This window comes from Streptomyces sp. NPDC054932, assembly GCF_053610205.1.
Genome location: NZ_JBSGXU010000050.1, coordinates 1 through 45529, shown reverse-complemented (window position 1 = coordinate 45529; position 45529 = coordinate 1). Strand labels below are relative to the sequence as shown.

The window sequence follows — 45529 nt, the reverse complement described above, 5'->3', positions numbered from 1 at the left end:
TCGACCTGCTGCGCCCGATCTACGCCCAGACCGCCGCCTACGGCCACTTCGGCCGTGAGCTGCCGGACTTCACCTGGGAGCGCACCGACCGCGTGGACGCGCTGCGCGCGGCCGCCGGTCTCTAAGCACCCGCAGCGATACGGCCCCGGACCTCATGGTCCGGGGCCGTATTGCGTTGGTGCGGCCCTTCCCGTGCGGATAGGCTGGCGCCGCCCTCCCGGTGCGAGGGGCGACGGCTTCATCCGGAGCGGGTGCGAACCCCGTGTCGAAGGGTCAGCAGTACCCGCCGCCGCCCGGCCCGATCTCGGGAAGGCGTACGCACCGCGCCCGCCGCTGTCAGCGGCATTTGGTAAGAATGCTGATGTGAGCAGCGCGAACGAGTCCCCGCCGGAGCAGCTCGCACTGATCCGGGACATGGTCGCCGAGGCGAAGGCCAAGGCGCCCAAGGCGAAGCCGCGCACCTGGCGGGGGGCCGCCCTCGCCGAGGAGCTGCCCGTCGCCCGGGTCCTCGTGAACAAGGGCGTGCTCCACCTCGACCGGACCTTCGACTACGCCGTGCCCGCCGAGCTCTCCGAGGCCGCGCAGCCCGGCGTCCGCGTCCGCGTCCGCTTCGGGGCCGGATCCCACCAGGTGCACGGCGGCCGCCGCGAGGGCGGCGGCCTCATCGACGGCTTCATCGTGGAGCGCCTGGCCGAGTCCGACTACAACGGGGCGCTGGCCGCCCTCGCCCAGGTGGTCTCGCCCGAGGTGGTCCTCAGCCCGCGCACGCTCGCCCTCGCCCGGGCCGTCGCCGACCGGTACGCCGGCAGCCTCGCCGACGTGCTCCAGCTCGCCCTGCCGGCGCGGAGCGCCCGCGCCGAGGCCAAGCCCTCCCCGGAGCCGCTGCCCCCGCCGGCCGCCCCCGAGCCCGGCGGCTGGCAGCGGTACGGCGCCGGGCCCGCCTTCCTGCGCGCGCTGGCCACCGGCGGTACCCCGCGCGCCGTGTGGACCGCCCTGCCCGGCCCCGGCTGGGCCGACGAACTCGCCCGGGCCATGGCCGCCACCCTGGCCTCCGGCCGGGGCGCCCTCGCCGTGGTCCCCGACGGGCGCACCGCGGCCCGCGTCGACGCCGCCCTGACCGCACTGCTCGGCGAGGGACGGCACGCACTGCTCACCGCCGAGTCGGGACCCGAGAAGCGCTACCGCCAGTGGCTCGCCGTGCACCGGGGCTCGGTGCGCGCCGTCATCGGCACCCGGGCCGCGATGTTCGCCCCCGTACGGGACCTCGGGCTGGTCGCGATCTGGGACGACGGGGACTCCAGCCACAGCGACGACCGCGCCCCCTTCCCGCACGTGCGGGAAGTCCTGGAGCTGCGCGCCGTCAGCGACGGCTGCGGCTTCCTCGTGGGGAGCACGAGCTGCACCGTGGAGGCCGCCCAGCTGGTCGAGTCCGGCTGGGCCCGGCCCCTGGTCGCCGACCGCGAGACGGTACGGGCCTGCGCACCGCGGATCAGGACCGTCGGGGACGAACTGCTGGCCCGCGACGAGGCGGCCCGGGCCGCGCGCCTGCCGAGCCTGGCGTGGGAGACCGTACGGGAAGGGCTGAGGACCGGGCCCGTACTGGTACAGGTGCCGCGGCGGGGCTACGTGCCCCGCCTGGCGTGCGAGCGGTGCCGTACGCCCGCCCGCTGCACGGTCTGCGCGGGACCGCTGGAGGCCCCCGACGAACGGGACCTGCGGTGCGGGTGGTGCGGGCGGGACGAACCGTCCTGGCACTGCGAGGAGTGCGGGTCGTTCCGGCTGCGGGCCCAGGTGGTCGGCGCGCGGCGCACCGCCGAGGAGCTGGGGCGGGCCTTCCCGGCCGTGCCCGTGCGGACCTCCGGGCGCGACCACGTCCTGGACGAGGTCCCGGACCGGCCCGCGCTGGTCGTGTGCACCCCGGGCGCCGAGCCGGTGGCCGCGGGCGCCGGGTACGCGGCCGCGCTGCTGCTCGACGGCTGGGCCATGCTGACCCGGCCCGACCTGCGGGCGGGCGAGGACGCCCTGCGGCGCTGGATGGCGGCCGCCTCCCTGGTCCGGGGCGACGGACAGGTGGTGGTGGTCGCCGAGCCGACGCTGCGGCCGGTCCAGGCGCTCGTGCGGTGGGACCCGGTGGGCCATGCCGTCCGGGAGCTCGCCGAGCGGGCCCAGCTCGGCTTCCCGCCGGTGTCCCGGATGGCGGAGGTGGCCGGGAGGGGCGAGGCGGTGGAGACCTTCCTGGCCGGAGCCGGGCTGCCGCCCGACGCGGAGATCCTCGGGCCGGTACCGCTCCCGGGGCGGCGCGGGGAGCGGTCCCCCGGGGAGCGGGCGCTGGTCCGGGTCCCGCCCGGCAGCGGCGCGGCGCTCGCCGCCGCCCTGAAGTCGGCGCAGGCCGCCCGGATGGCGCGCGGGGTCGCGGCGGCGGAGGCGGTCCGGGTGCGGATCGACCCACTGGACATCGGCTGACGCCCACGCGGCGCGGGCGGCGCGGTCACCGAACGGCGAAACCCCCGGTGGGGCGACCCGTACGGTCGCCCCACCGGGGGCGGAATCAGGGGCGGGCCGGGGACCGGCCGCCGGGTGTCGGCGTCCCGGCGGCGGGACGCCCCTCAACCGTTGCGCGGACCGGGGAAGGCGGGGGAGCGGGGAGCCTCGGCCAGACCGCGTACGGGTGCACCCCCGGCAGCGGCCTGGGCCTCCTCGCGCACCGGCTGCGGCGGCACCGAGCGGGCGGCCGGGACGGTCGGCAGCGGCCCCAGGGTCCGGGTGGTCGTCCCCTCGGCCAGCGGCTCCGCGGATTCCGCGGACTGCGCCCGCCGGGCCCCGTAGCGGCGGTGCACGGCCTGCTTGGTGACACCGAGCGCCGAACCGACCGCGTCCCACGAGAAGCCGAGCGAGCGGTCGAAGTCCACGGCGGCGGTGACCAGCGTCTCGACGCTGTCCCGCAGCTCCTGCGCGAGGCGGACGGTCGGCGCGGGTGCCCGGCCGTAGACGACGAAGCCCGTGGAGGGACCCGATCGGCGCGGGCGGTACACGTTGCCGAGCTGGGCGGTGAGCGTACGCAGGGCATCCACCTGCCGGCGAACCCGCTCGATGTCCCGTACCAGGAGGTGCAGGCTGGCCCGGGCTTGAGCGTCGTGGGTGGCGTGGTCGGCCATGAAGAAGCCTCTCGAACCGTTGCTGAAGGGCGGATCGGGCCGCAGACACCGTTCACACGCGGCCCGTTTCGGTCAATCTCTCTTGACCCCAACGCGCCAGCCGTCGCCCAGGTCACGCTGTGGGGGCGTGTCGGCATATGCGAGAGGCGCGCGCGTGTGCGTACGCCCCCCTCAACACCACAGGTGGGCGGCTCGACGGACGCCCCATAGACTGGTGCGCTGCTGACAGCCGAGATAGCGAGGTAGTCCCCCAGTGAAGCTCGTCTTCGCAGGCACCCCCGAGGTCGCCGTACCCGCCCTGGACGCCCTGATCGCCTCCGGGCGGCACGAGGTCGCCGCCGTCATCACCCGGCCCGACGCACCTGCGGGCCGCGGCCGCCGGCTCGTCGCCAGCCCGGTCGCCGAGCGCGCCGAGGAGGCGGGCATCGAGGTGCTCAAGCCCGCCCGGCCCCGCGACCCCGACTTCCAGGCCCGGCTGCGTGAGATCGACCCGGACTGCTGCCCCGTCGTCGCCTACGGGGCCCTGATCCCCCGGAGCGCTCTCGACATCCCCCGGCACGGCTGGGTCAACCTGCACTTCTCGCTGCTGCCCGCCTGGCGCGGAGCCGCCCCCGTCCAGCAGTCGATCATCGCGGGCGACCAGGTCACCGGCGCCTCCACCTTCCGGATCGAGGAGGGCCTGGACACCGGGCCGGTCTACGGCATCCTGACCGAGGAGATCCGGCCGACCGACACCAGCGGCGACCTGCTGACCCGGCTCGCCTTCGCCGGGTCCGGACTGCTCGCCGCCACCATGGACGGCATCGAGGACGGCACCCTGCGCGCCGTCGAGCAGCCCCACGACGGCGTCTCCCACGCGCCCAAGATCACCGTGGAGGACGCCCGGATCGACTGGACCGCCCCCGCGATGCGCGCCGACCGCGTGGTGCGCGGCTGCACGCCGGCGCCGGGCGCGTGGACCGTCTTCCGCGGGGAGCGGCTCAAGCTGATCTCGCTGGGCCTGGTGCCCGACCGTACGGACCTGGAGCCGGGCGCACTGGCCCCCGCCAAGAACAACGTCCACGTCGGCACCGGCTCGCACGCCGTGGAGCTGCTGTGGGTGCAGCCGCAGGGCAAGAAGCCGATGCGGGCCGCCGACTGGGCGCGCGGGGTGCGGATCGCTCCCGGCGAGCGCCTCGGCGGAGCCGACGTAGGCTGATCGGTGCGGACGTCCGCGCGCGGACGTCCCCGCACGGCACTCGCAGGACCTGAAGCACCCGAAGCACCCCGCAGGACCCGAAGCACTCGTAGCACTCGTAAACCCGGAGCACCTTTCACGTGAGCGAACAGCCCCGTCAGCCCCGTCGCAGGCCCGCCCCCGCAGGCGCCGGTGGCAAGCAGGCCAAGCCCTACCGCCGGCCCCAGAAGGACCCCGTCCGGATGCTGGCCTTCGAGGTGCTGCGGGCGGTGGACGAGCGCGACGCCTACGCCAACCTCGTCCTGCCCCCGCTGCTCAAGAAGGCCCGCCAGGACGAGAACTTCCAGGCCCGCGACGCGGCACTGGCCACCGAGCTGGTCTACGGGACGCTGCGCCGCCAGGGCACCTACGACGCCGTCATCAAGGCGTGCATCGACCGCCCGCTGCGGGAGGTGGACCCGCCGGTGCTGGACGTGCTCTCGCTCGGCGCGCACCAGCTGCTGGGCACCCGCATCCCCTCGCACGCGGCCGTGTCGGCGAGCGTGGAACTGGCCCGGGTGGTGCTCGGGGACGGACGCGCCAAGTTCGTGAACGCCGTCCTGCGGAAGATCGCCGCCCACGACCTGGACGGCTGGCTCGAACGGGTCGCCCCGCCCTACGAGGACGACGCCGAGGAACACCTCGCGGTGTACCACTCGCACCCCAGGTGGGTCGTCAGCGCCCTGTGGGACTCGCTGGGCGGCGGTCGTGCGGGGATCGAGGACCTGCTGGAGGCCGACAACGAGCGGCCCGAGGTGACGCTGGTGGCCCGCCCGGGACGCGCCACGACGGAGGAACTGCTGGAGGCGGTCGGCGAGGACTCGGCGCTGCCGGGCCGCTGGTCTCCGTACGCCGTCCGGATGGCCGAGGGCGGCGAACCGGGCGCGCTGCAGGCCGTCCGCGAGGGCCGCGCCGGCGTGCAGGACGAGGGAAGCCAGCTGGTGGCCATGGCCCTGGCCGCCGCGCCGGTCGAGGGCCGCGACGAGCGGTGGCTCGACGGCTGCGCGGGCCCGGGCGGCAAGGCGGCGCTGCTCGCCGCGCTCGCGGCACAGCGCGGGGCGTTCCTGCTGGCTTCTGAGAAGCAGCCGCACCGGGCACGGCTCGTGGAGCGCTCCCTGGCGGGCAACCCGGGTCCCTACCAGGTCATCGCGGCCGACGGCACCCGCCCGGCATGGCTGCCGGGCTCCTTCGACCGCGTGCTGATGGACGTCCCGTGCTCGGGCCTGGGCGCGCTGCGCCGCCGCCCGGAATCCCGCTGGCGCCGTCGCCCGGAGGACTTGGAGGGCTTCGCCCCGCTCCAGCGCGGGCTGCTGCGCGAGGCGCTGTCGGCGGTGCGGGTGGGAGGCATCGTGGGCTACGCGACGTGCTCGCCGCACCTGGCGGAGACCCGGGTCGTCGTGGACGACGTCCTGAAGGGCCGCGGCGCGGGCCACTCCCCGGTGTCCGCGGAACTGATCGACGCGAGGCCCTTCATGTCCGGCGTCCCGGCCCTGGGTGACGGCCCGGACGTCCAGCTGTGGCCCCACTTGCACGGAACGGACGCGATGTACCTGGCACTGCTGAGGCGCACGGCGTAGGGCCCCGATCCCCTGCCGGTCTAGGTACGCGTACTCATGAGCTGCGCTGCTGTGCGATGTAGCGTTCCCGGCTGGTGATCAACAAGAACGGTCGGGGGCTGCGCGCGCATGGCGTGGGACGAGTGGGAACAGACCAAAGCCGGGGCGGGCGACGGGCAACACGTGGCCATGAGGCTCAACCAGGTGCCCGCCGATCCCGGCTCCGGCGCCCCGAGCGCCGTGACGGGCGGCCTCCAGTCCAGCAAGAAGGCGTGGACCACGGCCGGTGAGGGCGTGGGATCCCTGCGCCGGACCCTCGGCACGGCGCTGACCAAGCTCGAGGACGGGCAGAACGGAATCGGCTCGACCGCCGGGTGCCTGAGCGCGGCCGCGCAGAAGGACGTGTACGACACCTGGAAGAAGTACGCCGAGAGCGTCGGTGAGCGGTGCGGCGCGCTCCAGGGAATCCTGAACCAGGTGGGCCGCGACGTGTTGACGACCGACGAGGGCGTCAGGGCGGAGATGGACAGGCTGAACGCCACGTACGCGGACACGGACGCCGTCGGCGGCCAGGCCAAGGGTCGGTGACGGCGCGATGGACTACGCCACTCTCAAGGCCTTCAAGCCGTCCGAGTTCGAGGAAGCCGCCGACGGCTACCGCACCATGGGCAACTCGGCCCAGGCGGCCAAGGAGCACATCGAGAACGCGGTCGCCACAGGCATGCGCAAGTCGTTGAGCGGCAAGGCGGCGGATGCCGCACAGCAACAGCTCCAGGCCCTGGCGAAGAACTTCCACTACACGCAGACCGAATGCGGTGTGATCAGTACTGCGCTCAACGGGTTCGCCCACGACATGGCGGCCGCCAAGCGAAAGCTGGAAGCGGCGATCGCGGACGCCCAGGCGGACGGCTGCAAGGTGAACGACGACGGCTCGGTCGCGTTCCCCGCCGGGCAGAAGCCGGGCGCCGAGAAGGCATCGGAGGGCGGCACGGTGACCGGGAGCGCGGGAGGGAGCGAGACCTCCGACGCCGTGGAACGCCAGGCGGCGAACATCCACCCCAACCCCAACTACGGCAAGGCGATGGGGTACGCGAACCGCATCGCCGACGCGCTGAAGGAAGCCACGGACGCGGACGCCAAGTGGGAGCCGAAGATACGGGCCCTCAAAGCCGACGACGACCTGACCGTGTCCGCCGGCGACTGGACCGATGCCACCTCCGACGCGGGAGGCGTCCGCGGGGCGGCCGAAGGGTACCTCGGCACGATCAAGCCGCCGCCGCAGAACAACTGGCCCCAGGACAACGCCAACTGGTGGAACGGCCTCACCGAGGAACAGCGCGAGGACTACGTCTCCATGCACCCCGCGAGCGTCGGGGGCCTCGACGGCCTCCCCTCCGCCGTCCGCGACGACGCGAACCGCCTCGTCCTCGCGGAGCAGCGCGCCGCCAAGCAGGTGGAGTACGACGCCTGGCTCAAGAAGGAGCCGGAGCACTACAGGCCCTACATCAGCCCCATCACGGGCCGCGAGGTGAAGGGCGCGATGGTCCCGACGGAGGAGTGGAAGGAGTGGGAGGAGAAGAGGAAGGAGATCGAGAACGGCTCCAAGGGCATGGACGACATACAGAAACGATTCGACAGCTACACGGGCGAGAGCAACCGCCCCTATCTCCTCGGCTTCGACGGCAAGGACATGGGGCGCGCCATCGTCTCGATCGGCAACCCGGACACCGCCGACAACGTGGTGACGTACGTGCCCGGGACGTTCGCCGAGTTGAAGTCCATCGACGGCGACATCAACAGGGCCGTACTGCTCCAGGCCGAGGCGGAGCGCCAGGATGCCGCGCACTCGACGGCCTCGATCGTATGGCTCGGTTACGACGCCCCGCAGGGCATCACGACCGATGCTACGGAGACCAAGTGGGCGGACAACGCCAGGGAGCCGCTCGGCAATTTCATCCAGGGGATCGAGGAAGCCAACCACCGCGAGAGCGGCGTGAACCAGACGCTCCTGGGGCACAGCTACGGGTCCCTGGTGGTGGGCGAGGCGATGAGCATGCACGTGGACCTGCCGGTCGACAACGCGATCATGGTGGGCAGTCCGGGCGTGGGAGTGGACCACGCGAAGGAGCTGAACATCCCGCCGGACCGGGTCTTCGCGGCCACGGCGTACTGGGACCTCATCAACATGGCCCCGCCGCCGGCCGGGCCCTTGGCGCCCCTCAACCCGAAGGCCTACATGGAGTTCTTCGACGATCATTCGATCGTCCACGGAAACGACCCGACCAGCGACGACTTCGGGGGCCAGGTCTTTGAGGTCCCCGACGGGAAGTTGCCGCTCGAGGACTGGGAAATGATGCCCGCGCACTCCCAGTACTGGGACGAGAAGCCCCTCGGTAGCCTGGGGAAGATCGTTACGGGAGGACGACCGTGAATCCACGCAAAGCAGTCCCGGTTGCCGCACTGCTGGCCATGATGCTCATGGCGACCGCGTGCGGGGCGCAGGGAGACGGACAGAAAACCGGCGGAACGGCACCGAAGCAGGGCACGATGAACGAGCAGCAGGCGATCGACCGGGCAGAGGAGATCATCCACCAGGCGGTGGACGGCATGTCCCCCCAGCCGACGCTGGAGCGCATGGGCCACGCGCCCGTCGGCCCCTGCATCGCCAGGGACGACCACGGCCCCGACGATCGTGTGCAGGTCACGGTCATCTACAAACTGACGGGTGTTCCGGGGGCCGAAGCCCAGAACCTCGTGCGGCAGGCGCGGGACGCCTGGCTGAAGCAGGGCTACAAGCACAACACGTCGGGCGAGGTCGACTGGTCCAGCCCCTTTCCGACGGTCTACATGCGCACCGGTCCCGACGACTTCTGGATGGACGCCGTGACCGGCGTCATGGACCGTGCCAAGGGGGAGGGTGTCGCTTCCCTCAAGGTGTCTTCGCCCTGCTTCCTCCCGCCGGGCAAGAGCAAGGCCTCGGGGGCGGCCCCGGCCGGTCCCGCCGCGTTCGAGGCCCCCTCGGCCGACGATCCCGCCACGCGCCGGGCCCTCGCCCACTCCAGCCGGATCTACGACGCGCTGCAGGTCGCATCGGCGCCCACGCAGCCCGGAGAGGGCCTCAGCACGGTCCGGGACGAGTCGGGTGCCTCGGTCCACCACGTCTGGTCGACCGAGCCGCTGCCGGAGGGCGAGAGGGCGGCCGCCGTGGCGCGCGCGCAGACGTTCTTCCAGAGCGCGGGATGGACCGTGCGCCGTGTACCGACGCCTGAGGGCACCCCGGCCGTCGTCGCCGGCCACCCCGGAGAGCGCACGGTCGCGCAGGTCGCGGCCTCGACCACGGGGGCGGTGCGCGTCGCGGTGACGGTGCCCGCCACCGGTCCGGCGTCCGCGGACGCACGAAGGCCGGCCCCCGCGTGACACCACGGAAGGCATTGCCGGTCGCCGCGCTGCTCGTGCTGACGGTCACGGCGACCGCCTGCGGGGGAGGGGCGGCGAAGCCGGTCGCGATGAGCGAGCAGCAGGCCGTCGACCGGGCGGAAGGGATCGTCCGGCAGGCGGTGGACGCCATGTCCCCCCGGCCGGCACCGGAGCGTACGGGCCCCGCGACCGTCGGCCCCTGCATCGCCAAGGACGACAGCAGGAGTGACGACCGGCTGCAGGTGACCCTCTTCTACAAGCTCACCGGGGTCCCCGGGACCGAGGCCGGGAACCTCGTGCTGCAGGCGAGGGACGCCTGGCTGAAGCAGGGCTACGAGTACCACTCCTCGGACGAGGCGGACATGTCCGGGCCCTTCCCCTGGGTCAGCATGCGCACGGAGCCCGATGACTTCTGGATGGAAGGCATCACAGGGGTCCTGGACCGGACCAAGGGTGAGGGCCTCGCCACTCTCAAGGTGACATCGCCCTGCTTCCCCCCGTCGGGCCTTGAGGGAGGGTGAAGCGTTCTCCGCGATCGGTTGAGCGCGGCTGCGCCCGCCCCGACTTGCGGGGTCGTGGCCGGAACCCGGTGGGGGCATGGCAGGCTTGGGGCATGGCCGCTCAGATTTATCCCAGTATCCTGTCCGCCGACTTCGCCCGACTCGCCGAGGAGGCGAAGGCCGTCGAGGGAGCCGACTGGCTGCATGTCGACGTCATGGACAACCACTTCGTCCCGAACCTCACCCTCGGTATGCCGATCGTGGAATCCCTGAGCAGGGCCACGGACATCCCGCTCGACCTCCACCTGATGATCGAGGACCCGGACCGCTGGGCCCCCCAGTACGTGGAGGCCGGTGCGGGTTCGGTCACCTTCCACGCCGAGGCCGCCGCCGCGCCCGTGCGGCTCGCGCGGGAGATCCGGGCCAAGGGGGCGCGGGCCTCGATGGCGCTGAAGCCCGCGACGCCCATCGAGCAGTACGAGGACATCCTCCCCGAGCTCGACATGCTGCTGATCATGACGGTCGAGCCGGGCTTCGGCGGCCAGCCCTTTCTCGACATCATGCTGCCCAAGATCCGCCGCACCCGGGAGCTGATCTCCAAGCACGGTCTGGAGCTGTGGCTCCAGGTCGACGGCGGCGTCTCGGCCTCGACCATCGAACGCTGTGCCGAGGCCGGCGCGGACGTCTTCGTGGCGGGCAGTGCGGTCTACGGGGCGGTCGATCCGGCCACCGCCGTGCGTACGCTGCGTGAGCAGGCGGGTGCGGCGATCGCAGCCGCGCCGTGGGCTTGCGACCACTGAACCAAGGGTTGATGAACAGCTCGGTGAACGGGAGCTGTCCAGGCTGATCAACGGCCGCCGGATCTGACAGGATGAACGGCGAGTCGAGAGTGTGAACAGCAGTGAGGAGAGCGCGGTGTCTGCAATGTCGGCGGGACGGTCAGCCCTGCGGATGGGACCCGCGGAGCTGGTGCAGGCGGCGGCCATGGCGCGCCGCTTCTACCTGGAGGGCAAGTCCAAGATCCAGATCGCCGAGGAGTTCGGCGTGAGCCGCTTCAAGGTGGCCCGGGTCCTGGAGACCGCCCTCGAACGTGACCTCGTACGCATCGAGATCCGGGTACCGGCCGAGCTCGATGCCGAGCGGTCGGACGCGCTCCGGGCCCGGTACGGGCTGCGGCACGCCGTCGTCGTGGAGTCGCCCGCCGACGCCACCGAGGACGCGCCCGACCCGGAGAACCTGGGCGCGGTCGCCGCCGACCTGCTGGGCGAACTGGTCAGCGAGGGCGACGTACTGGGCCTGGCGTGGGGGCGGTCGACCATTCACATGGCCGCCTCCCTGCACCGGCTGCCGCAGTGCACCGTGGTGCAGCTGACCGGCGTCTACGACGCGGGCACCGCCGAGCGCGGATCGGTCGAGGCCGTGCGCCGGGCCGCCCAGGTCTCCGGCGGCGACGCGCACCCGATCTACGCGCCGATGCTGCTGCCGGATCCGGCGACGGCGGCCGCGCTGCGCAGCCAGACGGGAATCGCACGCGCCTTCGAATACTTCGACAAGGTGACGGTCGCGGCCGTCTCCATCGGTTCCTGGGAGCCGGGCATCTCCACGGTCCACGACATGCTGACCGACGACGAGCGGGCCCACTACGCCTCGCTGGGCGTGGCGGCCGAGATGTCGGCCCATCTCTTCGACGCCGAGGGCCGGCGGGTCGGCCGGGACCTCGGCGAGCGGTGCATCACCGTGGAGGCGGACCGGCTGCGCCGGATCCCCGAGGTCGTGGCGATCGCGGGCGGGCTGCGGAAGGCCTCCGCGATCGGGGCCGTGCTCAGGTCGGGGCTGGTGACCAGCCTCGTGACGGACACGGCGGTCGCCGACTACCTGCTCACCGAGTCGGCCCCGGGACTGCGGCCGGCGCTGGACCGGGCCGACCCCGACGACTGATGCGGGCGCATGCGGCCTGACGTGGCACGACGGGCCTCCGGTGGCCTTCGGCGGCGCCGCCGGTGCGGATGGTGCTGGAATTGAGATCCGAACGGCGGACCGCGCGGAGGCCCGCGGGGCGCATACTGGTTCCAATGACAAAGTCAGCAGTACCTCGCCGCCATTTGCCGTCCAGCCCGTTCAAGGCCCCCGTGGAACAGCCCATCCGGCAGTTCAACGTCGGCGACCGGGTTACCCACGATGAGCACGGCCTCGGCCGTGTCGTCGGAATCGAGGAGGGGATCGCTGTTCTCGTCGACTTCGGTTCGGTCCAGAAGCGAATCCTGAGTCCCTACACCAAGATGGCCGCTCTCTGAAGCCATTGGGCGATTCGCGAGCGAATCGGATATTTGGCACGATCGGTGCATGATCTTTCGGAACGTGCCCCGATCGTTGCTGCGTTTGCTGGGGGCCCTGTTCCTCTGTGCCGCGCTGGTGGGTGCGGCGGGTTGCGGCGGGCAGATACCCGCGCCTGCCGCCGCCGGTGTGAGTGCCAGTGCCGTCCCCGTCCCCGGGTGGGCCGGGGGGATGGCCGCCGTACGGGCCGACGCGCTGCCGCAGCAGGCCCGTGACGTGCTCGCGCTCATCGACCGGGGCGGGCCCTATCCGTACCGGCAGGACGGCGCGGTCTTCGGGAACTTCGAGAAGGCCCTGCCCCGGCAGAAACGTGGCTACTACCACGAGTACACCGTGCGGACGCCGGGAGAGCGGGACCGCGGGGCCCGGCGGATCGTGACGGGCGAGGGTGGGGAGTTCTTCTACACGGACGACCACTACGACACCTTCAAGGCGGTTCTCCGATGACTCTGGACCCGCAGCCGCTCGCCCCTGCACTGGAAGCAGCGCAAGCCGCGGGCTGGACGACCGTCCGGCTGGACCTGGACGGCGTACGCGGCAAGGCCGGGCTGATGCGGCGGTGCGGGGAGGCCCTGCGGCTGCCGGAGTGGGTCGGCGGGAACTGGGACGCACTGGCCGATGCCCTGCGGGACCTGTCCTGGCTGCCGGACGGCGCGGGGCGGCTGGTGGCCGTGACGTCGTGGCGTGCGTATGCCGGGGCGCGGCCGGAGGAGTGGGAGACCCTGGCGGAGATCCTCGAGGAGGCCGTGGACTTCTGGCGGGAGCAGGAGGACGGGCCGGACCTCGTGGTGCTGCTGGCCGAGGCCGGGCCCGGGCCGCCTGCCGCTCGGTCCCGGACCCCGCGCCTCGAACGCCGACGGGACTGAAGGGCGGGCTGAAGGGCGGGGGCGGAGGTGATTCCGCCCCCGCCATGCTCAGTCCTTCGCGTCCTTCGCGTCCTTCGGGATCCACGGAGGGGTCTGGCCCCAGGACCAGACCGGGATCTCGGCCGCGTCGACCGGGGGCGGGTTGGGGCCCGAGTAGATCAGGGCCATGCGGGTGCCCCACTCGATGTAGTAGGCGAAGACCCCGCGGAATTCGGGGTCCGTCGGGAGGCCGACCTCGTCGGCCGTGTCCATCAGCAGGTCCACCCAGCGGCGGCGCTGCTCCTCGGTGATCGCCCGGCCCAGGTGCTTGGTGGCCATGTGCCGGTGGCCGCCGTGGTGGGCGGTGTAGTCCGAGGGGCCGCCGAAGACCTCCGACAGCCAGACCGCGACGTGCTGCGGGTGTTCCGAGTCCATGCCGGCGAAGACCGGGGCCAGGATCTCGTCCTGCAGGGCGTGGGTGTAGAAGGCGTCCGTGAGGCGGTTCATCGCCTCCGCGCCGCCCATCCACTCGTAGATGGTGGGTGTGGTGCTCATCGTCAGCCAGCGGCCTTTCCCGTGCCCACGACGCCCGTCACGAGGTAGTGCTGCATCTCCTCGATGGCCGTCACGTACGGACGGATCGCGCTGAAGAAGGCCGGGAAGTGCTCGCCCTTGCGGAAGCCGCCCAGGTGGGCCTCGATCGAGGTCCAGCGGATCCGGAGGATGTAGCGCTCCTTCTCCTCGTCGCAGCGGGCCAGTTCGTAGTCGATGCACTCGGGCGAAGCGGCCAGGGACTCGGCGGCCCGGGCGTACGCGTCCTCGAAGGCCGACTGGTCGTCCAATGCGATCCGGTAGCGGATGTATTCGACGGTGGTGGTCATAGGTGCGTGCCTCTCCCTGGGTGTAGGTCGTCGCCAGCCTTACGCGATCACACCCCGCCGTGGGGCGGATCGGTCATTCGGGCCCGGACTTCATGGAGTCGGCGGCTTCGGAGACGTCGGGGCCCTGCGAGCGGACCCGCTGGACCTTGTCCAGGGAGTCGCGCAGCTCCGTCAGCCACTCGTCCGTGTTGCGCCCGACGAGCCGGACGCACCAGGCGAGGGCGTCCGCCCGGCTGCGGGCCACGCCGCCGGCGACCAGGGTGTCGAGGACCTGGCGTTCGGACTGGCGCAGGCGGGTCATGACCGGGACGGCGAGGTGGGTGAAGAGGGTCGTCTCCTCACTCACCCGCACGCCCCAGGCCACCTTGCGGCGGTAGAGCTCCTCGGCTTCCCTGGCGACCTCGATGCGCTGCTCGCGGGTGCGCTCGCGGAACTCCTTGACCGACTCGGTCGCCGGTATGGCGCCGACGACCGTGATCTCCTCGCGGTCGGCGGTGACCGTGAGGAGGGACTCGTACACGTCCACCGGCAGGCGCTCGGTGAACCAGACGCGGAGCTGTTCGCTCTGTTCGGCTGTAATCATGTAATCAACGTTGCGTCCGGTGCCTTCTTGATCGCAAGGCCCCGACCGTTCGCTCTCAGCCCATCGAGCGGTAGCGGTGGATCAGCGAGACCGCCATCGCACCCTCCCCGACGCCCGAGGCGACCCGCTTCACCGAGTGCGCGCGGACGTCGCCGGCCGCGAAGACCCCGGGGACGCTCGTCTCCAGGGGGTAGGGGGCGCGCTCCAGGCTCCACTCGGCCGGGAGCTCGCCGCCGTTCGAGATCAGGTCCGAGCCGGTGAGGACGAAGCCGTACTCGTCCCGTTCGACGACGCCCGCGAGCCAGTCGGTGTGCGGGCGGGCGCCGATGAACGTGAACATGAACCGGGCCGGCACCTCGGTGTCCCGGCCGGCCTCCGCGTCGTGCAGGGTCAGCCGTTCGAGGTGCTCCCCGCCGTCCAGCCGGACCACCGTCGTGCGCACCCTCACCTCGATGTTCGGGGTGCGCCCGATCTCGTCGATCAGGTAGCGGGACATGCTCGCGTCCAGGGAGGCCGCCCGGACCAGGATCGTCACGCGGGCGGCGTACTTGGCGAAGTGCACCGCCGCCTGGCCCGCGGAATTGGCCCCGCCGACGATGAACACGTGCTGCGAGATGCAGGCCGAGCTCTCCGTGGTCGCCGCGCCGTAGTAGAGGCCCGCCCCCTCGAAGCGGTCCGCGCCGGGGGCGTCGAGGCGGTTGTACGAGACCCCGGTGGCGAGCAGGACCGTCTCGGCGGAGATTTCCGTGCCGTCCGCCAGGGTCAGGATCTTCGCCGGGTCGTCCCGGGTCAGCGAGACCACCTCCACCGGGTGCAGGATCTCGGCGCCGAACCGGGAGGCCTGGATGGTCGCCCGGCGGGTCAGGTCGCCGCCCGAGAGACCCGAGGGGAAGCCGAGGTAGTTCTCGATCAGGCTGGAGGTACCGGCCTGGCCGCCCGGGGCGCGGGAGTCCAGCATCAGGGTGGACAGGCCCTCCGAGGCCGAGTAGACGCCCGCCGCCAGGCCCGCCGGACCGGCGCCGACGATGACGCACTCGTAGTGCGGGCGGGAGGCGGTGGTGGCCAGGCCCAGACGCTGGGCGAGCTGGGCGTCGGTCGGGGCCGAGAGGACCGATCCGTCCGGGAAGCGGACCAGGGGGAGCGCCCCGTCGGGCTGGGCGGCGATCAGGGTCAGCGCCTCGGGGTCCCGTTCGACGTTGAGGAATCGGAACGGCTGGCCGTTGCGGGTGAAGAAGTCCCGGACGGCGTGGGTGCCGGGGGAGACCAGGTGGCCGGCGACGATGATCCCGTCGTACGCCGGCCGGTAGGTCGCCAGCCAGTCCGACAGCAGGTCGTCCAGGACCGGGAAGAGGCGCTCGTGCGGCGGGTCCCACGGCTTGAGCAGGTAGTAGTCCAGCCGGACCCGGTTGATGGCGGTGATCGCCGCGTCGGTCTCCGCGTAGGCCGTCAGCAGGACGCGGCGGGCGTCCGGGAAACGGCTGACCGCCTCCAGCAGGAACTCGACGCCGGTCACGTCCGGCATGCGCTGGTCCACGAGGAACAGCGCCGGATCGTGACCGCGTTCGTCGAGGGAGTCCAGGATCTTCAGGGCGTCGGCCGCCGAGGAGGCGCCGAGCACCCGGTAGCGGTCGCCGTAGGCGCTGCGCAGATCGCGGCGGACGGCGCGCAGCACCTGCGGGTCGTCGTCCACGGCGAGGATGACCGGCTTCCTGTGCTCCGCGCGTTCGGCGGCCGCGGCCGACGGGGTGGTGGCGGGGGAACTCTCCGGGGCCGCGCTCATGCCGGGTCCAGCATCAGCCGGTCGGCGTAGCACCAGGCCCAGTCCTCGCCGGGCTCGTGGGAGGCCGCGATGGCGTGCTCGGTGGTCCGGTAGTGCCGGGTGGCGTGACGGTTCCTCGACGAGTCGCAGCATCCGACGTGCCCGCAGCTGAGGCACATCCGCAGGTGCACCCAGGTGTCGCCGGCGACGAGGCACTCCTCGCAGCCGACGGCCGTGGGTTTCACCGGACGTATCTGATCGATGTGTGTGCACAACAGGTCCATCGTCATCGTCCCCGTCCCTCTCCTCGTGCTCATGCTCGTCCCACCGACACGGCCCGCACGCCCATGATTCACGGCGCGTCCAGACCATAGGACGGGGCTGCCGGAATGGTTCATCGATTCGGCCGAAGTCAGGTAGTCCTGAAGCTACTTCCTGACGTCCGCGGCCGACTTCCTGAAGTGCCGGTACGACCTGGCCCGCTACCTCACGAAGTCGCATGCCGGCGCTTTGACGAAGCCCCCGGCCGCGGCCAGTGTGGGGGACGCCAACGACAACAGGCGGCGCCTGGAGGAATACGTGAGCAGAAAGATTCTGGTCATTGTCTCCGAACACGGTTACTGGGCCGAGGAACTGATAGGGCCCGTGTCGAAGTTCGACGAGCGGGGCTACGAGGTCATATTCGCCACGCCGACCGGAAAGCGTGCACACGCTCTTCCGCCGAGCCTCGACGCGAACTACATCGATCCGCCGCTGGGACGCTCGGTCACCACCGAGGAGAACGCCCGGCTGGGGCGGGAGTTCGAGCAGTCGAGCCGGCTGGACTCGCCGCTCGACATCGAGGCGTGGGTCCCCGAGCGTCCGTACACGAGCGACGAGGGCTACCTGCCCAAGCTGGAGCAGTACCACCGCGATCTCGACAGACTCGACGCCGACATCGCCGGGTACGACGCGATCCTCATCGTCGGCGGCAGCGGCCCGATCGCCGACCTCGCCAACAACGAGCGCGTGCACGCCCTGATCCTGGCCTTCCAGAAGGCCGGCAAGGTCGTCGCCGCCGAGTGCTACGGCGTCGCCTGCCTGGCCTTCGCCCGGGACTGGAGCGACCGCCGGAGCATCATCCGGGGCAAGCACGTGACCGGCCACTGCAAGGAGTACGACTACAAGGACGGCACCGGTTTCCTCGGTACCGACTTCAACATGGGACCGCCGCCCTATCCGCTGGAATACATCCTGCGCGACGCGACCGGCCCGCACGGTGCGTACCACGGGAACTTCGGCAAACCGGTCTCGGTCATCGTCGACTTCCCCTTCGTCACCGGACGTTCCACCCCCGACTCGTATCTCACGGGGCAGAAGATCGTGGAAGTCCTGGAGGACGGCCTCACCCGATACGGCTGGTAGTCCGAAAAGCCGCCGGGAAATCGGAGAGTTGAGGGGGAATTCATGAAAGCTACTCCCGGACGGGAAAGGCTGATCGAGCAGTTCAAGGCCGACGGTCTGACAGTGATGTTCGGAAATCCCGGGACGGTGGAACAGGGATTCCTCGACGCGGTGGACGCGGCGGAGGACTTCCACTACGTCCTCGCCCTCCAGGAGACCGTGGCCGCCGGCATCGCCGACGGGTACGCCCGGGCGACCGGCGGCGCGGCCCTGCTCCAGCTGCACTCCGGGGTCGGCCTCGGCAACGGCATCGGCATGCTCTACCAGTCGCTGCGCGGCCACACCCCGCTCGTCGTGGTCGCCGGTGACGCCGGAGTGCGCTACGACGCCATGGACGCGCAGATGGCGTCCGATCTGGTGGCGATGGCGAAGCCGGTGACCAAGTACGCGACCCGGGTCACCGACCCGCGGTCCGTGCTCCGCACCGTCCGCCGGGCCGTGAAGATCGCGCTCACCCCGCCCCGCGGGCCCGTGTTCGTGGCGCTGCCCATGGACGTGCTGGACGAGCTCAACTCCGAGCCGGTCCTGCCCTCCACCGAGGTGCTCACCGACGTGGCGCCCTCGCCGGCCTCGGTGGGGCGGGCGGCCGAGCTGCTCGCCTGCGCCGAGCACCCGGTCGTCCTCATCGGGGACGGGGTCGCGCTCTCCGGGGCGCAGAACGAACTCGCCGCCGTCGCCGAGCTACTGGGCGCCGACGTGTACGAGGTCGACTCCTCCGAGGTGAACATCGCGGCCTCGCACCCGCTGCGGCGAGGTCAGACCGGGCACATGTTCGGCCCGCACAGCAAGGAGCTGGTCGGTGACGCCGACGGGGTGCTGATCGTCGGCACCTATGTCTTCCCTGAGGTCTTCCCGGAGCTGGAGAGCCCCTTCAGGGCGGGCGCGAAGGTCGTCCACATCGACCTCAACGCCTACGAGATCGCCAAGAACCACCCGGTGGACCTGGGCCTGGCCGCCGACCCCAAGCAGGCGCTGCGCGCACTGGCCGGCGTACTGGACGGGCTGCTGGGCCCGCAGCGGCGGGCCGCGGCGGCCGCCCGGCTCGACGTACGGACCCGGGAGCGGGCCCGGGAGGCGCGGGCGACACCGGACGACGGCACGCCGATGGCCGTCTTCCTCAAGGCCCTGGCCGAGCGCACCGGCGGGGACCTGATCGTCTTCGACGAGGCGCTGACCACCTCCCCGCTGGTCACCCGGTACCTGCCGGCGGAGCGGCCCGGCGACTACCACCTCACCCGGGGCGGCTCGCTCGGGGTGGGCTTCCCGGGCGCGGTCGGCGCCAAGCTGGCCCGGCCGGAGCGGCTCGTGGTCGGCTTCGCGGGCGACGGCGGGTCCATGTACACCTACCAGGCGCTGTGGACCGCGGCCCGGCACGGCATCGACGCCAAGTTCGTGGTGTGCAACAACCGCAAGTACCGGCTGCTGGACGACAACATCGCCCAGTACTGGAGGGAGCGGGACATCCCGGAGCACGGCTTCCCGGGCTCCTTCGACCTCTCCCACCCCGAGATCGACTTCGCCGGGCTGGCCCGGTCGCTCGGCGCCGGCGGGATGCGCGTGGAGAAGCCGGACGAGGCGGTCGCGGCCGTGGGCCGGATGCTGTCCCACCCCGGACCGTTCCTCGTCGACATCCAGATCTGACCGACCGACTGAACGAACGAACGAACGGATCAGGACCAGCCGTCCAGCAGGGAACAGGAGGAGACCGCATGCCCGCCGAACGGCAGCTGACCGAGGACGCCATCCGCAGTTTCGCCGAGAACTGGTACGTGGCGCTGGACCAGCACGTGGATCCGGACGACGTGCTCGCGCTGATCACCGAGGACCTGGAGTTCAAGGTCCCCGAGGACACCTTCCTCGGACACGAGGGCTTCGGCCGCTGGTACGAGGCCGTCACCCACCGCTTCTTCGACGAGGTGCACACCGTCACGAAGGTGGAGCCCGTCATCGAGGGCGACCGGGCGGTCGTCCGGGTCCTCGTCAACTGGCAGGCCAGGATCTGGGACCCGCCGGCCGCCCGCAGCCAGTGGCTCGGCTTCGACGCCGACCAGACCTGGACGGTGGTGGCCGGTCCCGACGGACCGCTGATCAAGCAGTACACCGTCAACGACCTGGCCCCGATGCCCGGTTCCGCCCCGCTCCGAGCGCCGTCGAAGGAGAAGCGACGATGACCGAAGTGACACGGGAACGGGTCGAGGCGGCCTACGCCGCCCTCGGCTCCGGCGACCGGGCGCGCATCCTCGAGTACTACTCCGAGGACCTGCGCTGGCTGGTGCCGGGAAACCACCCGCTGGCCGGCTGGTACGAGAGCCTGGACGCCTTCCTGGAGCTGATGGCGCAGACCCACAAGCTCACGGGAGGCACCTTCCGGATGGACATCCAGGCGGTCCTCGTCGGCGAGGACTGCAGCGCCGACGTGTGCCGCAACGTGGCCCTGCGGGACGGCGCGGACGCCACGAGCGGGTCCCCGTACGAGCGGATGGACTACCCGGTCTTCCACTTCATGCGGTGGCGGGGCGGCCGGATCGTCGAGGGCCGCGACGGGCTCTTCGGGGACTCGGCGACCGCCTTCAGCCAGTTCTGGGCGCCGTTCGCGCCGGACGGAACCCGCAGGGACCGATAGGGGGACGATCACGATGGACCGACACGAGAGCCACACCGAAATCCTTCGCAAGTACTACGAGTACGCCAACGCCGGGGACTGGGACCGCTGGTGCGACCTGTTCGCCGACGACCAGGTGATGGACGAGCAGCTCGCCGGCCACATCGAGGGCCTGGAGGTCCTGCGCTCGATGATGAAGGGCATGGGCACGATGTACCGGGTCTTCCGGAACGAGCCCGTGCACTTCATCGTCGACGGGGAGAAGGCCGCGGCCGTCTCGCGCCTGACCGCGGTCAGTGCCTCCGGCGAGCCCATCGAGGCCGACGTCATGAACTTCTTCCGGATCGTGGACGGAAAGATCGCCTACATGGCGAACCACCACGACACCGTCCCCTTCCAGGTACTGAGCCAGGGCTGAGGGGGCGAGGTCGTGGCCGCAGAAGAAGCAGAGGAATACGACTACGTCGTCGTGGGCTCCGGAACCGCGGGCAGCGTGCTGGCGGACCGGCTCTCCGAGGACCCGGACGTCTCCGTCCTCGTCCTGGAGGCGGGCGGCTCCCGCATCCCGCCCGAGGTGGACGACCCGTCCTCCTGGTACAAGCTCCTGGGCGGGCCGGTGGACTGGGGCTACACCAGCGTCCCGCAGCCCGGACTCGACGGCCGCCGTACGTACGAACCGCGCGGCAGGGCCCCGGGCGGCAGCAGCAACCTCTACATCATGATGCACATCCGGGGGCACGCCGCGGACTTCGACAACTGGGCCTACCAGGGCGCGGCCGGCTGGGCCCACGAGGACGTGCTCCCCTACTTCGCCCTGCTGGAGGGCCAGGAGGACGCCACCGCCGCCACCACGGGCACCCGCGGCCCGCAGCGGATCACCAACGCCGGCCGGCACGGCCCCAACCCGGCCTCCCGCGCCTTCATCGACGCCGCCGTCGAACTGGGCCACCAGGAGATCGCCGACTTCAACACCGACGGACCCCGCCGCGGCCTCTTCGGCACCGGCTGGCACCACATCGACGTGGCCGACGGCCGCCGCCAGGGCGTCCTCGCCGCCTACCTGGAGCCCGCGCTGCGGCGCGCCAACCTGACCCTGCGCACCAACGCGCAGAGCACCCGGCTGCTCGTCGACGGGGACACCTGCACGGGCGTCGAGTACACCCAGCTCCGCGCCCCCGCCGAGATCCCGGGCCGGACCGTCCGGGACGGCCACAGCAGTCCCGCGGAACCCGGGCCGCACACCGTACGGGCCCGCCGGGAGGTGATCGTGGCGGCCGGGGCGATCGAGTCCCCGAAGCTGCTGCTGCTCTCCGGCATCGGGCCCCCGGAACAGCTGCGCGAGCACGGCATCGAGGTCACCGCGGCCCTGCCCGGGGTCGGCGAGAACTTCCACAACCACGTACTGACCGGGCTGATGGCCGAGGTCACCCAGGAGCTCCCGGCGCCGGCGCAGAACCTCTCCGAGAGCGCTCTGTTCCTGTCCTCGCGGCCCGGGCTGCCCGCCCCCGACCTGCAGATCGCCTTCGTCCACGTGCCCTTCGACGTGATCGTCGGCCAGGACCACCCCAACACGGTGTCCATCCTCCCCGGTGTCGTACGGCCGGTCTCGCGCGGCTGGATCAGGCTCGCGAGCGCCGACCCGCTGGCCCACCCGCTGATCAACCCGAACTACCTGGGCGACGGGTGGGACCTGGAACGGATGGTGCAGGGCGTCAGGATCGCCCGGGAGCTCTTCGCGACCTCCGCCTTCTCGCCCTGGTACAAGCAGGAGCTCCAGCCCGGACCCGGGTACGTGAGCGACGAGGACCTGCGGACCTTCGTGAAGCAGAAGTCGGAGAGCTACCACCACCAGGCCGGATCCTGCCGCATGGGCGTCGACGACCTCTCCGTCGTCGACCCGGAGCTGCGGGTGCACGGCGTACGGAACCTGCGCGTGGCCGACGCCAGCGTGATGCCCGCGGTCCCGTCGGGCAACTGCCACACCGCCATCGCGATGATCGCCGAGCGCGCGGCGGACTTCCTGAAGGGGGCCTCCCGTGTCTGACGCGGTCCTGCGCGAGGGTGCGCTGTCCGGGACCCGGATCGCGGTCCTGGTCGAGAGCGACTTCTACGAGCCGGAGATCTTCTACTACCAGCGCCGCTTCGCCGAGGAGGGCGCCGAGGTCGACTTCCTGACCCGGTTGTGGGGCAACGACTCCATCACCTTCACCGGGCACGAGTACCGGGCGCCCTTCACCGCCGACCGGTCCCTGGAGGGGATCGGTGACGAGGAGCTGCGCCGGTACGCGGCGATCATCGTGCCGTCCGGCATGGTGGCCGACCGGCTGCGCTACACCGAGGACGTGGACGTCCTCGCGCCGGCGACCGAGCTGCTGCGCCGGGCCTTCGCGGAGCCGACCGTCCTGAAGGGGATCATCTGTCACGGCATGTGGCTGGCCTCCTCGATCCCGGACCGGATCCGCGGCCGCAAGGTCGTCTGCCACAACAACCTCATCGGTGACGTCCGGAACATGGGCGGGGAGTACGTCGACGAGGACGTGGTCGTCGACGGGGACCTGGTCACCGGCCGCACCGGAGCCCACCACCACCTCTTCGCCCGCCGGATCATCGAACTGATCGCGGCCGGCCGGGGCCGGGGCGCGGGCTGATGGCCGGACTGCGCTGGTCCCACGTGGGCCTGAACTGCACGGACCAGAAGACCACCGAGGAGTTCTACACCCGGTACTTCGGCTTCACCAGGGCCCGGGTGGTCGATCTGGGGGAGGCGCAGATCGTGTTCCTGCGCAAGGGGGACGCGTACCTGGAGCTCTTCGCGGCCGGCTCGGCAGCACCGGCCCGCACGGCGTACGACGACGGCCCGCAGGCACCCGGCCGGATGCGGCACCTGGCCTTCCAGACCGACAGCGTGGACGCGTTCCTGGCATCGCTCGGCGGCGCGGCGGAAGTGACCCTGGGACCGCTGGACTTCGACGACTTCATCTGCGGCTGGCGGACCGTGTGGGTCCGCGACCCCGACGGGGTGATCGTCGAGGTCAGCCAGGGATACGAGGACGACAGCACGCCCCCAGCCTCCGGCGAGTGAGCCGAAGGGGCGCGAACGGCCGGCCCCGGGCGCCCCGCAGGCGAACCGATCCCTCAACGAACAGGACGGTGTGTGACCCATGGCTGACGCCGTGACCTTCTCCTTCTCCGACACGATCGCGGGATACGTCATCCGCTTCGACTCCGGTACCCGGCTGCTGCGGCTGAAGACATCCGACGGGCGGGAGTTCGACGTCTCGCTCGCCGGCGGCCCCGGCGCCGAGCTGGTCCGCAACCTGGACGAGCCCTACATCGACGCCTCCGGGCACATCGACGAGATGCTCTCCCCGGGCCGGTTCCTCTTCGTCTACGGCATCCACTACCCGGAGCGGGGCGGGCGGTTCGAGGCCAAGCGCCTGGTCTTCCTGGGCCGCGGCGCCGAGGACTACCGCTTCGAGGAGCCCAGCTGGTGGATCAAGCAGATCGAGTCGCTGGCCGACTTCTACCGGCGGGCGCAGTTCGGTGACGGGCCGGTGGACTTCACCGAGTACCGCACCGAGATCCGGCTGGGCGGTGACAAGACCGCCAGCCACGTTCAGGAGACCGACACGATCTCCCGCCTGGTCTACGGGATGGCCTCGGCCTACCTGCTGACCGGCAAGGACGAGTACCTGGAGGTCGCCGAGCGCGGCACCGAGTACCTGCGCAAGCACATGCGGGTCGTGGACAGCGAGGAGGACGTGGTCTTCTGGTACCACGGCATCAGCGTCGACGGGGACAGCGAGCGCAAGCTGTTCACCTCGGAGTTCTCCGACGACTACGACGCGATCCCGATGTACGAGCAGATCTACGCGCTCGCCGGCCCCATCCAGACGTACCGGGTCACCGGTGACGTCCGGATCAAGAACGACGCGGACGCCACCATCCGGCTGTTCGACAAGTTCTTCTTCGACCCGGAGCAGGGCGGCTACTACTCGCACATCGACCCGATCCTCTTCAGCGCCGACCACGAGTCCCTCGGCGAGAACGCCGAGCGCAAGAACTGGAACTCGGTCGGGGACCACGCGCCCGCCTACCTGATCAACCTGTACCTGGCGACGGGCGACCAGAAGTACGCCGACTTCCTCGAATACACCTTCGACACCATCGCGGACAAGTTCCCGGACTACAAGAACAGCCCCTTCGTCCAGGAGCGCTTCTTCCGCGACTGGTCGCACGACACCGCGCACAGCTGGCAGCAGAACCGCGCGGTGGTCGGCCACAACCTGAAGATCGCCTGGAACCTGATGCGCATGAACTCGCTGAAGGCCAAGCCGGAGTACGAGCAGCTCGCCAGGAAGATCGGCGAGATCATGCCGGCGGTCGGCAGCGACGTGCAGCGCGGAGGCTGGTACGACGTCGTCGAGCGGCTGAAGTCGGCCGACGACGGGCAGGAGGCGTACCGGTTCGCCTGGCACGACCGCAAGGCCTGGTGGCAGCAGGAGCAGGCGATCCTCGCCTACCTCATCCTGAACGGCACGGTCGGCGGCGACGCGAACCTGCGCGAGGCCCGGCAGGCCCAGGCCTTCTACAACACCTTCTTCCTCGACCACGACGAGGGAGCCGTCTACTTCAACGTCCTCGCCAGCGGTACGCCGTACCTGCTTGGCACCGAGCGGCTCAAGGGCAGCCACTCGATGTCCATGTACCACTCGGCGGAGCTCTGCTACCTCTCCGCCGTCTACAACAACCTGCTCATCAACGGCCGGGAGATGGACTTCCACTTCCAGCCCGACCCGACCGACCTGCCCGGCCGCGTCCTGCGCGTCTCGCCCGACCTGCTTCCCGCCGGTTCGGTGCGGATCGCGTCCGTGGAGATCGACGAGAAGCCGTACACCGACTTCGACGCCGATGCCCTCACCGTGCGGCTGCCCGATGTGCAGGGCCGGGTGAAGGTCAAGGTCCGGCTGCGTCCAGCGGCCGGGAAGTAGCGCTCAACGGGGGGCGCCCCAACCAGAGGGGAACGCAATGACTCTCAACGTCAAGGAACGCCGGAACAAGACGGGCACCGTGCTCGTCGCCACCGGTGAGATCAACAGCGAGACATCCGGAGCGCTGCTCCAGGCCCTGCTGCCGCTGGTCCGCGAGGGCAAGCCGCTGCGGATCGACCTCACGGCGGTCACCTACGTCTCCAGCGCGGGCCTGCGCACCCTGCTCGTCGTCTACCGCGAGGCGCAGCACGCCGGCGTCGCCGTCACCCTCTACGGGGTGAGCGAGGAAGTCCGGTTCGTCATGTCGGCCACCGGCTTCCTCGACTTCTTCGAGACCGGCGAGGCCGTCGCGGCGGCGGCCAAGGCCAGGGCCAGGGCCGCGCGATGACCGAGACCCGGTCCGAGCAGGTGCTGCGCGTCGACGCGTACCCGACCCACGAGGTGGGCGGGTACCGCGTCCGCGCCGGCAAACCGTTCCCCTTCGGGGCCAACGTGGTCCCCGGCGGGGTCAGCTTCTCCGTCTTCTCCGACCAGGCGACCAGCATGACCCTGGTCATCTTCAGGCGCGGAGAGCCCGAGCCGATGGCCGAACTGGAGTTCCCCGAGGAATTCCGCACCGGCAGCGTGTTCGCCATGACCGTCTTCGGCCTCGACCACGAGAACATCGAGTACGGGTACCGCGCCGACGGCCCCTACGACCCGGTCACCGGCCACCGCTTCGACGCCCGGCAGGTGCTCTCCGACCCGTACGCCCGGCTGATCGCCGGCCGTGACGTGTGGGGCGTGGAGCCGGACCGCAGCCGCGGCTACCAGTACCGCTCCCGAGTCTGCCTCCAGGACTTCGACTGGGGCGACGACACCCCGCTGGGCATCCCCGCCGAGGACCTCGTCGTGTACGAGACCCACGTGCGCGGCTTCACCCGGCACCCCAACTCGCAGGTCACCGCGCCCGGCACGTTCGCCGGGCTGCGCGAGAAGATCCCGTACCTGAAGGAGCTCGGGGTCAACTGCATCGAACTGCTCCCCGTGTTCGAGTTCGACGAGAGCGACAACCCGCGCTCCAACCCGGAGACCGGTGAGCGGCTCTTCGACTACTGGGGCTACAACACGGTCTCGTTCTTCGCGCCCAAGGCCGGCTACGCGGCCACCGGACGCTACGGAATGCAGGGCGACGAGTTCCGCACCCTGATCAAGGACCTGCACGCGGCCGGCATCGAGGTCATCCTCGACGTCGTCTTCAACCACACCGCCGAGGGCAACGAGCAGGGCCCGACGATCTCCTTCAAGGGGCTCGACAACGCCACGTACTACATGCTCACGCCCGAGGGGTACTACTTCAACTTCAGCGGCACCGGCAACACCGTCAACTGCAACCACCCCGTCGTGCGCAACTACGTGCTCGACTGCCTGCGCCACTGGGTCGCCGACTACCACATCGACGGCTTCCGCTTCGACCTCGCGGCCATCCTCGGCCGGGCCCTGGACGGCACCCCGCTGCCCAACCCGCCGCTGCTGGAGCTGCTCGCCTACGACCCCGTCCTGCGGCACACCAAGCTCATCGCCGAGGCCTGGGACGCCGGCGGCCTCTACGAGGTCGGCAACTTCCCGGCGTACGGCCGCTGGGCCGAATGGAACGGGAAGTACCGCGACACCGTGCGCCGCTTCCTCAAGGGCGACCCCGGCGTCACCGGCGAGCTGGCCACCCGGATCGCCGGCTCGCCCGACCTGTACGCCACCCGCGGCACCGCGGCCTCGGTCAACTTCCTGACCGCGCACGACGGGTTCACCCTCGCTGACCTGGTCTCCTACAACGACAAGCACAACGACGCCAACGGCGAGAACAACAACGACGGCGCCAACGACAACAACAGCTGGAACTGCGGCGCCGAGGGACCCACCGACGACCCGCAGATCAACGCGCTACGCACCCGGCAGATGAAGAACGCCCTCGCCATCCTCTTCACCAGCCAGGGCATCCCGATGCTGCTGGCCGGGGACGAGGTCGCACGCACCCAGCAGGGCAACAACAACACCTACTGCCAGGACAACGAGCTCTCCTGGTTCGACTGGGACCAGGTCGACGACAACGCCGAACTGCTCCGGTTCACCCGGGAGATGATCGCCTTCCGGGGGCACCACCGCGAGCTGCGCTCCACCGCCCACCCCACCGGCCAGGTCCGCCGGAACCTGGGCCTGCCGGACATCAGCTGGCACGGGGAGCGGGCCTGGCAGCCCGACTGGTCGGACGAGAGCCGGCTGCTCGCGGTCGCCCGCTGCGGCACCGGGGACGACGACGTGGTGTACGTGGCCATGAATGCGCACTGGGAGCCGCACGACCTGGAACTGCCCGCCCTGCCGGGCGGGCGGAGCTGGCACCTGTTCGCCGACACCGGGGCCGAGGCACCGTACGACATCCGCACCCCCGGGTCCGAGCAGGAACTGGACAACGCCGGGAAGTACCTGATCGGCCCGCGCTCGGTCGTGATCCTGGTGGGCCGCACCAACGAGCGCGACCACCTCGACGCGCCCTGACCGAAGGAGACCTGACATGCCGCTTTCCGTGTCCCTGAGCATCGAGGGCGACACCACCGTGATCGAACTGACGGGCGAGCTGGACGCCAAGACCGCGCCGGACTTCCACCGGACCATCGAAAAGGCAGCGGGCCACGGCACCCGCACCGTCGAGATCAGGATGGCCGGCGTCGGCTACATGGCGAGCGCCGGACTGCGCTCCCTGGTCTTCGCCCAGCAGAAGGTGGCGAACGACGTCACCATCAAGGTGGTCGGTGCCATCGAGCCCGTGTCCCGGACCATCCGGACCGCGGGACTCGACCGGAGCATCGTCCTCTCCGACGAGTGACCACCGTGACCGACATGGTCGAACTGGCGAGGAAGTCCCGCGTGCTGGAAGTGCCCGCAACGGTGGGGGCACTGGGCGACATCGCCGCGTTCGTCCTGCGGCTGGCCGGGGCGGCGGGCCTGGACAAGGGCGCCACCTACCGGCTCCGGCTGGCCGTGGACGAACTGGCCACGAACGTCGTGATGCACGGGTACCGGGGCGGCGACGGACGGATCACCGTCCGCGGCCGCTCCGGCCCGGGCGGGGTGCAGATCGTCATCGAGGACTCCGCACCCCCCTTCGACCCCGTCGCAGGCCGCCTGCCCCCCGCCCCCGGGGTCCCCCCGGAGAACCGCAGGATCGGCGGCCTCGGCATCCACCTGGCGCTGACCAGCGTGGACGGGTTCGGCTACGCGCACAGGGACGGCCTCAACATCAGCACGCTGACCGTGAAGGCTGAGGGGACGGACCGATGCCCTCCACGACCGTGATCATCCTCGACGCGTACCCGCCCCCGCCGGCCGAGCTGCTCGACGCGCTGCGGACGATGGACGCCGCGCTCGTCACCCGCACCCTGACCGAGCTGCAGGGCGGCCCGCTGGAACTGCTGCCCGTCGCGGACGTGCTGCTCGCCCCCGCCGAGTCCGACGGGGAGGCGGTACGGACGGCCGTGCGCCGGCTGCGCCGCTGGGCGGGGGCCCCCATCGTGGTCGTCTGGACCGTGACGGAGTTCGCCGCCCTGGAGGAGCACGTCCGGATCGGGCACGACTACCTCGTACCCCCCTTCCTGCCCGCCCTCGTCGGGGCCCGGCTGCACAGCTGCTCTGAGCGCGCCGGACTCGGCCGCACCTTGCGGGAGGCCGATGCCCGCGCCGAACTCATGGGTTACGAGAAGGAGCTGGAGATCGGCCGGGAGATCCAGGCGGGCTTCCTGCCCGAATCGATGCCCGTCCCCGACGGCTGGGAGATCGACGTGCGGTTCCGGCCCGCCCGGCAGGTCGCCGGGGACTTCTACGACGTCTTCGAGATCTCCCGCGGCCGACGGCTCGCCTTCGTCGTCGCCGACGTCTGCGACAAGGGGGTCGGAGCAGCGCTGTTCATGGCGCTCATCCGCTCCCTGCTGCGGCACACCGCGCAGAACAGCGGCCTGCAGCACCTGGTCGCCGCCGGCCGCGCCGGAGGCAGCCGGCGGATCCCGGTCGTCGGCGCCACCCCGCTGCTCAACGCGGTCACCGCCACCAACGGCTACCTCACCCGCAACCACCTGCGGCAGGGCTACTTCGCCACCCTGTTCTTCGGGGTGCTCGACCCGCTCACCGGCAGCCTCGTCTACATCAACGGCGGCCACAACCCGCCCCTGCTGCTGCCCGCCGACGGCAGCCCGCCCGTCGCACTCGACATCACCGGACCCGCCGTCGGCGTCCTGCCCGACTGCGTCTACACCCTCGGCTACGCCCAGCTCGACCCGGGCGACACCCTGTTCGTGTTCACCGACGGCGTCCCCGAGGCACGCTGCCCGAACGGCAGCTTCCTCGGCGACGACCGGATGCTGGAACTGCTCGCCGGTCCACCGGAGAGCGGCAAGGACGTGGTCGACCTGATGGACCTGGCGGTGCGCGAGCACACCGGCACCGCCGAACAGCACGACGACGTCACCATGCTGGCCCTGCACCGGCCACGTGCGGCGCGGGGGCCGCGCGCGGACGGCGCCGGCACCCGGTGGCCTAGATGACCCGGACCGTCGTCGTGCACTCGCACCGCGGTGGGACGGGCAAGTCCTCGGTACTGGCGAACCTCGCGCTGCTCATCGCGGCCGGGGGACGCCGGGTGGGGGTGGTCGACACCGATATCCAGTCACCCACCCTGGACCTGCTGTTCCGCCTGGGACCCGGCGCATCCCTGACCGACTACCTGCTCGGCCGCTGCGAGATCGAGGCCACCGCCCAACAGGCCGCCGTACCCGGGCTGTACGTCGTACCGGCGCGGACCGGGACGGCCGCCCTGCGCGAGATCATGGCGGGCGGCTACGACGTGGGACTGCTGCCGGAGGGCTTCGACCGGCTGGCCGCGCACTTCGCCCTGGACGTCCTGCTGCTCGACACCCACGCCGGGCTCAACAACGAGTCGGTGACCGCCATGGCGAGCGCCGACGTACTGATGATCATGGCCCGGGCCGACCGGATCGACCTCTCCGGGGTCGAGGAGACCATCGCCCTCGCCGGGCGCCTGACCTGCCGCCGGACCCTGGTTCTGAGCATGGCCCCCGAGGGCATCGACCGGGAAGCGGCCCGGCGGCGCTCCGAGGCGGTCTACGGGGCACCGCTGGCCGGAATCCTTCCGTACTCGCCGGAAATGGCGGCCCTGTACGGGGAACGCATATTTGCCGAAGCGCATCCCGACCACCCCCTGGTCGGTGAATTCCGCACCATCATCTCGGCGTTGGACGCACGTGACGAAGTATCGCGGGCCTGACGCCATCCCCCTTACGCCCCCTGCGGGTGGCGTGTTGAATCGGCAGCGAATCCAGAACAAGGAGAGAATCATGAAGATTCTCGTTGTCATGACGGCCAAAGCCACACTGCATCTGCTCGATGGTGAACAGCACCCCTCGGGATTCTGGGCCGAGGAATTCGTCGTGCCCTTCTCGCTCTTCAGGGCGGCCGGCCACGACGTGGACGTGGCGACGATCGGGGGCAGGGCGCCGACGGTCGACGCCACGAGCATCGACCCCCAGTTCCTCCAGTGGGTCCGACCCCAGGGCTCGCCCGACGAGGACGAGGCCAACGCCTCCGAATACGTCCGGGTCATCGGGAACACCCCCCAGCTGAGAGCCCCCCTCGCACTGGAGAACCTCACCGAGAAGGACATCGCGGACTACGACGGCGTGTACGTCAGCGGCGGCCACGGCGCCATCGGCGACCTCCCCAAGTCCGACGAACTCGCCCAGATCCTGCGCTGGGTCATCGCCCAGGACAAGCCGCTCGCCACCGTCTGCCACGGCCACACCTCGCTGCTCGCCCTGCGCGACGGCGAAGGCCGCTGGCCCTTCGAGGGCTACCGGATGACGGCCTTCTCGCACAGCGAGGAACTGGTCACCAACATGGCCGGCCGGCTCCCGCTGATCCTGGAGGTCGAACTGACCCGGCTCGGCGCCCGCTACGAGAAGGCCGAAGCGATCTGGGACTCGCACGTGGTCGTGGACCGCAGGCTGACGACCGGCCAGAACCCCTACTCCTCCAAGGCCCTCGCCGAGACCTTCTTGCGGCAGCTCCAGTAACCCCCCCGCACCCGAAACCGGAAGGCAGCCATGACCAAGCGTGAGCTGAGCGGCCAGCCCCTCGCCAACCCCGGGAAACTGTTCATCGGCGGCGCATGGGTTGCGGCCCGGGACGGCCGTACCGAACCGGACATCAGCCCCGTGGACGGGCAGGAGATCGTGCCGGTGGCCCAGGCCACCGCCGCCGACGCGGACGCGGCCGTCGCCGCCGCCCGCAAGGCGTACGAGGAAGGCCCCTGGAGCAGACTCTCCGCCCAGGAGCGCGCGCTGCGACTGAACCGGGTCGGCGTGCTCATCGAGCGCGACCTGGAGGAGATCGCCCTGCTGGAGACCGTGGACATGGGCAAGCCGTTCGCGTTCTCCAGCACGGTCGACGCCCCCATGGCCGCCCAGCTCATGCACTACTACGCCGGGGCCGTGACCCGCGTCGACGGCTCCTCGCGCGCCCCGGCCGGCGGCCAGCTCGCCTACACCCTGCGCGAACCGCTGGGCGTCGTCTGCGCCATCACCCCGTTCAACTTCCCGCTGCTGCTGTCGATGACGAAGATCGCACCGGCGCTCGCAGCGGGCAACACGGTCGTCCACAAGCCCTCCCCGGCCACCCCGCTGACCGCCCTGAAGATCGCCGAGCTCTTCCAGGAGGCGGAGATCCCCGACGGGGTGCTGAACGTCATCACCGGTCCCGGCGTGGAACTGGGCGAGACCCTCACCGGCCACCCCGACATCGACAAGATCGCCTTCACCGGATCCACCTCGGTCGGCCAGACGATCATCCGCAAGGCGGCCGGCACCCTGAAGAAGGTGACGATGGAGCTCGGCGGCAAGTCCGCCAACATCGTCTTCGCCGACGCCGACCTCGACGCCGCCGAGGAACTCGCCTTCTTCGGCATCTACTACAACAAGGGTGAGATCTGCACCGCCGGCTCCCGGCTGCTGCTGCAGCGCCCCGTCCACGACGAGATGGTCGAACGCCTGGTCCGCCGGGCCGCCGACCTCAAGCCCGGGGACCCGCGCGACCCGGCCACCCTCTTCGGACCGCTCGCCCACCGCGGACAGTTCGACAAGGTCAGCTCGTACATCGAGGTCGGCGAGAAGGAAGGCGCGATCCTGCGCACCGGCGGCAGCGGATGGACCCCAGAGGGCGCCTCCAGCCAGGGCCTGTACTTCCTGCCGACGATCTTCACCGGCGTCGACAACGGCATGCGGATCGCCCAGGAGGAGATCTTCGGCCCGGTCCTGTCGATCATCCCCTTCGACACCGAGGAGGACGCCGTGCGCATCGCCAACGACAGCGCGTACGGCCTCGCCGCCGGTGTCCACACCAAGGACCTGCGGCGGGCCCACCGGGTCGCCTCGCAGATCAAGGCCGGCACGGTCTGGGTCAATTGCTACAACCAGTACGACCCCGCCGTGCCCTACGGCGGCTACAAGGCCTCCGGCTACGGGCGCGAATGCGGCCCCGAGTCGCTGGAGAGCTACACCCAGACCAAGTCGGTCTGGATCGGCATGGACTGAGGCGACCACCGGGCCGACCGGGCCCCTTCCCCGAGGAGCGTCAATGCGGACAGGCATCATCGGCACCGGGCGCATCGGCTCGACCCTGGCCAGGATCCTCGTGGCGGCAGGCCATCGGGTCGTCCTCGCGAACGCCCGGGGCCCGCAGAGCCTCGGCCCGATCGTGGCCGGGCTGGGACCGGCGGCCTCGGCGGCGCACCCCGCCGAAGCCGCCGCCCGGGCCGAACTCCTGGTGCTGATGGTGCCCTTCGAGAGCGTCCGCGGACTGCTCCCGCCGCACGCCGTACAGGACAAGGTGCTCGTGGACGCCACGAACGCGTTCGGCGGCCCCGGCGCACCCGCCGACCTCGGCGGGCGGGGCTCCAGCGATCTGGTCGCCGAGTGGTATCCCGGCGCACAGGTCGTGAAATCCCTGAACACCATGCATTTCGAAACCCTCGCCGTCGCCGGCACTGCTCCCGGAGAGCGCCTGGCGCATTTCACCGCGGGGGACGACGCGAAAGCGAAGGAAATCGTCGCGGGAATCATCACGGATCTGGGATTCGTGCCCGTGGACACCGGCCCGTTGCACTCCGGAGGAATTCTCCAACAGCCCGGCGGGCCCCTCTTCAACCGGCCGCTCACGGAAGCGCAGGCGCTGGCATGGATATCACACTGAACGTGAACGGAAGACCCGAGCAATTCTCGGCGCAGCCGAACGAGCTGCTTGTGGAACGGCTCCGCGACGGCCTCGGGCTGACCGGCACCAAGATCGGCTGCGACACCGGCCAGTGCGGCTCCTGCGTCGTCCGGCTCGACGGAAGGTCCGTCAAGAGCTGCCTGGTCCTCACCGCCTCGGCCGCCGGCAGCGAGGTGGCCACGATCGAGGGCGAGACCACCCGCGGCGGTGAACTGTCCGGCCTCCAGGAGGCACTGCGCCAGGAACACGGCACCCAGTGCGGCTTCTGCACCCCCGGCATGGTCATGGCACTCGGCGAACTCGTCGACTCCACCGCGGGCGGCGAGGCACCCACCGAGCCCGAGATCCGCGAGTGGCTCACCGGCAACCTGTGCCGCTGCACCGGCTACCACAGCGTCGTACGGGGCGTGCAGCGCGCCTGCGCGACCGCCCGCGCCGAGGCGCCCGCGGCCGCCGCCGCATCCACCACCGCCGGACAGGAGGGGTGAGGGAGATGACCGCAGTGACGGGGGAGGCCCCCGCCGGGGCGAACGGTGTGCTCGGGCAGCCGCTGGACAGCCGTGAGGATCCGCAGCTGCTGCGCGGCGAGGCCACGTACGTGGCGGACATCGACCTGCCGGGCACCGCCCACATGGCCATCCTGGGCAGCCCGGTGGCGCACGCGAAGATCCTCTCCATCGGGACCAAGGCCGCCGAGCAACTGCCCGGCGTGCTCAAGGTGGCCACCGCCGCCGACTTCACGGACGTCATGCCGCTGCCCTGCATCTGGATCCCCGGCGGCGTGGAGAGCCACTTCCCGCCCCACCCCTACGGACTTCCGGGCGCCCGCCCGGTCCTCACCGGCGACACCGTCCGCCACGTCGGCGACCCCGTCGCCGTCGTCGTCGCCGAGACCCCGCGCCAGGCCGCCGCAGCCCTGGCCGCCATCGCCGTCGAGTACGAGCCGCTGCCCGTGGTCACCCGTGCCGACGAGGCGCTCGCCGAGGGGGCGCCGCAGCTGCACGAAGCCGTCCCGGGCAACCTGAATGCGTACTGGACCTGCGGCGACAAGGACCGTACCGACGCGGCCATCGCCGCGGCCGAGGTCACCGTCGAGCTCGACCTGGTCAACCAGCGCACCATCAACAGCCCCATCGAGCCGCGCGGCGCGGTCGGCGACTACAACGCCGCCACCGGCGAGTACACCCTCTACGCCTCCACCCAGGGCCCGCACAACCACCGCTTCCTGCTCTCCGCGCTGGTCCTCGGCATCCCCTTCAACAAGCTCCGGGTGATCGCCCCGACCGTCGGCGGCAGCTTCGGAACCAAGGGATACCTGTACCCCGACATGCCCCTGGTGCTGCTGCTCTCCAAGGCCCTCGGCCGTCCCGTGAAGTGGGTGGACACCCGCACCGGGCTGATGAACTCCACCGTCCAGGGCCGCGACCACCGCCAGCACGTCACCCTCGCCGGCACCCGCGACGGGCGCATCACCGCCGTGCGCTGCACCAGCTACGCCAACCTCGGCGCGTACCCGTCCACGATCGGCCCCGGTGTCGCCACCGCCCTGATGGGCCGCTCCATCAGCGGCATGTACGACATCGACGCCGCCTTCTGCGAGGTGTACGCCGCCTTCACCAACACCGTCTCCCTCGGTGCCCAGCGCGGCAGCGGACGCGCCGAGGCCGCGTTCCTCATGGAGCGCCTGGTCGACCGGTACGCCTCCGAGATCGGCATGGACCCGGCGGCGGTCCGCCGCAGGAACCTGGTGCCGAAGGAGAAGTTCCCGTACGACAACGGCCTCGGCTGGACCTACGACTCCGGGAACTACCGGCTCAACTTCGACCGGGCGATCGAGCTGTCGGGCTACGCCGACATGTCCGCCCGCAAGGCCGAGGCCCGCACCCGCGGCAAACGCCTGGGCGTCGGCCTCGCCACCTACGTCGCGATCTGCGGGGTCGGCCCCTCCACCCGGATGTCCCAGGAGGGCATGCTCGGCGGGACCTGGGAGAGCGCCAACATCCGCGTCCACCCGACCGGCGAGGTCACCGTCACCGTGGGCTCCGCCTCCACCGGCCAGAGCCACGGCACCGTCTTCGCCCAGGTCGCCGCCGACGAGCTCGGCATCGACCCGGACACCGTCCAGGTCCTGGAGGGCGACACGCAGAAGGCTCCGTACGGACAGGGCACCTACGGCTCCCGCTCCTACAGCATGGCCGCGCCCGCCGTCGCCCTCACCGCCCGGAAGATCAAGAGCAAACTGATCCGGGCCGGCGCCGTCTTCCTGGGGATCCCCGAGGACAGGGTCGTCTACGAGGGCGGTCGGGTCCACGAAGAGGGCAACGAGGAGAACGGCAGGACCTTCGCCGAGCTTGCCATGTCCATGTGGTACGGCTGGGGGCTGCCCGCGGAGATCGAGCCGGCCCTCGACGAGACCACCCACTTCGACCCGCCGGACTTCAACTACCCCTTCGGGACGCACGTCGCGGTCGTCGAGATCGACGAACTCACCGGCGAGACCGAGGTGGTGTCCTACACCGCCGTCGACGACGCCGGCCACATCGGCAACCCCAAGATCGTCCTCGGCCAGATCGAGGGCAGCATCACCCACGGCCTCGGCCAGGCCCTCATGGAGGCCGCCGTCTACGACGAACAGGGCCTGCTCATCAGCTCCGACCTGACCACGTACGCCCTGCCGCGCGCCGCCGACGTGCCGTTCTTCACGCTCGACAAGACCGTCACGCCCAGCCCGCACAACCCGCTCGGCGCCAAGGGCGCCGGCGAGATCGCCACCGTCCCGCCCGCCGCGGCCGTCGTCAACGCCGTCGTCGACGCCCTCTGCGACCTGGGCGTCCAGCACATCGACATGCCCCTCACCCCCGAGAAGGTCTGGCGCCGCCTGAGAGGAGAAGCCCGGTGATCCTCACCGATCTCGACTACGTCCGGCCCGTCGGCCTCGACGAGGCGCTGGCCCTGCTGGCCGGGACGCGCGGCGCCCGGATCCTGGCCGGCGGCCAGAGCCTGCTGCCCGACCTGCGCACGGGAGCCGACCGGGCCCGGCTGCTGGTCGACATCCGGCGGCTGGCGGAACTGCGCGGCACCGTGCGCACGCCCGACGGCGCCCGGCTGCGGATCGGGGCCCTCACCACGCTCGCCGAGCTCGCCACCGACCCGCTGGTGCTCGCCGGGGCACCGGAACTCGCCGCCGCGGCCCGCGCCAACGGCGACCCCCAGGTCCGCAACCTCGGCACCGTCGGCGGCAACCTCGCCGCCGCCGGGCGGGCCACCGACCTGCCGGTCGCCGCCATGGCCGCCGACGCCGTGGTCGAGCTGGCCGGCCCCGGCGGGCGGTCCACCGCGACGGCCGAGGAGCTGGCGGCCGGCGCCGCCCCCGCCGGTACGGTCCTCACCGCACTGCTGGTACCGGCCGCAGGCCCGGCGGCGGCCTTCGAGAAGACCGCCGACCGCGCCACCCGCTACCCGGTGTGCGCCGCCGCCGTACGGATCACCCCCGACGGGCCGCGCATCGCCGTCACCGGGGCCACCTCCCGCGCGCTGCGGCTGCGCGGGGTCGAGGACCGCCTGCGCGGCGGCCCGTACAGCACCGAGGCCGTGCTCGCCGCCTTCCGCGCCGAACCCAGGGAGCTCTTCGTCCCCGGACGCGGCACCTCGGCCGAGTACCTCGGTCACCTCGCGGGCGTACTCACGGCCCGAGCCTTGCAGAGGGCGGAGCAGGCTGCCGCCTGATCCGCCCACCACGGGGCCCACCAAGGGCCCCATCACGGGGGAGTTGAGTGCGCAAGTGGCCGAAACATCCGAGACGACCACGGGGGCGACCGTGCACCCGGCCGCCCACCCGGCCAGTGCGCCCAGAGGCTCCGGCTTCTGGGTGGTGGGCGCGGTCCTCGTCCTGCTGATGCTCTCTTCCTCCGTGCCCTCCGCCCTCTACGTGCTCTACCAGCAGAGGTGGGGGCTGTCCTCCGGCACGATCACGGTGGTGTTCGCCCTGTACGCCGTCACCGTGCTGGCCGGGCTCCTGCTGTTCGGCTCCCTCTCCGACACCCTGGGCCGGCGCCCCGTCCTCGGCGGCGCGCTGATCCTGGCGATGGTCTCGATGGCACTCTTCGCCGGGGCCCAGGGGCTCGGGCTGCTGCTCGCCGCCCGCGCCGTCCAGGGGCTGGCCGTGGGCCTGGCCACCGGGGCGATGGGCGCGGCCCTGCTGGAACTCAGCCCCGCATCGAGACCCGCGCTCGGCGCCCAGGTCAACAGCGCGGGCCCCACCGTCGGCATCGGGCTCGGCGGGATCGGGGCCGGACTCCTCGTCCAGTTCGCGCCCGCGCCGACCGTGCTGAGCTACCTGCTGCTGGTCGGGGCCTTCGCCGTGACCCTGGTGGGAGTGATCCGGATGCGGGAGAGCGCCCCGGGCGCGGGCGGCCGCCTGCGGGTGGTCCCGCACCGGATCCACGTACCGGCGGGCGCCCGGGGCCGCTTCGCCGTCCTGGTCCTGACCATCGTCGCCGTCTGGTCGGTGGGCGGCTTCTACCTCTCGCTGGGCCCGCACCTCGCGCTGTCGCTGCTGGAGTCCACCAACTACCTGGCCGGCGGGGCCACGGTCGCCCTGCTCGCGGGCGCCGCCACCGTCGCCCAGCTGATGCTCGGGCGCACCGAGGCGCTGCGCACCGCCGTCCTCGGTCTCCTCGGGCTCCTCGCCGGCCTCGGTCTGGTGCTGCTCGCTCTGGGTCTCGGCTCGGCCACCGTGTTCCTGGTGGCGACGGCCGTCCTGGGGAGCGGCTGGGGAGCGGCCTTCCTCGGTTCCTTCCGCGCGCTGAGCATGCTCGCGCAGCCGGCGCACCGCGGTGAACTGACCGCCGCCGTATACGTTTTCGCGTACCTCGCGATGAGCGTGCCGGCGGTCCTCGCCGGGCTGCTCGCCAACATCCACGGGCTGCACCGCACCTCGGTCGGCTTCATGGCCGCGGTGGCCGGGGTGTGCGCACTGGCCCTGCTGGCCACCCTGCGACTGGCCGCCCGTACCCGGGCCGAGGGGAGCGCGGCGTGAACACGGCGGACACGAAGGACCCGGAGCTGCGCCCGGCCCTGCGCGGGCTGGAGATCTTCGCCGGGATCACCGGGGAGCAGCTGGACTGGCTGGTCTCGGTGTCGGAGCCGCGGGTCCTCGCAGACGGCGACGTCCTCTTCCGGGACGGCGAGGAGGCCACCGCCTTCCACGTCCTGCTCTCCGGCGGGCTGGTCGTCACCAAGGTCGTCGACGGCCGCGAGGAGGTGCTCACCCGGCACTCCACCGAGGAGGAGAGCGCCGCAGCCGAGGACCACGACGGCAAGCCGTCCGCCGCCCACCGGTTCACCGGCGAACTGCCCCTGCTGACCGACGGCTCCTACGTGGCCACCGCGGCCGCCAGCGGCCCCTCGACCACCGTCGTGGCCTACCCGAAGCAGGTCTTCTTCGAGATGCTGACCCGCTGCCACGGAGTGGCCGCCGTACTGATCCCCGTGCTGGCCTGGCGCATCAAGTCCTCCGAGGTGCAGGCCCGCAAACGGGCCACCGTGGAGGCGCTCGGCACCCTGGCCGCCGGGCTCGCCCACGAGCTGAACAATCCGGCGGCGGCCGTGGCCCGGGCCGCGCAGGAGCTGGCTCCCGCCCTGGAGCGGCTCACCCGTACCGCCCAGGCATGGGGGGCGGCCGCCTCGGACGCGGAGCGCTCGGTCCTCGACCGGTTCGCCGGGGAACTGGACGCGCTGCCGCCGCCGGTGACCACCGACCCGTTCGCCCAGGCCGACGCCGAGGAGGAGATCGCCGACTGGGCGGAGGGAACGGGCACCGAACGGCCCGGACTGCTCGCCTCCGGGGTCGCGGACCTCGGACTGGACCTGGGCCGGCTGCTGGAGGGGCTGGAGGGCGTGGGCGAGCCGGCCCGCGCCCGTGCCCTGGACCACCTTGCGGCGCTGCTGGAGATCCGCTCGCTCGCCGCGGAGCTCCGGGCCGCCGGCCCCAGGATCTCCCAACTCGTTTCCGCCACCCGGGATTACGCCAACCTCGACCGGGCGCCCGAACAGCGCTTCGCGGTGACCGAGGGACTGGAGAACACGCTGGTCGTCCTGCGTGCCAAGCTCGCCGGCATCAGCATCGTGCGTGAGTACGAGCCCGGACTGTCCGAACTGACGGGCTACCCGAGCGAGTTGAATCAGGTGTGGACCAACCTGGTCGACAACGCGGCCGAGGCCATGGAAGGCGCCGGCGTACTGACCCTGCGCGCCCGCGCCGAAGGCGTCTGCCTGGTCGTGGAGGTCGCCGACACCGGCCGCGGCATCCCGGCGGAATCCCTGCCGCGGATCTTCGAACCCTTCTACACCACCAAGGACGTGGGCAAGGGCACGGGCCTGGGGCTGCATCTGAGCTACCGCATCGTGACCCAGCGCCACCACGGGTCGATCACCGCCCGCTCGCGTCCCGGTGAGACCCGGATGGTCGTCCGGCTGCCCTTCGCCGGAAGCGCCCAGTCCTGCGCCCCACCTGCGACAACCCCTGTCACGGCACCCGTCGTGGGCACCTCTCCCGGTTGAAACGGAGTCGACATGACCAAGTACGACATCTCCACCCTGCACCCGGTGTTCGTCCGCCAGATGGAGGCGCTGGCCGCCCTGGACATCGAGGCGGTGATGAAGAACTACACCGACGACGCGGTGCTGCTGCGCTTCGAGGGCGTGTCGGTGGGGATCGACGCAGTTCGCGAGACGTTCACCGGCTATCTCACCGTGAAGCCCACGCTCGTGGAGCTCCAGGAGTACATCGAGACCGAAGACACCATCTTCTACCGGGCGATCATGAATCTGAACGGTGAACCGGAGCACGCGTTCGGGACGCTCGTCGTCCGCGATGGCCGAATCTGGCGCCAGACAGCCGGATTCGGCGGCTGACGGCCGAAATCTGGGTAGCGTGTGCGGGGAGGGCGCCAGGACGCCCTCCCCGTATGTGTGGCACCGCGGGTGCGCGCGAGCCGCTCAATGCAAGAAACGGCAAAGGGGAGGCAATGGAAAGCGAAACCGGGCGGATCGAGGCATTCAGTGACGGGGTATTCGCTGTCATCATCACGATCCTCGTTCTGGAATTAAAGGTTCCGGAAGAAACCGGGTCGGACTTCTGGCACGGAGTCCGGGAACAATGGCCCCATTACGCCGCCTACGTCGTGAGTTTCCTCATCATCGGTGTGATGTGGGTGAACCACCACACCATCTTCAGTCACCTCAAGAGGGTCGACCGCCCCTTGTTGTTCCTGAATCTCCTGGTGCTGATGGTGGTATCGGTGGTCCCCTACACCACCAATGTCCTCGCCGAACACCTCGTCGAGGAAGGAGGCTCCGCCAACGCGGCCGCGGTCCTCTACAGCGGGGTCACCGTGGCCTACGCCATGGCCTTCCTGGCCTTCTGGTGGTACGTCACCCGGGTCGGCCACCTCTTCCACGAGCAGGTGGACAAGGAGGGTGCACGAGCCACCCGCGTGCGTTTCGGCCTCGGTGCCATCGCGTACCCCCTCACCGTCCTGCTGGCCTTCTACTCCGCACCGCTCACACTTGTCGCCCACTTCCTGATTGCGATCTACTATGCGGCGAACCAGATCCCCATCCCCCTCGTGGTAGAGGAAGAGCGGCTCGAATCTGCCAGCGACCTCAGGAAGTAGCCGCCGGGGCCTACGGCCGTTCTCCACGGTCAAGTAGGGTATTGGATCTAGCTGGTCGCGGGGGAGGCCCAGATGGCTCGCGCAGTCCTGCCGGAGGATTCCACGAGGGAAATCTCCGAATTGATCGACGTCCTGATCTCTCTGCTCTTCGAGTCCTTACCCCGGCGGGACCAGCGAAACTGGGCCCGCGTTTATCTGAACGGTCTGGTGCGGACCGCCGGGAAGAAAACAATTCGTAACATCGCCGGAACAGGGGCCAGTTCCGTCGAGCAGAGCCTCCAGCAGTTCATCAGCAAGTCCCCCTGGGACTGGACCCCGGTCCGCCGCTCCCTCGCCCAGCACCTCGAACGCACCGCACAGCGCCCCCTGGCCTGGGTGCTCCAGCCCATGGTCATCGAGAAGGCCGGAGACCGCTCCGTCGGCGTCGGCCGGCAGTTCGTCCCCCAGCTCGGCCGCACCGCCAACTGCCAGCAGGCGAGCGGGATCTGGCTCGCCTCCAGCGAAGCCAGCTTCCCGGTCGAATGGACCCTCACCCTCCCCGGGCCCTGGACCAGCGAACTCCTGCGCCGCCGCCGGGCCGGCATCCCCGACACCGCACGCTCCCTCACCCCCGCCCAGGACGCCGTACACGCCGTCCAGCGGATGGCCGCCACCTGGCAACTCCAGCGTCGGCCCGTGGTGATGGAGGTCGCCAACTGCGATCTCCCGCAGAGCATCGAGTCCTTCACCCTCCAGGACATCCCCTTCGTCTTCAAGGTCGACGGTTCGCTGCCCGTCTCCTTCGGTGGTGCCGGCCGCCACAAACCCGGGCCGCACACCGCCCCCGCCCGCGAACTCATCGACTCCCTGCGCTCCCAGCGCCGCGTCGTCGAGTGGACCCGGCACGGCCGCGGCGAGGGCGCGGTCACCCTGCTGACCTCGGCCTCGATCCTCGCCACCCCCTGCGAGGACCGTCCCGCGCCCGCGCCGCCCACCCCGCTGCTGCTGGTCGGGGCCTGGACCGAAGCCGCCCTGCTGCCCTCCGAGTTCTGGATCACCAACATCGGGGACCGGCCGCTCGCCCAGCTCTTCCTGCTCGCCAAACTCACCGACCGTGTCTCCCTCGACTTCACCGAGACCTGCGAACCCGTGGGCATCCGGGACTTCGAGGGCCGCTCCTTCCGCGGCTGGCACCACCACGCCACCCTCGCCAGCGTGGCCCACGCCGCCAAACTGCTCGGCGCCCGCCCGCGGCTGCCCGACGGATACCCCGGACCCACCCGGTCGGCCGCCGCGACGGCCCGACCCCCCGCAGCCCGCCCGGCGACCCCCGACGTGCTGCCTGCGCACCCGCACCCGCACCTGCCCGGACCGGGCGTGCGCCGCGAGTACATCCGCTGATGCTCGACATAGCCGACGAGCTACGCGCGTGGTGCGCCGCACGGCGCGAGTTCGCCCTGGCCACCGTCGTCGCGGTCAGTGGGAGCGCTCCCCGCGGCCCGGGCGCCTCCCTCGCCGTCGACGACCGGGGCACCGCGCTCGGCTCCGTCTCCGGAGGCTGCGTGGAATCCGCCGTGCACGAACTGTGCCTCGACGCCATCGCCTCCGGCGAAGGCGGCCTGCACCGCTTCGGCTACAGCGACGACGACGCCTTCGCCGTCGGCCTGACCTGCGGCGGAGTCCTCGAAGTCCTGGTCACCCCGGTGCGCGGGCCCGACCCGGTCCGGCCCGTGCTCGGCTCGGTGCTCGACGCCGCGGCCCGCGGGACCCGGGCCGCGCTCGCCCGGGTGGTCTCCGGCCCCGCACAGCAGCTGGGCCGGGCACTGGCCGTCCACGCCGACGGCTCCTACGAGGGCGGGCTCGCCGGCGGCCCCGACCTGGACCGGGCCGCCGCCCGGCAGGTACGGGCCCTGCTGCTGGCCGGGCGCACCGGCACCGCAGAGCTCGGCACCGCCGGCGGGCTCTGCGGGCAGCCGCTGACCCTGCTCGTCGAATCGGCCGCCGAGCCGCCCCGGCTGCTCGTCTACGGCGCCATCGACTTCGCCGCCGCCCTCGCACGGATCGGAGCCTTCCTCGGCCACCGGGTCACCGTGTGCGACGCCCGGCCCGTCTTCGCGACCCCGGCCCGCTTCCCCGGGGCCGACGAGGTGATCGTCGACTGGCCGCACCGGCACCTGGCCGCGGAATGGGCCGCGGGCCGCCTGGACTCCCGTACCGCCGTCTGCGTCCTCACCCACGACGTCAAATTCGACATACCGCTGCTCGAGCTGGCCCTGCGGCTGCCCCTGGGCTACGTGGGGGCCATGGGATCGCGACGCACCCACGCCGCACGCGAGAGACGGCTGAGGGAGCAGGGCGTCACGGACGCCGCCCTGGCCCGGCTGCGCTCACCCATCGGCCTCGACCTCGGCGGCGCCACCCCGGAGGAGACGGCCCTGGCCATCGCCGCCGAGCTCACGGCGGTCCGGCACGGCGGATCGGTGCTCCCGCTGGCCCGCCGCCGCCGCGGCCCGGTCCACCGCCGGACACGGCCGCCCGAGACCAAGGTCCCGTAGGAAACGACCACCCGGCCCGGTATGTCCTGGACGATCAGCCCGGACGGCGTGAACGCCAGGTCGTGGGAGAATGAAGTACGTGCGTTTCCTCGGCTGTCCTGCCGGGGCGTAGACGGATCCTTCGATCGACTGGGATGTTCAGCACGTGCGTTTCCTCAATGACCTGAAGCCGCCGTACGACCTGACGTACGACGATGTGTTCATGGTGCCGAGCCGCTCCGCGGTCGGTTCCCGTCAGGGTGTCGACCTGTCCTCGCCCGACGGCACCGGCACCACCATTCCTCTCGTCGTGGCCAACATGACCGCCATCGCGGGCCGCCGCATGGCCGAGACCGTCGCCCGCCGCGGCGGCATCGTCGTCATCCCGCAGGACATCCCGATCGACGTCGTCACCGACGTCATCTCCTGGGTGAAGACCCGCCACCTCGTGCTCGACACCCCGATCACGCTGGCGCCCGGCCAGACGGTCGCGGACGCCCTGTCCCTGCTGCCCAAGCGCGCCCACGGCGCCGGTGTCGTCGTCGACGCCGAGGGCCGCCCGATCGGCGTCGTCACCGACCACGACCTGACCGGTGTCGACCGCTTCACCCAGCTCTCCGAGGTCATGTCGAAGGAGCTGCTGCTCATCGACGCCGACATGGACCCCCGCGAGGCCTTCAACCAGCTCGACGCCGGCCACCGCAAGCTGGCCCCGGCCGTCGACAAGGACGGCAGGCTCGTCGGCATCCTCACCCGCAAGGGCGCGCTGCGCGCGACGCTCTACACCCCGGCCACCGACGCGGACGGCAAGCTGCGCATCGCGGCCGCCGTCGGCATCAACGGCGACTTCGTGGCCAAGGCCAAGCAGCTGCTCGACGCGGGCGTGGACACGCTCGTCATCGACACGGCGCACGGCCACCAGGAGTCGATGATCAACGCGATCAAGGCCATCCGCGCCCTGGACCCGCAGGTCCCGATCGTCGCGGGCAACATCGTCGCCGCCGAGGGCGTCAAGGACCTCATCGACGCCGGCGCGGACATCATCAAGGTCGGTGTGGGCCCCGGCGCCATGTGCACCACCCGCATGATGACCGGTGTGGGCCGCCCGCAGTTCTCCGCGGTGCTGGAGTGCGCGGCCGAGGCGAAGAAGTACGGCAAGCACGTGTGGGCCGACGGCGGCGTCCGTCACCCGCGCGACGTGGCGATGGCGCTGGCCGCCGGCGCGTCCAACGTCATGATCGGTTCCTGGTTCGCCGGTACGTACGAGTCCCCGGGCGACCTCCAGCAGTCCGCCGACGGCCGCCTGTACAAGGAGTCCTTCGGCATGGCCTCCGCCCGCGCGGTGCAGAACCGCACGAGCGAGGAGTCGGCCTACGACCGTGCCCGCAAGGGCCTGTTCGAGGAGGGCATCTCCACCTCGCGCATGTTCCTCGACCCGGCCCGCCCGGGCGTCGAGGACCTGATCGACTCGATCATCGCGGGCGTCCGCTCCTCGTGCACCTACGCCGGTGCCGGCTCCCTCGCGGAGTTCGAGGAGAAGGCCGTGGTCGGCATCCAGTCCGCCGCCGGCTACGCCGAGGGCAAGCCGCTGCACGCCAGCTGGAGCTAGGTCGTGTCCGCAAAGTCCCGTCTGCTCGGCGGGGCCTGGTGCGCACGCCTGCCGCGTTGTCGTCGGTCGTCGATGCTCCGCATCGACTCCCTCCTCCGCCTTGCAATCGCACGCACCAGGCCCCGCCGAGCCCGCCCTC

Annotated in this window: 46 protein-coding genes and 1 pseudogene; 41 read left to right on the top strand and 6 right to left on the bottom strand. The window is 71.3% G+C overall.

Annotation, left to right across the window (positions count from 1 at the left end; all coding sequences use genetic code 11):
- A pseudogene (locus ACWGE1_RS16500) lies at nucleotides 1-125 on the top strand (methionine adenosyltransferase domain-containing protein); the annotation flags it as partial.
- Between the two features lie 238 nt (nucleotides 126-363).
- Nucleotides 364-2463: a primosomal protein N' gene (locus tag ACWGE1_RS16495; RefSeq protein WP_453421201.1), complete on the top strand. Its 2100-nt coding sequence runs from the start codon at nucleotides 364-366 to the stop codon at nucleotides 2461-2463.
- A gap of 143 nt (nucleotides 2464-2606) precedes the next feature.
- Here ACWGE1_RS16495 and ACWGE1_RS16490 read toward each other — a convergent pair whose 3' ends face one another.
- Entirely contained in the window at nucleotides 2607-3155 is a 549-nt protein-coding gene (locus ACWGE1_RS16490; protein WP_453421200.1) for a hypothetical protein, read from the bottom strand.
- Nucleotides 3156-3408: 253 nt separating this feature from the next.
- Here ACWGE1_RS16490 and fmt point away from each other — a divergent pair, with 253 nt between their 5' ends.
- The 11 genes from fmt (at nucleotide 3409) to ACWGE1_RS16435 (ending at nucleotide 13044) form a co-directional block, all read left to right on the top strand.
- Entirely contained in the window at nucleotides 3409-4353 is a 945-nt protein-coding gene (gene fmt, locus ACWGE1_RS16485) for a methionyl-tRNA formyltransferase (protein ID WP_453421199.1), read from the top strand.
- Nucleotides 4354-4472: 119 nt separating this feature from the next.
- Complete coding sequence (locus ACWGE1_RS16480) at nucleotides 4473-5948, top strand: RsmB/NOP family class I SAM-dependent RNA methyltransferase (RefSeq protein ID WP_453421198.1); 1476 nt, start codon at nucleotides 4473-4475, stop codon at nucleotides 5946-5948.
- 168 nt (nucleotides 5949-6116) lie between these two features.
- A complete protein-coding gene (locus ACWGE1_RS16475) occupies nucleotides 6117-6515 on the top strand; it encodes a hypothetical protein (protein WP_453421197.1) in 399 nt (132 codons plus the stop codon).
- Between the two features lie 7 nt (nucleotides 6516-6522).
- Nucleotides 6523-8358 (top strand): alpha/beta hydrolase, encoded by a 1836-nt coding sequence (locus tag ACWGE1_RS16470; RefSeq protein ID WP_453421196.1) that lies wholly within the window; start codon nucleotides 6523-6525, stop codon nucleotides 8356-8358.
- A gap of 116 nt (nucleotides 8359-8474) precedes the next feature.
- The gene (locus tag ACWGE1_RS16465) at nucleotides 8475-9344 is read left to right on the top strand and encodes a hypothetical protein (protein WP_453421195.1); all 870 of its coding nucleotides are present in this window, start codon (nucleotides 8475-8477) and stop codon (nucleotides 9342-9344) included.
- Entirely contained in the window at nucleotides 9341-9865 is a 525-nt protein-coding gene (locus ACWGE1_RS16460) for a hypothetical protein (RefSeq protein WP_453421194.1), read from the top strand. The genes ACWGE1_RS16465 and ACWGE1_RS16460 overlap by 4 nt, the downstream gene beginning before the upstream one ends.
- Before the next feature lie 92 nt (nucleotides 9866-9957).
- Nucleotides 9958-10644 carry a ribulose-phosphate 3-epimerase gene (rpe, locus tag ACWGE1_RS16455; RefSeq protein WP_453421193.1) on the top strand — a complete coding sequence of 229 codons (687 nt, stop codon included), beginning with the start codon at nucleotides 9958-9960 and terminating at the stop codon, nucleotides 10642-10644.
- Between the two features lie 124 nt (nucleotides 10645-10768).
- Nucleotides 10769-11782 (top strand): sugar-binding transcriptional regulator, encoded by a 1014-nt coding sequence (locus ACWGE1_RS16450; protein ID WP_453421202.1) that lies wholly within the window; start codon nucleotides 10769-10771, stop codon nucleotides 11780-11782.
- Nucleotides 11783-11916: 134 nt separating this feature from the next.
- Nucleotides 11917-12138 (top strand): CarD family transcriptional regulator, encoded by a 222-nt coding sequence (locus ACWGE1_RS16445; protein WP_030012151.1) that lies wholly within the window; start codon nucleotides 11917-11919, stop codon nucleotides 12136-12138.
- Between the two features lie 49 nt (nucleotides 12139-12187).
- On the top strand, nucleotides 12188-12625 hold the full coding sequence (locus ACWGE1_RS16440) for a ribonuclease domain-containing protein (RefSeq protein ID WP_453421192.1): 438 nt from the start codon (nucleotides 12188-12190) through the stop codon (nucleotides 12623-12625).
- Entirely contained in the window at nucleotides 12622-13044 is a 423-nt protein-coding gene (locus ACWGE1_RS16435) for a barstar family protein (protein ID WP_453421191.1), read from the top strand. Before ACWGE1_RS16440 ends, ACWGE1_RS16435 begins: the two co-directional genes overlap by 4 nt.
- Nucleotides 13045-13092: 48 nt before the next feature.
- Here the strand turns inward: ACWGE1_RS16435 and ACWGE1_RS16430 are convergent, their stop codons facing one another.
- The 5 genes from ACWGE1_RS16430 to ACWGE1_RS16410 form a co-directional block, all read right to left on the bottom strand.
- Nucleotides 13093-13578 (bottom strand): group II truncated hemoglobin, encoded by a 486-nt coding sequence (locus ACWGE1_RS16430; RefSeq protein ID WP_453421190.1) that lies wholly within the window; start codon nucleotides 13576-13578, stop codon nucleotides 13093-13095.
- A gap of 2 nt (nucleotides 13579-13580) precedes the next feature.
- On the bottom strand, nucleotides 13581-13904 hold the full coding sequence (locus ACWGE1_RS16425) for a putative quinol monooxygenase (protein ID WP_453421189.1): 324 nt from the start codon (nucleotides 13902-13904) through the stop codon (nucleotides 13581-13583).
- 73 nt (nucleotides 13905-13977) lie between these two features.
- A complete protein-coding gene (locus tag ACWGE1_RS16420) occupies nucleotides 13978-14487 on the bottom strand; it encodes a hypothetical protein (RefSeq protein ID WP_453421188.1) in 510 nt (169 codons plus the stop codon).
- A gap of 55 nt (nucleotides 14488-14542) precedes the next feature.
- Complete coding sequence (locus ACWGE1_RS16415; protein ID WP_453421187.1) at nucleotides 14543-16267, bottom strand: FAD-dependent oxidoreductase; 1725 nt, start codon at nucleotides 16265-16267, stop codon at nucleotides 14543-14545.
- On the bottom strand, nucleotides 16264-16563 hold the full coding sequence (locus ACWGE1_RS16410; protein WP_453421186.1) for a UBP-type zinc finger domain-containing protein: 300 nt from the start codon (nucleotides 16561-16563) through the stop codon (nucleotides 16264-16266). The genes ACWGE1_RS16415 and ACWGE1_RS16410 overlap by 4 nt, the downstream gene beginning before the upstream one ends.
- A 262-nt stretch (nucleotides 16564-16825) precedes the next feature.
- On the opposite strand from ACWGE1_RS16410, the gene ACWGE1_RS16405 reads away from it, so the two are divergent.
- The 28 genes from ACWGE1_RS16405 (at nucleotide 16826) to ACWGE1_RS16270 (ending at nucleotide 45390) form a co-directional block, all read left to right on the top strand.
- Complete coding sequence (locus ACWGE1_RS16405; RefSeq protein WP_453421185.1) at nucleotides 16826-17650, top strand: type 1 glutamine amidotransferase domain-containing protein; 825 nt, start codon at nucleotides 16826-16828, stop codon at nucleotides 17648-17650.
- Between the two features lie 42 nt (nucleotides 17651-17692).
- Nucleotides 17693-19330, top strand: a complete 1638-nt coding sequence (locus ACWGE1_RS16400) for a thiamine pyrophosphate-binding protein (protein WP_453421184.1) — start codon at nucleotides 17693-17695, stop codon at nucleotides 19328-19330.
- Between the two features lie 68 nt (nucleotides 19331-19398).
- On the top strand, nucleotides 19399-19860 hold the full coding sequence (locus tag ACWGE1_RS16395) for a nuclear transport factor 2 family protein (protein WP_453421183.1): 462 nt from the start codon (nucleotides 19399-19401) through the stop codon (nucleotides 19858-19860).
- A complete protein-coding gene (locus tag ACWGE1_RS16390) occupies nucleotides 19857-20312 on the top strand; it encodes a nuclear transport factor 2 family protein (protein WP_453421182.1) in 456 nt (151 codons plus the stop codon). The genes ACWGE1_RS16395 and ACWGE1_RS16390 overlap by 4 nt, the downstream gene beginning before the upstream one ends.
- 13 nt (nucleotides 20313-20325) lie before the next feature.
- On the top strand, nucleotides 20326-20709 hold the full coding sequence (locus ACWGE1_RS16385; RefSeq protein ID WP_453421181.1) for a nuclear transport factor 2 family protein: 384 nt from the start codon (nucleotides 20326-20328) through the stop codon (nucleotides 20707-20709).
- A gap of 12 nt (nucleotides 20710-20721) precedes the next feature.
- Complete coding sequence (locus tag ACWGE1_RS16380; protein ID WP_453421180.1) at nucleotides 20722-22335, top strand: GMC family oxidoreductase; 1614 nt, start codon at nucleotides 20722-20724, stop codon at nucleotides 22333-22335.
- A complete protein-coding gene (locus ACWGE1_RS16375; protein WP_453421179.1) occupies nucleotides 22328-22939 on the top strand; it encodes a DJ-1/PfpI family protein in 612 nt (203 codons plus the stop codon). Before ACWGE1_RS16380 ends, ACWGE1_RS16375 begins: the two co-directional genes overlap by 8 nt.
- A complete protein-coding gene (locus tag ACWGE1_RS16370; RefSeq protein ID WP_453421178.1) occupies nucleotides 22939-23373 on the top strand; it encodes a VOC family protein in 435 nt (144 codons plus the stop codon). Before ACWGE1_RS16375 ends, ACWGE1_RS16370 begins: the two co-directional genes overlap by 1 nt.
- Nucleotides 23374-23452: 79 nt before the next feature.
- Entirely contained in the window at nucleotides 23453-25282 is a 1830-nt protein-coding gene (locus tag ACWGE1_RS16365) for an AGE family epimerase/isomerase (protein WP_453421177.1), read from the top strand.
- A 37-nt stretch (nucleotides 25283-25319) separates the two neighbouring features.
- On the top strand, nucleotides 25320-25670 hold the full coding sequence (locus ACWGE1_RS16360) for an STAS domain-containing protein (RefSeq protein ID WP_453421176.1): 351 nt from the start codon (nucleotides 25320-25322) through the stop codon (nucleotides 25668-25670).
- On the top strand, nucleotides 25667-27814 hold the full coding sequence (gene glgX / locus ACWGE1_RS16355) for a glycogen debranching protein GlgX (protein WP_453421175.1): 2148 nt from the start codon (nucleotides 25667-25669) through the stop codon (nucleotides 27812-27814). The genes ACWGE1_RS16360 and glgX overlap by 4 nt, the downstream gene beginning before the upstream one ends.
- Before the next feature lie 16 nt (nucleotides 27815-27830).
- The gene (locus ACWGE1_RS16350; protein ID WP_453421174.1) at nucleotides 27831-28142 is read left to right on the top strand and encodes an STAS domain-containing protein; all 312 of its coding nucleotides are present in this window, start codon (nucleotides 27831-27833) and stop codon (nucleotides 28140-28142) included.
- Entirely contained in the window at nucleotides 28139-28612 is a 474-nt protein-coding gene (locus ACWGE1_RS16345) for an ATP-binding protein (RefSeq protein ID WP_453421173.1), read from the top strand. The genes ACWGE1_RS16350 and ACWGE1_RS16345 overlap by 4 nt, the downstream gene beginning before the upstream one ends.
- Entirely contained in the window at nucleotides 28594-29853 is a 1260-nt protein-coding gene (locus ACWGE1_RS16340) for a PP2C family protein-serine/threonine phosphatase (RefSeq protein ID WP_453421172.1), read from the top strand. Before ACWGE1_RS16345 ends, ACWGE1_RS16340 begins: the two co-directional genes overlap by 19 nt.
- The gene (locus ACWGE1_RS16335; protein WP_453421171.1) at nucleotides 29850-30593 is read left to right on the top strand and encodes an AAA family ATPase; all 744 of its coding nucleotides are present in this window, start codon (nucleotides 29850-29852) and stop codon (nucleotides 30591-30593) included. Before ACWGE1_RS16340 ends, ACWGE1_RS16335 begins: the two co-directional genes overlap by 4 nt.
- Before the next feature lie 70 nt (nucleotides 30594-30663).
- Nucleotides 30664-31398: a type 1 glutamine amidotransferase domain-containing protein gene (locus ACWGE1_RS16330; protein WP_453421170.1), complete on the top strand. Its 735-nt coding sequence runs from the start codon at nucleotides 30664-30666 to the stop codon at nucleotides 31396-31398.
- Between the two features lie 30 nt (nucleotides 31399-31428).
- Nucleotides 31429-32913, top strand: a complete 1485-nt coding sequence (locus tag ACWGE1_RS16325; protein WP_453421169.1) for an aldehyde dehydrogenase family protein — start codon at nucleotides 31429-31431, stop codon at nucleotides 32911-32913.
- 43 nt (nucleotides 32914-32956) lie between these two features.
- Nucleotides 32957-33571: an NADPH-dependent F420 reductase gene (locus tag ACWGE1_RS16320; protein WP_453421168.1), complete on the top strand. Its 615-nt coding sequence runs from the start codon at nucleotides 32957-32959 to the stop codon at nucleotides 33569-33571.
- A 2-nt stretch (nucleotides 33572-33573) separates the two neighbouring features.
- Nucleotides 33574-34080 carry a (2Fe-2S)-binding protein gene (locus tag ACWGE1_RS16315; RefSeq protein ID WP_453421167.1) on the top strand — a complete coding sequence of 169 codons (507 nt, stop codon included), beginning with the start codon at nucleotides 33574-33576 and terminating at the stop codon, nucleotides 34078-34080.
- A 5-nt stretch (nucleotides 34081-34085) separates the two neighbouring features.
- On the top strand, nucleotides 34086-36491 hold the full coding sequence (locus ACWGE1_RS16310; RefSeq protein WP_453421166.1) for a xanthine dehydrogenase family protein molybdopterin-binding subunit: 2406 nt from the start codon (nucleotides 34086-34088) through the stop codon (nucleotides 36489-36491).
- Nucleotides 36488-37318, top strand: coding sequence for an FAD binding domain-containing protein (locus ACWGE1_RS16305; protein ID WP_453421165.1), 831 nt, complete (start codon nucleotides 36488-36490; stop codon nucleotides 37316-37318). Before ACWGE1_RS16310 ends, ACWGE1_RS16305 begins: the two co-directional genes overlap by 4 nt.
- A gap of 55 nt (nucleotides 37319-37373) precedes the next feature.
- Nucleotides 37374-38630 (top strand): MFS transporter, encoded by a 1257-nt coding sequence (locus ACWGE1_RS16300; RefSeq protein ID WP_453421164.1) that lies wholly within the window; start codon nucleotides 37374-37376, stop codon nucleotides 38628-38630.
- Nucleotides 38627-40153 (top strand): ATP-binding protein, encoded by a 1527-nt coding sequence (locus ACWGE1_RS16295; protein ID WP_453421163.1) that lies wholly within the window; start codon nucleotides 38627-38629, stop codon nucleotides 40151-40153. The genes ACWGE1_RS16300 and ACWGE1_RS16295 overlap by 4 nt, the downstream gene beginning before the upstream one ends.
- A gap of 12 nt (nucleotides 40154-40165) precedes the next feature.
- On the top strand, nucleotides 40166-40507 hold the full coding sequence (locus ACWGE1_RS16290; protein WP_453421162.1) for a nuclear transport factor 2 family protein: 342 nt from the start codon (nucleotides 40166-40168) through the stop codon (nucleotides 40505-40507).
- Between the two features lie 113 nt (nucleotides 40508-40620).
- Entirely contained in the window at nucleotides 40621-41268 is a 648-nt protein-coding gene (locus tag ACWGE1_RS16285) for a TMEM175 family protein (RefSeq protein ID WP_453421161.1), read from the top strand.
- A gap of 72 nt (nucleotides 41269-41340) precedes the next feature.
- The gene (locus tag ACWGE1_RS16280) at nucleotides 41341-42648 is read left to right on the top strand and encodes an IS701 family transposase (RefSeq protein WP_453421160.1); all 1308 of its coding nucleotides are present in this window, start codon (nucleotides 41341-41343) and stop codon (nucleotides 42646-42648) included.
- A complete protein-coding gene (locus ACWGE1_RS16275; RefSeq protein WP_453421159.1) occupies nucleotides 42648-43802 on the top strand; it encodes an XdhC family protein in 1155 nt (384 codons plus the stop codon). The genes ACWGE1_RS16280 and ACWGE1_RS16275 overlap by 1 nt, the downstream gene beginning before the upstream one ends.
- 145 nt (nucleotides 43803-43947) lie before the next feature.
- The gene (locus tag ACWGE1_RS16270) at nucleotides 43948-45390 is read left to right on the top strand and encodes a GuaB1 family IMP dehydrogenase-related protein (RefSeq protein WP_453421158.1); all 1443 of its coding nucleotides are present in this window, start codon (nucleotides 43948-43950) and stop codon (nucleotides 45388-45390) included.
- The last annotated feature ends 139 nt before the right edge of the window (nucleotides 45391-45529 follow it).

Excerpts from the sequence above, each read along its gene's own strand:
- ACWGE1_RS16285 (WP_453421161.1), top strand. The coding sequence starts at position 40,621 with ATGGAAAGCGAAACCGGGCGGATCGAGGCATTCAGTGACGGGGTATTC.
- glgX (WP_453421175.1), top strand. The coding sequence starts at position 25,667 with ATGACCGAGACCCGGTCCGAGCAGGTGCTGCGCGTCGACGCGTACCCG.
- ACWGE1_RS16390 (WP_453421182.1), top strand. The coding sequence starts at position 19,857 with ATGACCGAAGTGACACGGGAACGGGTCGAGGCGGCCTACGCCGCCCTC.
- ACWGE1_RS16490 (WP_453421200.1), bottom strand. The coding sequence starts at position 3,155 with ATGGCCGACCACGCCACCCACGACGCTCAAGCCCGGGCCAGCCTGCAC.
- rpe (WP_453421193.1), top strand. The coding sequence starts at position 9,958 with ATGGCCGCTCAGATTTATCCCAGTATCCTGTCCGCCGACTTCGCCCGA.
- ACWGE1_RS16325 (WP_453421169.1), top strand. The coding sequence starts at position 31,429 with ATGACCAAGCGTGAGCTGAGCGGCCAGCCCCTCGCCAACCCCGGGAAA.
- ACWGE1_RS16435 (WP_453421191.1), top strand. The coding sequence starts at position 12,622 with ATGACTCTGGACCCGCAGCCGCTCGCCCCTGCACTGGAAGCAGCGCAA.
- ACWGE1_RS16365 (WP_453421177.1), top strand. The coding sequence starts at position 23,453 with ATGGCTGACGCCGTGACCTTCTCCTTCTCCGACACGATCGCGGGATAC.
- ACWGE1_RS16395 (WP_453421183.1), top strand. The coding sequence starts at position 19,399 with ATGCCCGCCGAACGGCAGCTGACCGAGGACGCCATCCGCAGTTTCGCC.
- ACWGE1_RS16470 (WP_453421196.1), top strand. The coding sequence starts at position 6,523 with ATGGACTACGCCACTCTCAAGGCCTTCAAGCCGTCCGAGTTCGAGGAA.
- ACWGE1_RS16440 (WP_453421192.1), top strand. The coding sequence starts at position 12,188 with ATGATCTTTCGGAACGTGCCCCGATCGTTGCTGCGTTTGCTGGGGGCC.
- ACWGE1_RS16475 (WP_453421197.1), top strand. The coding sequence starts at position 6,117 with ATGAGGCTCAACCAGGTGCCCGCCGATCCCGGCTCCGGCGCCCCGAGC.
- ACWGE1_RS16310 (WP_453421166.1), top strand. The coding sequence starts at position 34,086 with ATGACCGCAGTGACGGGGGAGGCCCCCGCCGGGGCGAACGGTGTGCTC.
- ACWGE1_RS16350 (WP_453421174.1), top strand. The coding sequence starts at position 27,831 with ATGCCGCTTTCCGTGTCCCTGAGCATCGAGGGCGACACCACCGTGATC.
- ACWGE1_RS16370 (WP_453421178.1), top strand. The coding sequence starts at position 22,939 with ATGGCCGGACTGCGCTGGTCCCACGTGGGCCTGAACTGCACGGACCAG.
- ACWGE1_RS16290 (WP_453421162.1), top strand. The coding sequence starts at position 40,166 with ATGACCAAGTACGACATCTCCACCCTGCACCCGGTGTTCGTCCGCCAG.
- ACWGE1_RS16450 (WP_453421202.1), top strand. The coding sequence starts at position 10,769 with ATGTCGGCGGGACGGTCAGCCCTGCGGATGGGACCCGCGGAGCTGGTG.
- ACWGE1_RS16335 (WP_453421171.1), top strand. The coding sequence starts at position 29,850 with ATGACCCGGACCGTCGTCGTGCACTCGCACCGCGGTGGGACGGGCAAG.
- ACWGE1_RS16320 (WP_453421168.1), top strand. The coding sequence starts at position 32,957 with ATGCGGACAGGCATCATCGGCACCGGGCGCATCGGCTCGACCCTGGCC.
- ACWGE1_RS16275 (WP_453421159.1), top strand. The coding sequence starts at position 42,648 with ATGCTCGACATAGCCGACGAGCTACGCGCGTGGTGCGCCGCACGGCGC.
- ACWGE1_RS16280 (WP_453421160.1), top strand. The coding sequence starts at position 41,341 with ATGGCTCGCGCAGTCCTGCCGGAGGATTCCACGAGGGAAATCTCCGAA.
- ACWGE1_RS16430 (WP_453421190.1), bottom strand. The coding sequence starts at position 13,578 with ATGAGCACCACACCCACCATCTACGAGTGGATGGGCGGCGCGGAGGCG.
- ACWGE1_RS16400 (WP_453421184.1), top strand. The coding sequence starts at position 17,693 with ATGAAAGCTACTCCCGGACGGGAAAGGCTGATCGAGCAGTTCAAGGCC.
- ACWGE1_RS16445 (WP_030012151.1), top strand. The coding sequence starts at position 11,917 with ATGACAAAGTCAGCAGTACCTCGCCGCCATTTGCCGTCCAGCCCGTTC.
- ACWGE1_RS16330 (WP_453421170.1), top strand. The coding sequence starts at position 30,664 with ATGAAGATTCTCGTTGTCATGACGGCCAAAGCCACACTGCATCTGCTC.
- ACWGE1_RS16385 (WP_453421181.1), top strand. The coding sequence starts at position 20,326 with ATGGACCGACACGAGAGCCACACCGAAATCCTTCGCAAGTACTACGAG.
- ACWGE1_RS16420 (WP_453421188.1), bottom strand. The coding sequence starts at position 14,487 with ATGATTACAGCCGAACAGAGCGAACAGCTCCGCGTCTGGTTCACCGAG.
- ACWGE1_RS16415 (WP_453421187.1), bottom strand. The coding sequence starts at position 16,267 with ATGAGCGCGGCCCCGGAGAGTTCCCCCGCCACCACCCCGTCGGCCGCG.
- ACWGE1_RS16465 (WP_453421195.1), top strand. The coding sequence starts at position 8,475 with ATGAACGAGCAGCAGGCGATCGACCGGGCAGAGGAGATCATCCACCAG.
- ACWGE1_RS16340 (WP_453421172.1), top strand. The coding sequence starts at position 28,594 with ATGCCCTCCACGACCGTGATCATCCTCGACGCGTACCCGCCCCCGCCG.
- ACWGE1_RS16425 (WP_453421189.1), bottom strand. The coding sequence starts at position 13,904 with ATGACCACCACCGTCGAATACATCCGCTACCGGATCGCATTGGACGAC.
- ACWGE1_RS16410 (WP_453421186.1), bottom strand. The coding sequence starts at position 16,563 with ATGAGCACGAGGAGAGGGACGGGGACGATGACGATGGACCTGTTGTGC.
- ACWGE1_RS16360 (WP_453421176.1), top strand. The coding sequence starts at position 25,320 with ATGACTCTCAACGTCAAGGAACGCCGGAACAAGACGGGCACCGTGCTC.